This is a genomic window from Flavobacterium artemisiae, assembly GCF_042678225.1.
Taxonomy (GTDB): Bacteria; Bacteroidota; Bacteroidia; order Flavobacteriales; family Flavobacteriaceae; genus Flavobacterium; species Flavobacterium artemisiae.
Genome location: NZ_JBHUDZ010000018.1, coordinates 703963 through 761633 on the forward strand (window position 1 = coordinate 703963; position 57671 = coordinate 761633).

Annotated in this window: 45 protein-coding genes (1 of these 45 running past the window's edge); 31 read left to right on the plus strand and 14 right to left on the minus strand. The window is 34.8% G+C overall.

All coding sequences use genetic code 11. The features are described 5' to 3' along the window. Window positions 1–555: 555 nt before the first annotated feature. The 4 genes from ACFSC2_RS22910 (at window position 556) to ACFSC2_RS22925 (ending at window position 3720) form a co-directional block, all read left to right on the plus strand. Window positions 556–1110, plus strand: coding sequence for a GNAT family N-acetyltransferase (locus tag ACFSC2_RS22910; protein WP_379813425.1), 555 nt, complete (start codon window positions 556–558; stop codon window positions 1108–1110). 169 nt (window positions 1111–1279) lie between these two features. Next, complete coding sequence (locus tag ACFSC2_RS22915) at window positions 1280–2149, plus strand: helix-turn-helix domain-containing protein (RefSeq protein WP_379813426.1); 870 nt, start codon at window positions 1280–1282, stop codon at window positions 2147–2149. 75 nt (window positions 2150–2224) lie between these two features. Continuing rightward, on the plus strand, window positions 2225–2638 hold the full coding sequence (locus ACFSC2_RS22920; RefSeq protein ID WP_379813427.1) for an OsmC family protein: 414 nt from the start codon (window positions 2225–2227) through the stop codon (window positions 2636–2638). 32 nt (window positions 2639–2670) lie between these two features. After that, the gene (locus tag ACFSC2_RS22925) at window positions 2671–3720 is read left to right on the plus strand and encodes an alpha/beta hydrolase (RefSeq protein ID WP_379813428.1); all 1050 of its coding nucleotides are present in this window, start codon (window positions 2671–2673) and stop codon (window positions 3718–3720) included. A gap of 88 nt (window positions 3721–3808) precedes the next feature. Here the strand turns inward: ACFSC2_RS22925 and ACFSC2_RS22930 are convergent, their stop codons facing one another. After that, a complete protein-coding gene (locus ACFSC2_RS22930) occupies window positions 3809–4201 on the minus strand; it encodes a hypothetical protein (protein ID WP_379813429.1) in 393 nt (130 codons plus the stop codon). Between the two features lie 89 nt (window positions 4202–4290). Further along, entirely contained in the window at window positions 4291–6207 is a 1917-nt protein-coding gene (locus tag ACFSC2_RS22935; protein WP_379813430.1) for a tetratricopeptide repeat protein, read from the minus strand. 227 nt (window positions 6208–6434) lie between these two features. On the opposite strand from ACFSC2_RS22935, the gene ACFSC2_RS22940 reads away from it, so the two are divergent. Beyond that, window positions 6435–6869 (plus strand): DoxX family membrane protein, encoded by a 435-nt coding sequence (locus ACFSC2_RS22940; protein WP_379813431.1) that lies wholly within the window; start codon window positions 6435–6437, stop codon window positions 6867–6869. A gap of 72 nt (window positions 6870–6941) precedes the next feature. Here the strand turns inward: ACFSC2_RS22940 and ACFSC2_RS22945 are convergent, their stop codons facing one another. After that, the gene (locus tag ACFSC2_RS22945) at window positions 6942–8204 is read right to left on the minus strand and encodes a hypothetical protein (RefSeq protein WP_379813432.1); all 1263 of its coding nucleotides are present in this window, start codon (window positions 8202–8204) and stop codon (window positions 6942–6944) included. 25 nt (window positions 8205–8229) lie between these two features. Beyond that, window positions 8230–10584 (minus strand): TonB-dependent receptor, encoded by a 2355-nt coding sequence (locus tag ACFSC2_RS22950; protein WP_379813433.1) that lies wholly within the window; start codon window positions 10582–10584, stop codon window positions 8230–8232. Between the two features lie 142 nt (window positions 10585–10726). Between ACFSC2_RS22950 and ACFSC2_RS22955 the strand changes: the two genes are divergently transcribed. The 4 genes from ACFSC2_RS22955 to ACFSC2_RS22970 all read left to right on the plus strand — a co-directional run bounded on the left by ACFSC2_RS22955 (window position 10727) and on the right by ACFSC2_RS22970 (window position 14449). Then, on the plus strand, window positions 10727–11719 hold the full coding sequence (locus ACFSC2_RS22955) for a helix-turn-helix transcriptional regulator (protein ID WP_379813434.1): 993 nt from the start codon (window positions 10727–10729) through the stop codon (window positions 11717–11719). Window positions 11720–11974: 255 nt separating this feature from the next. After that, window positions 11975–12811, plus strand: coding sequence for a sulfite exporter TauE/SafE family protein (locus tag ACFSC2_RS22960; protein ID WP_379813435.1), 837 nt, complete (start codon window positions 11975–11977; stop codon window positions 12809–12811). Then, entirely contained in the window at window positions 12798–13205 is a 408-nt protein-coding gene (locus ACFSC2_RS22965; protein WP_379813436.1) for a DUF1634 domain-containing protein, read from the plus strand. Before ACFSC2_RS22960 ends, ACFSC2_RS22965 begins: the two co-directional genes overlap by 14 nt. Window positions 13206–13420: 215 nt before the next feature. Then, a complete protein-coding gene (locus ACFSC2_RS22970) occupies window positions 13421–14449 on the plus strand; it encodes an LLM class flavin-dependent oxidoreductase (protein WP_379813437.1) in 1029 nt (342 codons plus the stop codon). A 153-nt stretch (window positions 14450–14602) separates the two neighbouring features. On the opposite strand, the gene ACFSC2_RS22975 is transcribed toward ACFSC2_RS22970, so the two are convergent. After that, window positions 14603–17026 carry a TonB-dependent siderophore receptor gene (locus tag ACFSC2_RS22975; protein ID WP_379813438.1) on the minus strand — a complete coding sequence of 808 codons (2424 nt, stop codon included), beginning with the start codon at window positions 17024–17026 and terminating at the stop codon, window positions 14603–14605. A 243-nt stretch (window positions 17027–17269) separates the two neighbouring features. Between ACFSC2_RS22975 and ACFSC2_RS22980 the strand changes: the two genes are divergently transcribed. Then, window positions 17270–18547 carry an acetyl-CoA C-acetyltransferase gene (locus ACFSC2_RS22980; protein ID WP_379813439.1) on the plus strand — a complete coding sequence of 426 codons (1278 nt, stop codon included), beginning with the start codon at window positions 17270–17272 and terminating at the stop codon, window positions 18545–18547. A gap of 97 nt (window positions 18548–18644) precedes the next feature. Here ACFSC2_RS22980 and ACFSC2_RS22985 read toward each other — a convergent pair whose 3' ends face one another. Then, on the minus strand, window positions 18645–19256 hold the full coding sequence (locus ACFSC2_RS22985; protein WP_379813440.1) for an FMN-dependent NADH-azoreductase: 612 nt from the start codon (window positions 19254–19256) through the stop codon (window positions 18645–18647). A gap of 108 nt (window positions 19257–19364) precedes the next feature. Between ACFSC2_RS22985 and ACFSC2_RS22990 the strand changes: the two genes are divergently transcribed. Continuing rightward, window positions 19365–19745 (plus strand): winged helix-turn-helix transcriptional regulator, encoded by a 381-nt coding sequence (locus ACFSC2_RS22990; protein ID WP_379813441.1) that lies wholly within the window; start codon window positions 19365–19367, stop codon window positions 19743–19745. Between the two features lie 159 nt (window positions 19746–19904). Further along, a complete protein-coding gene (locus ACFSC2_RS22995) occupies window positions 19905–22820 on the plus strand; it encodes a PQQ-dependent sugar dehydrogenase (protein WP_379813442.1) in 2916 nt (971 codons plus the stop codon). Between the two features lie 139 nt (window positions 22821–22959). Here ACFSC2_RS22995 and ACFSC2_RS23000 read toward each other — a convergent pair whose 3' ends face one another. Further along, complete coding sequence (locus tag ACFSC2_RS23000; RefSeq protein ID WP_379813443.1) at window positions 22960–23709, minus strand: 4-hydroxy-tetrahydrodipicolinate reductase; 750 nt, start codon at window positions 23707–23709, stop codon at window positions 22960–22962. A 383-nt stretch (window positions 23710–24092) separates the two neighbouring features. On the opposite strand from ACFSC2_RS23000, the gene ACFSC2_RS23005 reads away from it, so the two are divergent. From ACFSC2_RS23005 to ACFSC2_RS23085, 17 genes are all read left to right on the plus strand, one after another. After that, window positions 24093–24527 carry a DUF1810 domain-containing protein gene (locus ACFSC2_RS23005; protein ID WP_379813444.1) on the plus strand — a complete coding sequence of 145 codons (435 nt, stop codon included), beginning with the start codon at window positions 24093–24095 and terminating at the stop codon, window positions 24525–24527. 154 nt (window positions 24528–24681) lie between these two features. After that, window positions 24682–25029, plus strand: coding sequence for a hypothetical protein (locus ACFSC2_RS23010; RefSeq protein WP_379813445.1), 348 nt, complete (start codon window positions 24682–24684; stop codon window positions 25027–25029). A gap of 229 nt (window positions 25030–25258) precedes the next feature. Continuing rightward, on the plus strand, window positions 25259–25954 hold the full coding sequence (locus ACFSC2_RS23015) for an ABC transporter ATP-binding protein (protein WP_379813446.1): 696 nt from the start codon (window positions 25259–25261) through the stop codon (window positions 25952–25954). A 30-nt stretch (window positions 25955–25984) separates the two neighbouring features. Continuing rightward, the gene (locus ACFSC2_RS23020) at window positions 25985–28276 is read left to right on the plus strand and encodes a TonB-dependent siderophore receptor (RefSeq protein ID WP_379813447.1); all 2292 of its coding nucleotides are present in this window, start codon (window positions 25985–25987) and stop codon (window positions 28274–28276) included. 5 nt (window positions 28277–28281) lie between these two features. Further along, window positions 28282–29724: an ABC transporter permease gene (locus ACFSC2_RS23025; protein WP_379813448.1), complete on the plus strand. Its 1443-nt coding sequence runs from the start codon at window positions 28282–28284 to the stop codon at window positions 29722–29724. Between the two features lies 1 nt (window position 29725). Continuing rightward, the gene (locus ACFSC2_RS23030; RefSeq protein ID WP_379813449.1) at window positions 29726–31072 is read left to right on the plus strand and encodes a DUF3526 domain-containing protein; all 1347 of its coding nucleotides are present in this window, start codon (window positions 29726–29728) and stop codon (window positions 31070–31072) included. Between the two features lie 602 nt (window positions 31073–31674). Continuing rightward, on the plus strand, window positions 31675–32283 hold the full coding sequence (locus ACFSC2_RS23035; RefSeq protein ID WP_379813450.1) for a hypothetical protein: 609 nt from the start codon (window positions 31675–31677) through the stop codon (window positions 32281–32283). Between the two features lie 553 nt (window positions 32284–32836). Further along, entirely contained in the window at window positions 32837–33436 is a 600-nt protein-coding gene (locus ACFSC2_RS23040) for an RNA polymerase sigma-70 factor (protein ID WP_379813451.1), read from the plus strand. Between the two features lie 66 nt (window positions 33437–33502). Further along, on the plus strand, window positions 33503–34609 hold the full coding sequence (locus tag ACFSC2_RS23045) for a FecR family protein (RefSeq protein ID WP_379813452.1): 1107 nt from the start codon (window positions 33503–33505) through the stop codon (window positions 34607–34609). Window positions 34610–34706: 97 nt separating this feature from the next. After that, entirely contained in the window at window positions 34707–37985 is a 3279-nt protein-coding gene (locus ACFSC2_RS23050) for a SusC/RagA family TonB-linked outer membrane protein (protein ID WP_379818719.1), read from the plus strand. Between the two features lie 4 nt (window positions 37986–37989). Beyond that, complete coding sequence (locus ACFSC2_RS23055) at window positions 37990–39447, plus strand: RagB/SusD family nutrient uptake outer membrane protein (protein WP_379813454.1); 1458 nt, start codon at window positions 37990–37992, stop codon at window positions 39445–39447. After that, complete coding sequence (locus tag ACFSC2_RS23060) at window positions 39416–40900, plus strand: hypothetical protein (protein ID WP_379813455.1); 1485 nt, start codon at window positions 39416–39418, stop codon at window positions 40898–40900. Before ACFSC2_RS23055 ends, ACFSC2_RS23060 begins: the two co-directional genes overlap by 32 nt. A 261-nt stretch (window positions 40901–41161) precedes the next feature. Next, window positions 41162–42304: a cytochrome-c peroxidase gene (locus tag ACFSC2_RS23065; RefSeq protein WP_379813456.1), complete on the plus strand. Its 1143-nt coding sequence runs from the start codon at window positions 41162–41164 to the stop codon at window positions 42302–42304. A 335-nt stretch (window positions 42305–42639) separates the two neighbouring features. Then, window positions 42640–43251, plus strand: coding sequence for a hypothetical protein (locus ACFSC2_RS23070; protein ID WP_379813457.1), 612 nt, complete (start codon window positions 42640–42642; stop codon window positions 43249–43251). Between the two features lie 218 nt (window positions 43252–43469). Continuing rightward, on the plus strand, window positions 43470–43889 hold the full coding sequence (locus ACFSC2_RS23075) for a hypothetical protein (protein ID WP_379813458.1): 420 nt from the start codon (window positions 43470–43472) through the stop codon (window positions 43887–43889). A gap of 193 nt (window positions 43890–44082) precedes the next feature. Next, complete coding sequence (locus tag ACFSC2_RS23080) at window positions 44083–44733, plus strand: VOC family protein (protein WP_379813459.1); 651 nt, start codon at window positions 44083–44085, stop codon at window positions 44731–44733. An 81-nt stretch (window positions 44734–44814) separates the two neighbouring features. Then, complete coding sequence (locus ACFSC2_RS23085; protein WP_379813460.1) at window positions 44815–46086, plus strand: DUF6624 domain-containing protein; 1272 nt, start codon at window positions 44815–44817, stop codon at window positions 46084–46086. 7 nt (window positions 46087–46093) lie between these two features. Here the strand turns inward: ACFSC2_RS23085 and ACFSC2_RS23090 are convergent, their stop codons facing one another. The 5 genes from ACFSC2_RS23090 to ACFSC2_RS23110 all read right to left on the minus strand — a co-directional run bounded on the left by ACFSC2_RS23090 (window position 46094) and on the right by ACFSC2_RS23110 (window position 54608). After that, window positions 46094–48097, minus strand: a complete 2004-nt coding sequence (locus ACFSC2_RS23090; RefSeq protein ID WP_379813461.1) for a heavy metal translocating P-type ATPase — start codon at window positions 48095–48097, stop codon at window positions 46094–46096. A 416-nt stretch (window positions 48098–48513) separates the two neighbouring features. Continuing rightward, window positions 48514–49776 carry an efflux RND transporter periplasmic adaptor subunit gene (locus tag ACFSC2_RS23095; RefSeq protein WP_379813462.1) on the minus strand — a complete coding sequence of 421 codons (1263 nt, stop codon included), beginning with the start codon at window positions 49774–49776 and terminating at the stop codon, window positions 48514–48516. Window positions 49777–49778: 2 nt separating this feature from the next. Then, complete coding sequence (locus ACFSC2_RS23100; protein WP_379813463.1) at window positions 49779–50897, minus strand: TolC family protein; 1119 nt, start codon at window positions 50895–50897, stop codon at window positions 49779–49781. Window positions 50898–51057: 160 nt separating this feature from the next. Then, the gene (locus ACFSC2_RS23105) at window positions 51058–54180 is read right to left on the minus strand and encodes an efflux RND transporter permease subunit (protein ID WP_379813464.1); all 3123 of its coding nucleotides are present in this window, start codon (window positions 54178–54180) and stop codon (window positions 51058–51060) included. A 107-nt stretch (window positions 54181–54287) separates the two neighbouring features. Further along, entirely contained in the window at window positions 54288–54608 is a 321-nt protein-coding gene (locus tag ACFSC2_RS23110; protein WP_379813465.1) for a DUF6660 family protein, read from the minus strand. A gap of 253 nt (window positions 54609–54861) precedes the next feature. Here ACFSC2_RS23110 and ACFSC2_RS23115 point away from each other — a divergent pair, with 253 nt between their 5' ends. Both ACFSC2_RS23115 and ACFSC2_RS23120 read left to right on the plus strand, forming a co-directional pair. Further along, window positions 54862–55986, plus strand: coding sequence for a hypothetical protein (locus tag ACFSC2_RS23115; protein WP_379813466.1), 1125 nt, complete (start codon window positions 54862–54864; stop codon window positions 55984–55986). Window positions 55987–55996: 10 nt separating this feature from the next. Continuing rightward, window positions 55997–56758: a porin family protein gene (locus tag ACFSC2_RS23120; RefSeq protein ID WP_379813467.1), complete on the plus strand. Its 762-nt coding sequence runs from the start codon at window positions 55997–55999 to the stop codon at window positions 56756–56758. A 93-nt stretch (window positions 56759–56851) separates the two neighbouring features. Here ACFSC2_RS23120 and ACFSC2_RS23125 read toward each other — a convergent pair whose 3' ends face one another. Continuing rightward, the gene (locus tag ACFSC2_RS23125; protein ID WP_379813468.1) at window positions 56852–57439 is read right to left on the minus strand and encodes a chemotaxis protein CheB; all 588 of its coding nucleotides are present in this window, start codon (window positions 57437–57439) and stop codon (window positions 56852–56854) included. Next, window positions 57421–57671, minus strand: the final stretch of a protein-coding gene (locus tag ACFSC2_RS23130) for a CheR family methyltransferase (RefSeq protein ID WP_379813469.1). Its footprint extends 559 nt past the window's final position; only the last 251 of its 810 coding nucleotides appear in the window; its start codon lies beyond the right edge, outside the window; it ends in the stop codon at window positions 57421–57423. The genes ACFSC2_RS23125 and ACFSC2_RS23130 overlap by 19 nt, the downstream gene beginning before the upstream one ends.

The window sequence follows — 57671 nt, forward strand, 5'->3', positions numbered from 1 at the left end:
TTGCGAAGATCCTTCCTTCTTCAGGATGACATACATTGAGAAAAAACTTTGCGACTCTGTGACTTTGCTAGAGAAGTATATTTTAAAAAAAAATCTGCCAGATCTGCTTAATCTGCGAGAGAACTATTTAAAAAAATCTGCGTTTATCTGCCTAAATCTTTTTAAATCTGCGTGAAATTTTACTCTTGCAGATTTGGCAGATTATTTTTTTTGTTTCACGCAGATTTAAACAGATTTTAGCTGATTTAAACAGATTAATTTCAATGCTTATTGACGACGTATTGTCATCCTGACGAAGGAAGGATCTTCGCAAGTAACTCTACAAAGATTGGCAACTTGCTGGGTGGAGCTTCTTGCGAAGATCCTTCCTTCGTCAGGATGACATAAAATGAGAAAAACTCTGCGACTCTGCGACTTTGCAAGAAAAATATATTTTAAAAAAAATCTGCCAGATCTGCTTAATCTGCGAGAGAACTATTTAAAAAAATCTGCGTGAAACAAAAAAACAACTTAAAAATATATTTAAAGTAAATTTGTACTACTAAAATCTCAAAAATGATTATTAGAAAAGCAAAAATATCCGACGCGCCATTCATTGCTCCTATTTTATTATTGGCAATGGAAGACATTATATACAAGTTTATAAAAAAAGAAGATTACGCTGCTGCGAAAGACTTTCTACAGTATTTTGTGGAAAGAGAAAACAATCAATACTCTTATCAAAATTGTTTTGTAGCCGAAGAAAATAACGAAATCATCGGCGCTGTAAATATTTATGAAGGTGCTGCAATAGAAGAATTACGAAATCCGATTATTAAATATGTCCGCGAAAATTATAATCCTGAGTTTGATCCCGAATTTGAAACTAAAGAAGGAGAATCTTATATTGATTCATTAGGTGTGAATCCGAATTATCAGGGAAAAGGAATTGGCTCAAAAATTTTGAAGTTTCTTATTGAAGAGTATGTCCATAAAAACAAACAGACTTTAGGATTGTTGGTTGAAGAAGATAATCCGCTGGCGAAAAACCTTTACTTGAAAATCGGATTTGAAATTGTCGGCGAAAAAACTTTGGTCGGAAAAAAACTGGAACATCTTCAAATAAAATAAACGTAAAATCTTGCTTACGTAGATTATAACGCTGATAAAACAGATTTTAAATAGTATATAAAAATCCGTCTAATCCGCGTCTTCGTGATAACGAATCCGTTTTATCCGCGTCAAATGTTTAGTTTAGATTATAAAAAACTTTAATTTTAATACCAAAAAATACGCTGTAATGAACTATAAAGTATTCGAATCAAATTATAAAAAACTGGGCTTCTTGATTTTAAATCCCGAAACGCTGGACGAAATTAACAGCGACGAATACAAAGCGTATATTAAAGTTCTTTATCTTCCGGAAGAATATTCGGTTACAATTGACTTTAAACAATATCAAACGAAAAGTCCTTCCCTCTTTTTCATTAACAGCAATCAATATCTTCAAATTAATAAAGAAGGAAAAAAGCAGGGCTATTTTATGTATTACAATCGCGATTTTTACTGCGTGCAGATTCACGATGCCGAAGTAGCCTGCGACGGATTGTTGTTCAATAATATTTTTGAAATGCCAATGACAACGCTTCCTAAAAAAGAAGTTTTATTTATTGAAGGTATTTACGAACAGATTCAAGGCGAATTTGATAATCCAGATTCTTCGCAGGAAGAAATGATTCGAACTTATTTGAAACAGCTTATTATAAAAGCAACCCGAATCTGGAAAATCCAGCAATTAGGCGTTTTAAACGAAGAACCATCAAAAGAAATGGATTTCTTCAGGGATTTCAGCCGATTGGTCGAAATTCATTTTAGAACTAAACATACTGTTGCCGATTACGCAGATATATTGGGAGTGGCTCCCAAAACACTTTCGAATAAATTCAATCGTTTAGAGCTGACACAGCCCAACGATATTATAAAAGACCGAATTATTCTAGAAGCCAAAAGGCTTTTGGGCTATTCTTCGTTGAGTGTAAAAGAAATTGCTTATCAGCTCGGGTATGAAGATCCTGCTTATTTTAACCGACTTTTTACGAATAAAGTCGGCGACACTCCATCCAATTTCAAGAAAAAATACCTTCAAGGGAAAAATATACAATTAGAATAGACTTTTGTGTATTTTTAGAGCTTTACAACCGCCATATCTTTGTCCTATCAAATTATAACTGATAAAACACAAGATATGAAACGTAAAGCACAAGCCGTTTGGAACGGTGACATTAAAACCGGAAAAGGAACTCTTACTACAGATAGTACTGTATTACAAAACACGCAATATTCTTTTAACAGCCGTTTTGCTGATGGAATCGGAACGAATCCAGAAGAATTATTGGCTGCTGCACATGCAGGCTGTTTCACCATGAAACTAAGCTTAGACCTAACAACGGCAGGTTTCACAGTAGATGAATTGACTACACAATCTACTATTACTTTAAGCGACGGAAAAATTACGCAATCGCTTTTGGTTTTAAACGCAAAAGTTCCGGGAATCTCAGAAGAAGAATTTTTAAAAATTGCTCAGGGCGCAGAAAAAACGTGTCCAGTGAGTCAAGCATTTTCTTTTGAAATCGTACTACAAGCAAACCTTATAAACTAATTATCAAAACATTATCATAAAAATATAATATCATGAAAACAATAAAATCATTACAAAGAAGTATATTTATAGTAGCACTATTAACTTTAAATACAGTAATTATGGCACAAGAAAGACCTTATAAAGGACAAAATGACCCCGAAATATTTACAGAAGTACGCGGTTTCTTAAACGCATTGAATTCTGGCGACGGAAAACCTTTGGAACAATTACCTGTTGCAGATGCTAGAAATGTTCTGGTAGGCGCTCAAAAATCTGTTGAAGTAGATTATTCTGGAATTGAAGAATCTGAAAAAGTGATTTCTCAAAACGGTTTAAAAGTAAAAATTCATATTACAAAACCTAAAGGTGCAAAAGCAAATGCTCCGGTATTTATCTTTATTCACGGCGGCGGCTGGGTTTTGGGAGATTATCCAACACACAGAAGATTGGTTAGGGATTTGGTTGTAGAAAGCGGCGCTGTTGCAGTTTTTCCAGATTACACACCTTCTCCTGAGGCTAAATATCCGGTAGCGATTAACGAAATCTACGCTGCAACGCAATGGGTTTCTGAAAACGGAAAAGAAATTGGTGTTGATGGAAAAAACCTTGCGGTTGTTGGAAACAGCGTTGGTGGTAATATGACTGCTGCAATTACTTTAATGGCCAAAGATGAAAAAGGTCCTCATATTAAATTGCAGGTTTTATTATGGCCGGTAACCGATGCTAATTTTGAAACTGAATCTTATAATTTATATGCCAACGGACGTTTCTTAACTAAAAATATGATGAAATGGTTTTGGGATAACTACTTGCCAGACACTGCAAAAAGAACAGAAAAATATGCTTCTCCGTTACAAGCTAGTTTAGCAGAATTAAAAGATTTACCTCCTGCTCTAGTGCAGACTGCTGAAAATGATGTTTTAAGAGATGAAGGTGAAGCTTACGCTAGAAAACTAAACGAAGCTGGAGTTCCTGTAACCTTAACAAGATACAATGGATTGATTCATGATTATGGTCTTTTAAATCCGATTGCAAATGTTCCTGCTATTCAAACTGCGGTTCTACAAGCAGCGGTTGTAATTAAAACTACTTTGAAATAAGTAAAGCTTTTTTAAAATCAAAAAACTGGGATAGAAACAAATCTATCCCAGTTTTTTTTCAAAATATATAAAATAGGAAATTGTAAGTTTACAAAAGCGCTTCTACATAATTAGCAAGCTGTGAATCGGTTTGAGAATTAAAAGAAGATTGTACCAATTGTACCGTAAGAAACAGCGTATCCTCTTTTAGTTCCATTTTTACATCGTCATTATTTTCAGAATTGGTTAAATGAATGGTCGCCATTTTATCTTTTAAAGCTTCTTTTCCCATATCGTCGGTGCAAATTTTCTTTACAAAAGATTCTACGTCATCAAACACAATATCAAGGCGTGATAACGGATATTCGTCATAAGCCGTAAAAGTATTCCAATCAATATCTACCTTAATATCATAACCGGCTCTTTCTTTTAATTTTGCTTCAAAAGCTGGAAGTTTTTCTGTTTTAATAGATTCTGCTAAACGTTTTTCTGCTAATCCCATAGTGATTTTTATAATTATTTATAGGAACAAAATTAGTATCAGAGATTATAGCAAACATCACTATTTATAATGATTTTGATATTGATTTACTAATGATTGATCAAATCAATTTTTCCGTTATTAGACAAAATTTCAGTCAAAATATCCGATTCGTAACCCATTCTTTTTGCTTTTTTGGCTTCTTTTAAAGCATTTGCTGGATCTTTTACTTTATAATACATTTCGCCGAGATTACAGATATAGATAGGTTCTTTTGGATTAATTTCGATTGCTTTTTCAAAATACGGAATCGATTCTTCGTAACGCAGTTCCAAATCTAAAATACAGCCGAAACTATTGTAAATATGGGCCAGCGCGGCAGGTTCGTGTGCTGTTTTGGCAAAAAAATAATCGCGTTTGCTGTAACAAGCTTCAAAACCTTTGGTATACCACAAAAGCCTCGCTTCTAGGAAATAGGCAAATCCGTATTGGGGATCTAAAGCCAATAACGCCTCACAATTTTTTTGCGCTTCTTTATAATTTTTAGCAAATACAAAATCCCAGGCTTCTTTTAAAAGCGCTCTTTTCCTAACTTCTTCCTCTTGTTCCTGTTGATCTTCATCCATTTCTTTCTTGTGGCGTTCATCAATTACAATTTCCCAAGCATCAAAATGTGTTTCATTCTCATTGGCTTTAACGATAAATTCTAAACCGTGCGCCGCTGTATTTTTAAAATGAAGTAAAAACGAAACTTCATCTGAATCTTCTTTTTTAATTTCTTCGATACATTCATTTAGTTTTAAAGTATCAATATGCAAAGTCATCCAAGGAAACAAATACGAACCTCTATAAACAAAAGTAATTTCGACAGGCAGATGTCGTAATGCACTCTGAAAGGCACCATCTTTTTCGAGTTTATGATTTTTAAAATAAGCATCGGCAATTTCGATATAATGACCTTGATGGAGTCCAGAAAATTTAAGATTCCAAACCACCAATTTGTCTTGAAGTTCCTGTCTTTTGGCAATAGTATTCGACCATTTAAGCTCTTTTATAAGCTCCAAAAAACGCTCTGTGTTATTATAATAATTATGACATTTTTGATTTGCTATCAGTTTTACTTGTTTAATACTATCTTCAATCGCAACTGTAGGATTAGTATAATAATCAAGTAAAATAATATCTTCATTGTATAATTTGAAACCTCCATTTTGATAAATATGAAGCAGTAAACGTTTTGATTTTTTTCCGCGAATGCTTTTAGATTCATTTACTGGATATTTCTCTTCTTCTAAAATTAGTTTATGAAAAGGAAAAGGAACATTCACATCATAATATTGATCTTCGATTATTGAATACCAAGACATTTCAAATTGATCGGCATTAAAAGGAATATGTATTAAACTGGAAAAAGCGGATTTTTTAAGATGATAATATTTAGAAGAAGTCTCCATCGCTGCCAATTCTTTTTCAGAATAAAAACAATTGTCGTTTTGTATTTTTATATCTGAAATAAGCTTTTTAGAAGAATTGATAAACACAATCGAATCAATATGTGTGAGCAGTTCTCTATCGTGATACACGCTTAAAGAGGTTTTAAAATAAGTATCTGCCAGACGTTTTTTTGCATAATAATGTGAGCTATATAAATGAATGTAATACACCGCTGGAAATCCTAATAGTATAGACAGCCAAACAGCAAAATACAATTGATTAAAAGCGCCCGTTTTCTGATACTCCACAAGCGCATAAACTCCATAATCGACAAAAAGTAAAAGAAGCGTAATGAGAAAAACGACCGTCAAGAATTCGAATGTGATTTTTGATTTTGATTTTCCGTAATAATACACATAAAAATAACCGCACCAAGCAATAAAAACATTAAAAAAGAGAGCTGTGAACAAACCAAAAACAAAAAGTAATCCATACGAAATAATAGCAGCAACAAGAACCAATCCGACAGGAAAAAATATTTCGCCTCCAAAATAAATAGGGTCAATTCTTTGATACGAACGATAACTTCTCATGATTTTTATTTTTAATTGTTTCCTTTATTTATCTCAAGTATTAAAGTCGACAAATGTAAAAGATCATCTTGGAGAGAAAATCATCATAAATAATGATTTTAGCGCAGGTCTTGCCAGCAATTAAAATTTCGGCAATTTTTACAAAAAAACTGCGTTCATAAAATTAGAATAACTTACAAATCAAATCAGGTTCAGTCTGAACTTCAAATAAAATTTAGTTAATTATAATGAAAAACATAACCCTATTAGAAGCAGGTTTAATTTTGAGAATAGTTTTAGGAATCACCATGCTTTCGGCAGTAGCTGATCGTTTTGGACTTTGGGGAGCACCGGGATCAAATGGCGTTGCTTGGGGAAATTGGGAAAACTTTGTTGTCTACACCCAAACGCTTAATCCGTTTGCCAATAAAGCAACAGCCGAAGTTTTAGGCGCGATTGCCACTTTCTTTGAAATCATACTTAGTCTGCTTTTATTATTCGGATTTAAAACACGTCTTGCCGCTTTAGGAACTTCGTTTTTAATGCTGCTTTTTGCTATTGCAATGGCGATTTCGGTTTCTATAAAAGCGCCTTTTGATTATTCTGTATTAACAAGTGCTGCCGCTGCTTTGCTTCTAGCCAATATCGGGAAAACATCTTTTGCTGTTGACAATAGGATATAAAAAAACAGAAGTAATTTAAAATTACTTCTGTTCAAAAAAATAGTATTTGGGGGCAGTCTATCTAAGAATTAATTAGTCTTTGATAATATTGAATCCCATAATACGACCACTTTCTTTTAGACGGAATGTTTCTTTAACAACTCCTGTAGATGGGTTGTATTGGTTTACACCTGAGAAACCGTCTGATGTGCTGTTTGATAAGAAATAGATTTCTCCATTGTGGAAAAATGGATTTTGTGTTGTATAGAAATTATCTGGCGGCATGTTTAAACGAGTTGCTTTTTTAGTAACTGCATCAATTTCATTCCAGAACCAAACATCGTCTCTGTATTTAACTCCGTGTTGTCCGCCTCCGTAGTAAGAAACTGCTCTTGATGGAATTGTAGTGTAGATTTTTCCGTTGTGAGCAAAAAGTCTGTTGAACTCAGCTGGGAATTGGTATGATTTCATGTCAATAACAAATGTTGTATCGAAATTAACTTCTCCTTTTTTAATTCTAAGAATTTTTGAAGAAAGTGCCGAAGACTGAATTTTCATATCACTTACAGATGCAAAATACAAATCGCCTGTAACTTCATCTAAGCTCCATAAAACGTGATCGATAAATACACCTAAGTTAGTTGTACCAGCCATTCTTGTTACGTTTTCGATCTTTTTTGTAGTTAAATCGTAAACTGCAATTGCTACATCATTTGTTGATGGTGTTACCTGCCAGTTTCCTGCAGCTTTACTTCCTAACAATAAATCAAGGTATAATTTGTTATCTCTTTTTGCAATAATTAATTGTCCGATAGACTCTAAAGGCTGTCCTTCTGAAAGTGACGAAAAATCAATTTCTCCAGTTCTTTCCATTGTTGTTGGGTTGAACGTCTGTAATTTTAATCCGCCTCTAACTTTATCCCAGTAATATCCTTCTGTTGCACTTGCTACTAAGAAATTAGACTCATAAGCACTTGATAAAGAAGGTAAAAATCCTTGATCTACAATTTTACCTGTAGCGTCGATTCCCATTTTGTTAATCCCTTGTTTCGTGTTCGAAACATCATTTACTTTAAAAAGGGTTTTATCTAATGTTCTTCCTCCTAAAGAAGAAGCCACTTGAAGAAACGGAATTCCAGAAAGGTTGATTTCTCTAGATTTGTTATCTTTTAGAGCATAAATACCACCGCTCCAGTTTGCTGCACCGTTATAAATAACCCAAGTTTCATTCTTTGGCAGTGTATCATCGTTATTATTATTTTCTGTTTGATTATCGTCATTGCTGCTGCAAGAAAATAAAATCATACAAGCAGCAAATCCTGCTAGTACGGAACGAAATGAATTACTTCTTTTCATAATTGATCTGATTTATGGTTTGATTTTAAAAAAAATTATATACTAATTTGAGGTGGAAAGATCTTCCGGGTCTTTGTACATTAAAGTTGTCATAAAGCATCACGTTTCCAATGTTTTTACATTCTGCAGAAACAGTAGTTTTATACGCCGCAAAACGATAAGAAACTCCGACATCATTAGAAAACTGCCCAATTCGTCCGTCTTTCGGAATAATTAATGAAGTCTGAAAATCTTTTACAGGACCAAACAAAGAAGGTTCTTGATTTTTAGGAATAGCCACTAGAAAAAATCGGTGCGTATAATTGGCATTCCAAGTAAAATTTAAATTATCGCCGTCTTTAAATATATTTTTGAAATAAGTGTTCGCCCAAAAGTTTCCGAAAAAAAATGGAATATTAGGAACTCTCGAATCGTTTAAATATCTAAAAGTGGCTTCTTTAATACCTACTCTTCTAATATCCTGATATGTTACATTAAACCCAGTATTCAGCCATTTTACAGGCGCATAATTGGTTTCGAATTCAAAACCTTTTATTTCGGTTTGTTCGTAGTTAATGTATCGACTGAACGGAATATCGTATTGCAGAAAAATCCCGTCTTTGGCATTTCTGTAAAATAATCCTCCCGAAAAAGTTAAACTGCTGTTTTCTCTAAGAATGGAATATTCTGCGTTTAAATTTAAATTTTGACTTTTTTCTGGTTTTAAGTCTAAGTTTTCTCGGATCATAACTGCATCTCCAAAAATTTCAGATTCATCTGGAAGACGCGTTGCATATTCATAAGAAAACTTGATTAAATAGTTTTTCTCAGCCCATTTTAATCCTGCTAAATAGCCAAATTGACTGTCGTCTTTTGATGATTTCCAAGCTGCACCGTAATTGTCTGTTGTATATCCGTTGGTATTATAATGGTAATATTTTCCTGCTGCAATGCTTTCCAATTTATTGTCCATCCATAAAGAACGCCACGCCAGCGCCATATTATCTTTTCTGTACGTTGCCGGAATTGTCATTACATCAGTACCATCAATTGGAGAAATTGCCCCCAAAGGATCACTTCCTTTTCTTCTTTGATATTGAAACAACTCACTAAATTCTAAAAAGTTACGATCAGACAATTGGTATTCCATGTTCAATCTTGAAGAAACAAGATCGTATTTCAATTTCTGTAAATTTCCTGCACGTATTTCTCCCGCCTGTAAATTGCTGCCGATAATCTCTCCATTCCAATTGTAACGAACTGTCGCCGTGTCTACAAATCGGGTATTAAAGTGACCGTAATTGGTCAGGAAACTTACTTTTAATTTATCATCAAAAAACTTCTTTTTGTAATTGATCATTCCAGTAACATTCTGCTCTTTAGAAAAAGCCTGCCCGTACACATTTACCATCTGCGCATCGTTCTGAATTTGTTTGTAGAAATCAGAATAAATTAAAGTCAAACGAAGATCATCTGCCCATGATTTTTCTTTAAAACCAATAAAACCTTCTGCATAATTGGATCTTGCCATATCATGAAAACGCCTTACCGTTTTAAATTCCTCATTTGTAGCATTCTGAATCGGAACATTTACTTTATAATCATTATCAGAATAATTTAAAGAACCGTTAAAACCGCCGTAAAAATTATTTTTATTTTGAAGATGAAGATTTGCTGTTGTGCGATGTGTATTGAAAGAAGCGATTTCATACGATACTTCGGCAAAGTTTTTATTCGAAGTTCTGCTCACAAAATTTACACCGCCGCCCAACGCATCCGAAGCCAGATAAACAGGCATTACCCCTTTGTAAATTTCAACACGATCGAGCATGTTTACAGGAATAGTTCCGAGACTAAAGCCATGTCCGAACAATTCGATCGGAATTCCGTCTTTAAAAAGACGAATCGCTTTTCCCTGAAGTCCGCCTAGATTGATCTGAACTTGAGAACCAACATTTCCATTTGTTCTCAATTTTACGCCCGAAGCACGATTTAAGAATTCACCCACATCGCCCGCTTTGTCATATTGTTTTTTAAGATCGATAACCTGAACCGAAAAAGGCGATTCTTCAATCTGGGTTTTGATGGTTTTATTCTGAACCAAAACTTCTTTTAAATCAGCCGATTTTTTATCCAGATTTTCAAAAGTAAATTTGAAATGATTTTCTTTGCTGCAATCAATCGAAATGGTTGCTTTTTGTTTTCTTCCGTCATTATTTATCAATTCAATATTGTAAATTCCAGATTCGAGAGAAAAATGGAGCACGCCTAGGTTATTGCTCACCCCTACTGTTTTACTATCTGCTAAAACGGTTATATTAGATAAAGGATTTCCGAGATTATCTTCAATTTGAAAACGAACCGGACAAGCATTCGAGTGAAAAATGCCCGCCAAGAACATAAAAATAAGGTTTAATTTAAGCGCCAACTTTGTTTTTATTTAAACTTATTATAAATTATATTTGCCACTGCAAAAGTATTTGATTACTAAAGGATGCATTTATGAAAGTGGAAGTTTTAATTATGAATATAGAAGTTTAAGGATGGCATTTAAAATTGACTCAGATGATTTTGCTGATTTTCTAGAACCCAATAATACTCTTGAAACTGGATTGCCGGCAATAGAATTAGAAGGCGAAAAAGACATTAAATATGTGACCCCAAGAGGTGATATTTTATTTCACGAACATTCTATTACAGACGATTTGTCTATTCTTCAGGGAAATTATCAATTGCATGATGATGTTGCTATTTCTGGAAAAGGAGAATCTTCGCTTTTAGAAATGCATTTTAATCTTTCGGATCAAAAAATCGGTTATGTTCATCCGAGTTCTATTAAAGATTTTGCGGCACCAATGGCAGGAAATATAACTTATCTTTCTGCTGAAGACAATCGAGCCAAAATAGACTTCAAAAAAGACATTACGTATAATACTTTTGACGTGCATCTTCCGCTGGAAATATTGAGTAAATATGAAGGAGAATCGAAAGTAATGGATGATTTTCTAAACAACATTCAAAAAAACACCAGCACAGCACTTTCTAAAAACGAAATTAAAATTGGCGCTAAAATATATGGCGTGATTCAAGATATTAAAAACTGTTTTTACAAAGGACTTACTCGAAAAATTTACTTAGAATCTAAAATCTACGAGTTAATTGCGTTAAGCCACCATAGCTTAGATCACGAAAAAGAAGCCGTAAATCTTGCCCGTACGGATGTCGAAAAGATCAAATTTGCGGCACAGTTAATCAGAGAAAACATTGACAATCCGCATACAATTGTAGAGCTGGCGCGAAAAGTCGGTGTCAACCAAACCAAACTTAAAGAAGGATTTAAAATTATTTTTGGAGACACGGTTTTTGGTTATCTGCAGGAAATCAGAATGAATAAAGCCAAACGTTATTTAACCGATACTTCGCTTTCTATACAAGAAATAAGTCATCTTTCTGGTTATCAAAATGTTTCGAATTTTAGTATTGCCTTTAAAAGGATTTTTGGTTATTCGCCGATTAAACTGCGGTTGAAAGTGTAGTTTTAGTATTCAGTGGTCAGTTTTTTTTAGTGTTCAGTTTTGAGTGTTAGACTATGGGTAAAACTGATCATTTAATATTTTAGCACTATATGCTAAACTGAACACTAAGAAACCTGAACACTGAATACTAAAAAAACTGACCACTAAAAACCTGACCACTGAACACTTTATTATTTTTAAGCTTTTATTAAGCCCCTAATTTTTCTCAAAACAGATATGTATTCGTAAATTAGCAATTACAAAAACATATCTTAAATGACAATACTTACATTTACCCTGATTATGATTCTTGGCGCCTTTTTAGCAGGCTTTATCGGTTCATTATCAGGATTAGGAGGCGGTATCATTATTATTCCGCTCCTAACTATTATTCTTGGCGTCGACATTCATTATGCCATCGGAGCCGCTCTGGTTTCTGTAATCGCCACTTCTTCAGGCTCAGCCGCCGCTTATGTAAAAGAAGGAATCACTAATATGAGAATGGGAATTTTTCTCGAAATTGCTACCACAATTGGAGCCGTTTGCGGTGCGTTGCTTTCTACTGTTGCTCCTACTTCATTTATAGCCGTTTTATTCGGTTTAACATTGATTTTTTCGGCTATTAATTCGCTTCGAAAAAAAGAAGAACATATTGTTTTAGAATCGAGTCCGCTGGCAAAAAAACTAAAATTAGAAGGCACTTATCCAACGCACGACGGCGAAGTTGTGCATTACGGAACTAAAAACGTAATTGGTGGTTTCAGTATGATGGGTATTGCCGGAATGATGTCTGGTCTTCTAGGAATTGGTTCTGGTGCTTTTAAAGTTATTGCAATGGACAATATTATGCGTGTTCCGTTTAAGGTTTCTACAACAACTAGTAATTTTATGATGGGCGTTACAGCAATGGCGAGTTCGGTAATTTATATTCAGAAAGGATATATCGAACCTGGAATTTGTATGCCGGTTGTTATTGGCGTTTTGTTTGGTGCTATGGTGGGAGCTAAAGTTTTGGTACGAACAAATCCGAAAAAATTGAGAATCTTTTTTGCTTGTCTAATTTTTGTTTTGGCAGTAAATATGATTTATAACGGACTAAATGGAAAAATCTAAGATGACACAAGGAGAAAAATTTGGAGAAAAAGATTTTCAAACCATAATCGGAAACTTATTGCGTTACGGTGTTTGGATTTCGCTATCAGTAGCCTTTATTGGCGGAATTGTTTATTTATTACATAACGGAAGTCAGATTGAGGATTATTCTGTTTTTAAAGAAAATGACCGAAATATATTTGAAGTAATCGCTGCAATTTACAACGGAGCGATTCAGGGAAATGGCGAATCGTTGATTTTCACGGGAATCATTTTATTGTTTCTAACGCCTGTTTTAAGGGTTTTACTTTCGCTATTTTCGTTTTCATTAGAGAAAGACTATTTGTATGTTGGAATCACATTAATCGTGATTATGATTATTATTACAAGTATTTCGTTTGGATTCTCGCATTAATTAATTTTAGATTGCAGATTTTAGATTTTAGATTTGAAAGCGAATTTTTAACACATAGAAACATAGATTTTATAGTACTCAAAAAGTAAATTAAAAAAAATCTAGATTTTCACACTAGCTATGTGAATTGAAACTAGTGAAACGCCTTTTATACATCAAGAATACTATGATTCTATGTGTTAAAAACTATACACAAAACATTAAAAATAATGACTATGGAAATAGGAATTGACAGCTTTGCATCCGCAATGTATGGCGATAACAACACTTTGAGCAGTGTTGATGCAATGGAACAGCTTCTGGAAAGAATTGAACTTGCAGATCAAGTTGGTCTTGATGTTTTCGGGATTGGCGAACATCATAAAAAAGAGTTTTTAGATTCTGCAACAGCTGTAATTTTAAGCGCAGCGGCGGCAAGAACAAAAAATATACGTTTGGCAAGCGCTGTCTCGGTTCTTAGCGCTGCAGATCCTGTTCGTGTTTATCAAAGTTTTGCCACTTTGGATTTAATATCAAAAGGAAGAGCCGAAATCGTTGCTGGTCGTGGTTCTGCTATCGAAGCTTATCCTCTTTTTGGATATGATTTACGAGATTACGATAAGCTTTTCAGCGAAAAATTGGAATTGCTTTTACAGATTCGTGACAATGAGTTTGTGACTTGGGAAGGGAAATTTCGTCCCGCTTTAGACAATCTTCCCGTTTATCCGAGAGCATTACAGGAAAAAATGCCGATTTGGCTTGGTGTCGGCGGAACTCCAGAATCTTTTATAAGAGCCGGAAAATTAGGTTTACCATTAATGGTTGCTGTAATTGGCGGACAAACACATCGCTTTCAGCCTTTAATTGATTTATACCGAGAAGCTGGAAAAGCAGCAGGTTTTTCGCCTGACGAATTAAAAGTCGGATTGCATTCTCCGGGTTACGTCGGAACTTCTACAGAAACAGCCGTAGCAGATTATTATCCAGGTTATGCCGAATTATGGACAAAATTAGGATATGAAAGAGGCTGGCCACCTGTAACCAAAGGCAAATTTGACGGCTTAATTGATGATTTAGGCGTTTTAATTGTTGGAAGTCCTGAAAGAGCTGCAGAAAAGATTCTACGTCACAGTGAAGCACTAGGAGGCGTTGACCGTTTTACTTTCCAAATGGACAATGCAGGCCTAACACACAAACAATTAATGAACGCTATAGAATTGATCGGAACAAAATTGATTCCGTTGGTAAAAAAAGATACAAAGTGACAAAGCTCCAAAGTGACAAAGTTTATATAACTGATAGTAAAAAACTTTGCAACTTTGTAACTCTGAGCCTTTGTAACTCAAAATAAAAAAGCATCTGAATTAACAGATGCTTTTTTTTTGTGATTTGTATTTTTTCAACTAAAACAAACCAGATTAGAATTTGTAAGATATACCAACTCTAAAGTTTGTACCTGCTTCTGCCTGCCAGTAGTAAGCTTGAAGCCAAGAGTAGTAAGAACCACTGTATAAGTATTTATCTAAAATATTAAATACGTTTGCCGTAACTTTTACTTTTCCGATTTCATAAGATAAACCTCCATCTAATCTGAAATAGTCAGGAAGTCTTTGAAGACCAACACTCCAAGTATCTGTCTGACGTCCTGCAAGGAAAGTTCCTCCGATAGAAGCGCCTAAACCTTTTACTTTACCAGCTTGAACTGTATAGTTTAACCATGCATTTGCAGTATGTTTAGCATATCCTGGAACAGTGCTTCCAACTGCAATACTGCCTAATCTTGATTCTGTTACAATAGATTCTGTAAAAGCATAGTTGGCAATTAAATTAAGACCGTCAAAAAGTTTTCCTCTAACATCAAATTCTACACCTTCTGCTCTTTTTTCTCCCAAGATAACTTTATAAACATCATTTGGACCATTTGTTGGATCAGAAGTAAGCTCATTTTTCTTTATAATTCTGTAAGCAGACAAAGTAGTATTCCATGAACCATCAAACCAGTCTTTTTTGATACCAAATTCGATGTTATTACCTGTAAGCGGTTTTATAGGATCTCCATTTTTTGTAATTCCAGATTGAGGAGTAAAGGCTTGATCGTACAACCCATAAACTGCAAAATCATCAGTAATAGAAAAACTTAAACCTGCACGAGGCGTAATATGGCTGTCTTCTTGAGGTACATCATAAGCACTAGTCTGGCTAATCCATGTGTATCTTGCAGCAAGAGTCAATCTTAATCTATTTTCAAAAAATCCAAGTTCATCCTGCAAATATCCAGCTGCATACTTAGTACCGTAAAGTCCCCCTGCTCTTTGGCTTAAAGGCGTTTCGTGATCAAATTGCGGGAATCCGTTTGAAGGAGTTCCATAATTTGGATTGTAAACATTAAAAGGATTATCGACAGTATCCAAATCATGAGATTGTCCCCAATCTGCCATATAATCTTTATCTCCCAAATCGATTCCACCTAAAACTTTATGGCTTATCGGTCCAGTATTAAATTTACCGTTTACGAAAATCTGTCCTAAGAACATATTACTATCTGCATCCCAAATACCTACGTTTCTAATGATTTCACCGTAAGCAAGATTTCCTTCAGGAATACCGTCAAAATCTCTGTCAGCAGGACCAGGACCAACAACACCAGGCCAAGAGCTGTAACCTTGCTGAATGTATTTAAAGTAAGAAGTTTGTGCTGTTAACTTCCAGTTGTCATCAAATTTATGTTCAAATTGTAAATAACCGCTGTGATCTTGGATATTAGTATCTGGCAATCCAGGAGCTGTCATTGTAAAGTTACGTGGGAAAGCAGCATAGCCTCCAGCTTCTGGTCCGAAAACGTAGTAAGAACCAACTTCTGTCATATTTGCATATTGAAAGTTGTATTCAAATGTCAGTTTCGTTTTATCATCAAATTGGTATGAAATTACCGGAGCAATGGCATAACGGTCATTGTGCTCGTATGGACGGAATGAACCTTTCTTTTGAGCAGATCCGTTAAAACGGTATAATAATTTTCCTTTTTTATCTAATTTTCCGTCAAGATCTAAACTCACTCTGTAGAAATCATAACTTCCTACGATAGCACTCACCTCACCTTTTGTAACTCCTGTTGGTTTTTTAGTAACCACATTATAAAGTCCGCTTGGATCACCGCTAGAAAGCATAAATCCTGCTGGTCCTTTTACAAACTCGATATGATCTACAAAACTCATATCTTCTGTTAATGGTCCCCAGAAAGAAGAAACAACATTGAAACCATTTCTAAAAGCCTGAATTTGAGAACCTCTCATAGTAATATTAGTATACAAATCTCCCCAGTGCTCTAAACGTACAGCACCACTCACGTTACGGATTACTCCGTCACTCATACTTGTAATCTGCTGATCTTTTAATGTCTGCCCGCTTACAATTTGAACGTTTTGTGGAATTTCAAGAACTGGTGTCTGTAAACGCAAAGACATAGATGGTTTGTCCTGCTTGTATTTATTTTTTGTAATAACAACTTCTTGAAGATCTTCCTGACTTTCGTTTAATGAGAAGTTTTTAGTTGTAGTTTGTTTTGCAGTTACCACAATATTCGCTTCAACTGGAGCAATACCTACCGCACGAACAACAATAGTATAATTACCAGGTTTTACTCTCGTAATCTCATATTGTCCTGAAACAGTAGTTACATCAGAATATTTTGTTCCTTTTAGAGTTACAGAAATATTTTCGGCAGCAGTATTACCGCTTAAAGAAACTTTTCCGGCTACTTTTCCAAATTCTTGTGCCATCATGTTTAAAGAACACAAAAGAAGAGCAAAAAAGTACACTCTCTTATTAAAAATTATTTTCATTTTGGTTTGATTTTAAATTGCTGCGCAAAAGTAAAGTCAAATATTCGGTTTTCCAAATTATTTTTATTGATTCTAAATAAATCTAACAATTTGTAATAATTTAAGAGAAAAATATTTTTTTAAAAGATGAAATCTTAAGTGAATTCTTTCGAATATTAATCTACATTAAGTTTTAAACCGAATTCTATTTTTATCTTTATCCTTCCATAACTCAAATAATAAATCCACTTAAAAACACTTTGTATGAAAACAAATACGATAAGAAAAGTTGCCATTGTAGGTTATAACAGAATTCCGTTTGCACGTGCAAATACCGCTTATGCTTCAGTTGGAAATCAAGAAATGATGACCGCTGCCCTTAATGGACTTATTGATAAATACAATCTGAAAGGACAATTATTAGGTGAAGTTGCCGGAGGCGCTGTTATAAAACATTCTTATGACATGAATCTTATCAGAGAATGTGTCATGAAAACTTCTCTTGATCCTGCAACGCCTGCGTGCGATTTACAGCAGGCTTGTGACACGGGAATTGAAAGTGCTATTTACATTGCCAACAAAATTGCATTAGGACAAATTGAATCTGGAATTGCCGGCGGTGTAGATTCGATCAGCGATATGCCGATTGCGGTAAGTGAAAAATTGAGAAAAATTTTATTAGAAGCAAGACAGGCAAAATCATTAGGAGCAAAAATTAAAACGTTTTTAAAGCTTCGTCCAAAAGATTTCACGCCTTTGGTTCCGAGAAACGAAGAATCTCAGACTGGACTTTCGATGGGCGGTCATACCGAAATTACGGCCAAATACTATAAAATACCACGCGAAGAACAAGATGCATTTGCTTTAAAGAGTCATTTAAATATGGCAAAAGCCTACAACGAAGGTTTCTTTGATGATATGATTACTCCTTTTAACGGACTTACAAAAGATAATAATTTAAGAGCCGATTCTACTCTCGAAAAACTGGCAAAACTTAAACCTGCTTTTGACAAAGTAAACGGAACTTTAACCGCTGGAAACTCTACTCCGCTTACAGACGGTGCTTCCTGTATACTTTTAGCTAGTGAAGAATGGGCAAAAGAACAAGGACTTCCGATTTTGGCTTATATTACTTTCGCAGAAGTTGCTGCAATCGAATACGTAAAAAATCAGCAGAATCTGTTGTTGGCGCCCTTATTTGCTGCCTCTAGAATGTTAGAAAAGGCGGAATTAACGCTTCAGGATTTTGATTTTTATGAAATACACGAAGCCTTTGCGGCACAGACTTTAGCTACTTTAAAAATTTGGGAAAGCCCTGAACTTAGTGCAGAAATTGGTTTAAAGAAAACTTTAGGAGCCATTGATCCCGAAAAACTAAACGTAAAAGGAAGCAGTCTCGCCGCTGCGCATCCGTTTGCTGCCACAGGCGGTAGAATTATTGGCGTTATGGCTAAACTTCTTAACGAAAAAGGTTCAGGAAAAGGTTTTATTTCGATTTGTGCTGCCGGCGGACAAGGCGTAACAATGATTATTGAGAAATAATATTTTGAACTACCTAATAGGATCTGCACAATCTGCTAAATCTGCGAGCAAAAGTCACTCACGCAGTATTTAACCGATTGTGCAGTTTTTTTATAATTTAAAAAGCAAATGCTGCAACAGAAGACAAAGCTTTTGGCAGTGCATTTTCGGCAAAATCAGGAATAGCTGTTCCTTCAACGCGAAATGTAGTTACATCGGTCATTCCTAAAAAACTAAATACAGCTCGCAAATACGATTCAGAAAAATCGTAACTCTTGTAGGGTCCTTCAGAAAATATGGCCCCCGAAGCAATTGACAAATATACTTTCTTGTTCGTTACCAGTCCTTTTGGCGAACCGTCGGCATAACTAAAAGTTTTTCCTGCTCTGGCAATCTGATCGATCCAGCCTTTTAAAACCGCTGGAATTCCAAAATTGTATAACGGAACTCCAATTACAATTATATCCGATTCTAATAATGCATTTATAGCTTCATCAGAATATTGCAGCGCAGCTGTCTGCTCTGGTGTGTGTGCTTCTTCGGGTGTATAAACTGCACTTATATGAGAACCCGTTAAATAAGGCAGTGGAGTTTTGGTCAAATCAAGTGTTTGTACTTGTGTGTCAGGCTGCGCGATGATTAATTTTTCAATAATTGCATTGGATAATTGGTTGCTAAATGAATTTTCTCCATTAGTACTCGTTGTTATCTGTAGAATTTTTTGGCTCATAATTTTATATTATTTGTTTTACGATACAAACTTATCTACATTTACTATCTCTTTTATAGTACTACCCTTAAGGATAGCGCTATCCTCGAAGATAGTTAAAGGAAAAATATGGAAACAACAACCGATATATTAAGCGAAATAGCAAAAAAAGACTGTCAACCACAAGAATGCATGGGAGCACTTTTGCCCGTTAGAGATGCATTAGAAATTTTGAGCGGCAGATGGAAACTTCCTATTTTAATTGCTCTTTCTAATGGTCCAAAAAGGTTCAAGGAAATTTCTAAAATCATTAATGGTATTACCGATAAAATGCTTTCTAAAGAATTAAAAGATCTGGAAATAAACAAACTTGTTACTCGAACAGTTTATGATACTTTTCCACCAACAGTAGAATATTCTAGAACAGAACACAGTAACTCACTTACCAATGTTATTATGGCTCTAAAAGATTGGGGAACCTTACACCGAAAAGAAATTATTGGAAAATAAGAACCTTTCAATAATAAAAACAAACACTACAAAAACTTAACAAAAGACATATCATCGTACAGTATCACTGACTTTATAGAATGCTTTTTTTCTTAACGGAAAAATTAGACAGAAAAAGATTAAATTTGAGTAACCAAATCAATTTAATCCTGAATAATTATGAGAAAAAATCTACTATTTCTTTTTCAAAAGCATCGAAGTATACTAATTCTGGTTTTCGTGTTATTACTTTCATCACGATCTTACAGTCAGTATATCACACAAAACCTTACCCCGACCTCTGTAATAAAAGAAGGTCTTTCCCTAGAGCAATCTTCTGACGGAAGAATTTTTATTGCTGAAAGAGGCGGAATTGTAAAAGTGTTTCAAAACAACGCGGTTTCAACCGTTTTCACAGTAACGACCGTAACAGATAACGAACAAGGACTTCTTGGACTGACACTTCACCCTGATTTTGCAGCAAACGGCTATATTTATGTGTTTTACTCTATTACCAATGCTGGTGTAATCCGACACAGAATTGAAAGAGTAAAAATCGACAATAATAATCAAGTAGTAAACAGACAGGAAATCCTACTTTTAGAGCCAATTGGAGGCGGTTTTCATAACGGAGGCGATCTAAAATTCTTTAACGGTTTTTTATACATAACCGTTGGAGACAGCCAGTTAAACACCAATGCACAAGATTTAGATACTTATAAAGGAAAAATCTTAAGAGTTACAGAAGACGGACAGCCTGCACCTGGAAATCCATTCTACGGAAGCGGTTCAGTACAAAGACAAAGTATTTGGGTTTATGGTTTTAGAAATCCGTGGCGATTAGTTCCAAACGTGGCAGCCAACAAATTATTTGTTTTGGATGTAGGAACTTCTTGGGAAGAAATAAACGAAATCAGTAACCCAACAATTCGCAATTATGCATGGGGACATCCACAGGGAGGTGACGGAAAACAAACTGAAACCAATCTTTTTACCAATCCGATATTTACTTATGGAACAGGAACTATTGGAAATGCGTTAACAAATGGAGTTTTATACAATCCTACAATTTCAAGATATCCTAATCTGCAAGGGAAATTTATCATTAAAGATTATGTTCGAACTGAAATAAGATCGTTTGATCCCAACGTTGCAGATCCCGTTTCAACCGTATTTTTTGATGCACCGCAACAATATGCTTTAGGAATGATGTTAGGAAATGATGGCTATATCTATTATTGCTCTTATGGAAATAATGGTGCTTTAATTAAATTAGATTACATCGAAACCGCAGCTCCAACGATTGTAAATCATCCTGTTTCTCAAAGTATAATGGAAACAAATCCGGTAACATTTACTGTTTCTGCCAGCGGAACGGGATTAACATATCAATGGCAGTTTAACAATGTAAATATCAACGGCGCTACTGCTGCAAGTTATACGATTCCAAACGTAACCAATGCAAATGCAGGCGCTTACAGAGTTATTGTTACCAATACAGCAGGAAATGTAACCAGTAATCCGGCGACTTTAACAGTGACACCATTTAGCAATGCGCCGACAGTTTCTATAATTTCACCGCTTCCTTCTTTAAAATGGAATGCCGATGATTTGGTGCATTTTGAAGCTTCTGCAACAGATGTAGAAGATGGAACATTGCCTGCAAGTGCTTTTTCATGGAGTATTGATCTTTTTCATGAAGATATTCCAGGAGCTGGACATTCGCATCCTGGCGGGAGTCCGCAAGGCGTGAAATCGGGTGATTTTACCGCATCCAATCAAGGTGAAAAAACACCAAACGTGTGGTACAGATTTACGGTAAAAGTAACCGACAGCAACGGACTCACAGCAACCGCTTTTGTGGATATTAAACCCAATTTAGTCGATGTTACTGCCGCAAGTTCGCCAGTTCCTTTAAACTTAGAATTCAATCAAAAACCAGTTACAGCGCCTTCAACCAAACAAGTTGTAGCGAATGCCGCTTTGCAGACTTTAAATGCCCCAACACCGCAATATATTGGCAACATTCGCTACGATTTTGATCACTGGGGACAGGGCGGCGCTGCGAACCAAACGTTTAAAGCACCAGCCAGCGGGACTGTTACATACACTGCATTTTATAATGCTGTTACACTTCAAAACGCACCTTATCAAGGAATTATAGCCCAAATTCCTGGAATTATAGAAGCTGAAAATTACGACATTGGCCCTGGTGCATTTTTAGATAAAAATGGCGGAGGTGACACTGCTTATAGACCTGGCGACGGCGTAGGAACCGAAGCTTGTAATGAAGGTGGTTTTAATCTCGCTTATGTAGCAAAAGACGAATGGCTTAAATATACAGCCAAGGTAAATACGACCGGAAATTATACCATCAATTTAAGAGCGGCGACGCCTTACAACACTAGAAAACTGCATCTTGAAGTTGACGGTGTAAATGTTACTGGAGTTGTCAATATTCCAAATACGGGCGGATTTCAGGCTTGGCAGACAGTTGCTATTCCTAATATTCCTTTAACGCAAGGTACACACGTTATTACTTTGTATTTTGATGAAAATGATACGAATATCAATAAAATGGAATTTGTATTATCAGGAAGTACCACTGCTCCTATTGCTGATTTTGAATTTAGTCCGCAAATGGGATGCATTAATAATCCAGTCAATTTCACATCAGTTTCAGTAGGAACCGTTGATACTTATGCGTGGAGTTTTGGCACCAATGCACAACCAGCAACAGCAACAGGAATTGGACCACATTCGGTTATTTTTTCGACTGAAGGAGAAAGAGAAGTTTCACTAACGGTCACTAACTCTAACGGAAGTAATACAAAAAAGGTTACTTACGACGTACATAACTGTAATCTTGGAGTTGAAAATCCGAATGGAGAATCTGATAAAATTATCGTTTATCCAAATCCATCAACAGGATTATTTCATCTTTCGAAAGAACTAGAATGGACTATTTATTCTGTTTTAGGAAGCAAAATCAAAGAAGGTTCTGGAAATGTAATTTCAATTTCTGAGCAGGCTTCGGGAATTTATTTTCTAAAGACAAATTTGAGTAGTAAAGCTATACGAATTAGTAAACAGTAGTTTTTTAGCTGCTGATAATTATTTCACGCAGATTTGGAGATTTAAGCTGATTTGACAGATTATAAAAAATCTTAATTTATCTGCTTAAATCTCCAAATCTGCGTGAACTAATAAAAACTAGTGTCTCTGTGAAAAAAAATTATACTATAAAATAAGGCGACAAAATATCTTCAAAATTATAAAGACCTTTTTCTTTATCTTTTAAATTTTCGGCAACAAAAATAACACCATTTCCAAAGGCTTCTCTTGAAATGGATTCGTGTATTAAACGCACAGTTTGAAATGGAAAACCAAAGATTACCTCGTGTTTACCAACAATTCCTCCAGCTCTAACCGAATTGATATTTTCTTTGTCAACATCAAGAGCTTCAGCGATTTTTACTGCAGTTCCAGAAGTACCTTGTTTGGTTTTAAAATGTTCTTCGTTAACTTCAATGTCAACCCAAGGGGCAATTTTCTTTAAAAATTTAGCGGCAAACAACAAATAGTTGACACCTAGAGTAATATTTGGCGACCAAAATACAGTTGTCTTCTTTGACAGTTTTTTCAAAAAATCTAATTCTTTCTGCTTATAATGTGAAATGGCCGAAATGATCTTGATATTTTTCTTTGAGGCAACTTCGCCATAAGCATAAATTCCGTTGTCTGAAGAAAAGTCAATGATAGCATCAACCGGATGTTTTTCTAACAATTCTTCGATGGAAGTTTTTGAACTTGAATAGATTAAACCCGGTTCGTCTGACTGTACTCCAAAAAATTCGGGAACCGATCTATGTTCTAAAACCGTACTTTGTCTTAAAACCCATTCTAAGCAGAATTTTTTGTTATCTAATAATATTGATGCTACTGATTTTCCAGTTTTTCCGAATCCGATTAATCCTATTTTCATACGCATTTGTTTTTTAAAGAGCGAAAAAGCTCGTTTGAAGATGATGACATTAAAGTGGTAAATGCCAATTGAAATTTTAATAAATAAAGCTGTTAGTAAACTGCCTTATCAGTAAAAATAGGAAAATCATAACAAAATATCGAACGAAAACTGCAAAACATAACAAAATCCAGAGTTGTTAATAGGAATAATGCTGCTAAAGTCATTTTCTTACAATACATTTTAGTTTTCCTCAAAAATTAAAAATTCGGATAAATACTACACCTGTTTTGTGCTTAATATATTAAAAAAAATATACTGAAAAAATGCTTTAGAAAAGCGCAACTTTATATATTTTCAGTAGATTTACGACCTGATTCCCCCAAAAATAAAATCAGTACAAAATGGCCTACAACAACAAAGAATTGGTTCGTTTTTTAGACGCCCAAAATAAACTATATCTATCTGCCCTTTCAGAAATAAAAAAAGGAAAAAAAGAATCACCTTGGATGTGGTTTATTTTTCCACAGATCAAAGGTCTCGGTTCCTGTGACACTTCAAAATTCTACGAAATCAAAAATGTTGACGAAGCAATCGCTTTTCTAGAGCATCCGATTTTAGGAAAACATCTTTTAGAAATTACTTCTGAATTAATCAATACTGACGAAAAAACTGCTGAAGAGATTTTTGGAAATCCTGATAATGAAAAGTTACAATCTTGTATGACACTTTTTGCCACTATTCAAAACTCTGAACCAATCTTTGAACAGGTTTTGGATAAGTATTTTGAAGGTTCAACCGATTTTCATACACTGCAGTTATTGTACAGTAATTTTTAATCCTGAAATTAAGTTGCATTAACTTACAAAGTCAAGCAAATAGTTGTTATTTTATTAAAATAATGTCCCTTTAAACGGGTTTTTAAATAAGATTTCTATATTTGCAAGGCTGTTGCGTTTTTTTACCACTAGAAAAACCGCAGTCTATTTTGGAATGAAAAAGAAAATTATTTTTATCAATTTCCTGATGTCTATTATGGTATTGTTCGCAATGCTGTTTCAGACTATTCACTCCTACGAGCATGTTTTCAAGCAGTTAACAGAAAAACCTTGCGAACACCACACGAGCGCCAATCAAAAAGAAATAACACACAGCCATTCGGTCGACACTAAATGCCATATTTGTCATTTTGCTTTCAGTACTTATATTCCAAATGCTTTTCAAACTGTTGTTTTTCAAAAAATTAATATCGAAGCAAAACCGGTATTCGTTTATACGAAATCTGTTTCTACTTTCTTCAAAGGCAGTTTATTTGCCTTAAGAGCTCCGCCTGCTCTTTAATTACACGATTTATTTATCATTTTTGATTTTCTTTCAAAAGAGAAAAAACAAATACTGCATTTTATAATGCCGTAATTTCTATTTTGATAGGTCTAAAATTACGCTTTCGCGAATAAATCACTGTACACCAGCATTTCAATCTTAATTAAACAAATTCCAACGTACTTAAAGTTACGCTGAGAAAGCTGTTTTATCATTCAACAAAAACTTAATTCAATTCCATACAATTATGCTTACAGCTGAAAATCTCACCAAAAAATATGGTGATTACACTGCTTTGAACGCTTTAAACTTAACTATTAAAGAAGGCGAAATCTTTGCTCTTTTAGGACAGAATGGCGCCGGAAAAACGACAACAATCAACTTATTCTTAGGCTTTATCGAGCCTACAGCAGGAAGTTTAACTATAAATAATATTCCCGTTTCTTTAAATGCCTCAACAACAAAAGAGTTTGTGGCTTACATCCCGGAAACAGTAATGCTTTATCCGAATTTAACAGGTTTAGAAAATCTTAAATTTTTCTCTTCGCTGGCTGGTTTTAAATATTCTAAAGGAGAATTGACATACTTCTTAAACAAAGCGGGATTGCAGGCCAGTGCGCACGATAACAATCTGGGCGGTTACTCTAAAGGAATGCGACAAAAAGTAGGAATTGCGATTGCGATCGCAAAAAAAGCAAAAGTGCTGTTGCTGGACGAACCTACAAGTGGTTTGGATCCAAAAGCTTCAAACGAATTTTCTCAGATTTTAAAAGAACTTTCGGAAGACGGAACTGCAATTCTGATGGCAACGCACGATATTTTTAGAGCAAGAGAAGTGGCATCGCATATCGGAATTATGAAGCAGGGAAATTTGGTAACGGTTATTGAAGCTTCTAAAATTTCGGCAAACGAGCTTGAAGATCTTTATTTACAAACGGTTTAAAAGGAAACAGAGCTTTCCATTCACATAAAAATGAAACATCTATTTGCCTTACTTTTTCTAGTAAGCAGTTTTTCTATTTTAAATGCTCAAAACAGCCAAAAAGTACAAGATAGTATTGCTAAAGATTCTCTAGCGTCTAAGCGTAACGAACTCCAGACTGTCGAAATTATTGGGCGTTCGACGAAAAAATACAATAGTGATTATTCGTTTTCGGCAACCAAAATTGCAGCTTTAAATAAAGATATTCCGCAGTCTATTTCTTCCATTACAAAAGAGTTAATTGCTGACAAAGGCGCTATTTACCTTGCCGATGCTGTAAAAATGGCAAGCGGTGTAATACCGGCAAGTTATTACAATCAATATACCATTCGCGGCATCTCTCAAAATGAAGAAGGTCAGATTATTAACGGAATGCGAACCAGACAATATTATTTTTTACAGCCGTTAACGAGCAATATTGAGCGTGTAGAAGTAATCAAAGGGCCGTCGAGTGCTACATTTTCATCTGTAGATCCGGGCGGAAGCATCAATATGGTGACTAAAAAACCTTTGGCAGTCGATCGAAAAGAAGTGAGTTTAACGGTTGGAAGTTTCAGTACTCTTCGCGGAACGCTTGATTTTACAGGTCCTTTAAACGATTCAAAAACGCTATTGTACCGCGTAAACGGTGCTTATCAGGAAGCCAAATCATTTCGTGATTTAGTCAATAACAAATCATTTTTGTTCTCGCCTTCGTTCAGTTATATTCCGAATGAGAAAACGGCTTTTAATACCGAATTGATTTTGAGCAACATGACAGGCGTTCTAGATCGCGGGCAGCCTATTTTTGGCGCAACTGCAGGTGTTACCAATTTAAACAAAACGCCGATAAGCTTAAATCTGGGCGCTTCTGGAGATTATTTTAAATCGAAAGAAATGATCTTGACTACCAATTTTGCGCATAAATTTAATTCGAATATCGGATTTAATGCTTCGTATATGAAACAAACCTGGACAGAAGATCTTCAGGAACACCGTACGACAAATGCTTTTGCGGTTGACATGAACAATCAGCCCGTTACAAGTCTGGCGATGATGCAATACGTGCAGCGTGAGCAATATTGGGATATTGATAATCTGACAGCTTATTTTAATTTTGATTTTAAAACCGGGCCTTTAAAACATAAACTCTTAACGGGCTACGATTTAAGCAGCTGGAATAAAAACAAAGGCGGCGGACAAAACGCAGCAAGAGGATTTCTATTGAATGACGGAACGGTTGCCAGTACTTTTGTTCCTGCAAATGCTTCTAATTATCAGACTGTAACGGTAAACGGCGTTGTGATGCCGAAACCGAATGTCAATTTCTTTGATTTGAATAATCCTTCTTATGCTTTAAGAAACACAGAAGATTATGTTTTGAATGTTCGTACGGCACTTCCTTCTGCCCTAACAACAACAAATGCCATTTATATTCAGGATCAGATTCAAATTCAAAAATTTACCTTTTTATTGGGGTTAAGAAATGAATGGTTTGAAGACGTTACAAATTACAAAACCAATAACGAACTGACGGTTAAGAAATCAGCGCTTCTGCCTCGAGTTGGAATTACATATGCGGTAAATGCTGCAATAAATGTTTATACAACTTATCTCGAAGGTTATCAGCCGCAGTCGAACACGGTTACACTTATGCCTCAAACAGGAAGTCTGCCTGCGGGAAGTTTGTTTAAACCATTAGAAAGTGATTTGAAAGAAGTTGGTTTTAAAGCCACATTTTTAAATAATTCGATGAGTTTTAACGCTGCGATTTACGAAATCAATCAGCGTAATATTTTGATGAATGCTAATGATCCTGTAAACCCTGATTTATTGGTGACTAGAGGTTCCGAAAGAAGCCGTGGTTTCGAATGTGATTTGGCTGGTTATATTACACCAGATTGGCAGATTAACGCTTCTTACAGTTATATCGATGCCGAAATTACCAACGATGCAAATACCGCTTTAATCGGTCAGAGAAAACAAAATACCCCAAAAAACAGCGCCAATCTTTGGACACGTTACAATTTTGCATCAGATTCTGAACTAAAAGGTTTCGGAATTGGTTTGGGAATGCAGTATCAAAGCAGCAAAGTGCCTTGGTTTACAAGAGATTTTACACTTCCTGACTTTACGATTTTTGATGCCGCGTTGTATTATAAACCAACAAACAGCAATATGCAGATTGCTGTAAACGCAGGCAATTTATTGAATAAAACCTATTGGTTAGGCGCTCAAAACTATTTGAGATTGTTTCCGGGAAGTCCTAGAAACGCCAGTCTGACCGTAACTTATAAATTTTAATTGGTATGAAATTATTACACGCAGAAATTTTAATCGCAAAACAACTGCGAGATTCTGTTTTTAAAAATAAAGCCGTTTTTGTCATTACGATTTTCATCGGCATTTTGCTTTTGTACGCTGCTTTTTCGGGTTGGGAAAATTATAAAAGCCAAAATGAAACCAGCGAAAAATACCAGCACGAATCGCGTGAAGACTGGTTGAAAAATCCAGATAAGAATCCGCATAGAATGGCGCATTACGGGAATTTTGCTTTTAGAAAAAGTACTTCTCTAAGCGTTTTCGAATTCGGAATGGAACCTTTCTTTGGAAATGCTATTTTCCTTGAAGCGCACAAACAAAACACCGCCAACTTTTCTGAAGCCGGTTTTTCAAACAGTATGCTTCGTTTCGGCGAAATTAGTATTGCGATGATTTTGCAGGTTTTACTTCCTTTGCTGATCTTCTTTTTGGGTTTTAATGCCATTGCGTACGAACGTGAAAACGGTACTTTAAAAATTCTTTTAACGCAGGGAATCAACTGGAAACAATTGTTGTTCGGAAAAATTCTTGGAGTTGCCAGCGTTATTATGCTTTTGTTTATTCCAACAATAGTAATCTTAGTGTTGCTTTGGCTTTTCCTTCAGGATTTTTCGATTTCAGCAGACGAAACCGTAAAAATGCTGTTATTTATTCTTTTCCATTTCGTTTATCTGATTTTCTTCTGCACGATTGCGGTTTTAATTTCAGCGATAAGCAAAACTTCCAAAAACGCTTTGATTTCGCTGATCGGAATCTGGCTTTTGTTTACCATTATTTTGCCTAGAACTACTCAGGCTTTGGGGGCTTATATTTACGAAGCGCCTTCTAAAATTCAGTTTAACAGCGATATCGAAAAAGACATTCTCAAACAAGGCGACAGTCATAACCCGAATGATCCGCATTATAAAGCCATAAAAGATTCGCTTTTAAGAGTTTATAAAGTCGATTCGGTACAAAAACTGCCTTTCAATTATTCGGGCTTTATTATGACTGAAGGTGAGAAAATCAGCTCTCGAATTTACAATGAACATTTGGAAGAACTTTTAAAGGTTTATAAAAAGCAAAACAGCTTTTCTAAAACCGTTTCTTTTCTTAATCCTTACATCGCGATGAAAAACCTTTCGATGGGATTGTCTAATACGGATTATGATTCTTATGTCGATTTTCAAAAACAAGCCGAAAACTATCGTTATGCAATGGCGCAGAAAATGAATGGTTTGCAGATAAAATACATTAGTAATACCAAATCTGATAAACCAAAAATTATTGGAAAAGAACATTGGGCGGAGGTTGAAGAATTTCATTATGAACCAAAAGGAATTGCAACGGTTCTTACAAACGAAATTATCTCGATTATCTCTATCATTCTCTGGATTACGCTTCTTTTTATTCTTATAAAAATTGCGTCCAAAAAACTTAAAGCCATTTAATATGTTAGCATTATTATTTAAAAATTTCATACGATCGAAAGGAACCAAAATCGGATTGCTTTTCCTGCTTTGCATTGGTTTTATAAGTCTTTTGATCGGAAAACAGTTTCAGGAAAAACAACAAAATAACATTCAGGAAGCGGCCATATATCAAAAAGAACATATTGCGAGAAATGCTGCTTTTCATAAAGACGAAATTGGACTGCTGCTCTATTACATTAAGTTTTCTTTAGTCAATAAAACTTTGCCTATAAACAGTTTAGCGATCGGACAGCGCGATGTAAATCCGTCTATACAAAGTGTTACGATTCGTGGTTTGGAAGCTCAGAAATACGACGCCGAACTCAATAATCCGAATAATCTTTTGTCGGGAAATATCGATTTTAGTTTTGTGCTGATTTATCTTTTTCCGCTTTTGATTATCGCTTTTTCATATAATATTATTTCTGAAGAAAAAGAAAGCGGCACTTGGAAAATCGTGGCTACACAAAGTCAGAACACGTTTATTTATATTTTAAAACTGTTTTATATCCGAATTTTGAGTTTGATAGCGTTGCTTTCGATTTTACTTTTTGCGAGTGTTTTATGGCTGCATATTCCGTTGAATCAATCGTTTTTTGTTTTTTACGGATTGGGTATTTTATATATTTTATTCTGGTTTGCGGTTTGCTTTTTTATTGTTTCGCTGCAAAAACATTCGAATTTTAATGCCGTTATTTTATTGACCATCTGGCTTTTCCTGATTATTATTCTTCCTGCGGGAATTAATACGTATATCGTTAATAAATACAAAGTTCCAGAAGCGTTAGAAGTTACCTTAAAACAAAGAAATGCGTACCACGAAAAATGGGATACATCTAAAAGCGAAACGATGGAGAAATTCTACCAACATTATCCGCAGTTTAGAAAATACAAATTGGATGAAAATAAAGAATTTGAATGGCTTTGGTACTATGCAATGCAGCAAATGGGCGACGACGAATCGGCTGTGCAGTCACGCGAATTAGAATCAAAACTAGAACAGCGAAATCTAGCCAGCCAAACGATTGCGATGTTTATTCCGACGCTTCATACACAGATTCAGCTGAATGAAACCGCAAAATCTGATCTTGGAAATCAGCTTTTATTTTTGAAAGAAACAAAGCTTTTCCATGAAAAAATACGATTGTATTTTTATCCGAAAATATTTGAAGAAATGCCTGTAAACAAAGAAAACTGGGAGAAATTTAAAGTTGAAACTTTTACAGATCCTACAGAGGCCGGTTTCTTAAAAGCCTTTTTGCCTTTATTACTTTTCAATTTATTGTTGATTGGTTTTGGATGGAGAAATTTTAGAACTCTAATTTAATTTTTACCGCAAAGAGCGCAAAGGTTTTTCGCAAAGAACGCTAAGTTTTTTTGAGTTAGATTTTTCAAATCAAAGTTCGCAAAGTTTTTCGCAAAGAACGCTAAGTTTTTGAGTTAGATTTTTTCGAATCAAAGTTCGCAAAGTTTTATTTTTAAAGCTTTGCGAACTTTGCGTTTAAATAAATCCATACAATTTAAATATAGCCCAAGGTTTTAACCTTGGGAAACGTATTTTAGAAATACATTATTGAAATACATTATGTCTCAACGGTTGAAACCGTTGGCTATGTTTTAAAATTTGATAATCAAAAAATATCAATTGCCTCCAGCTTTAGCTGGAGGTTTTAATAAAATATAATTAAAGGCTTTAGCCAAATGATAAAGTTCGGCTAAAGCCTTTCTAATTCAATAATTTTTGACCTCCAGCTAAAGCGGGAAGCAATTCAAACAAGTTATTCTTTCAGCACAAAGCTTTGCGAACTTTGATTTAAAAAATCCAACTTAAAAAAAACTTCGCGGTCTTTGCGTTTATAAAAAGCAGTATCTCAAAAAACCTTGCGTACCTTGCGGTTAAATCAGTATTTTTATTGAAATTTCCATTTAATGAAAAAAGTACTTTTAATAAGCCTTCTTGTAATTATCATCTTCTACGCCCTTAAACAATTCGTCTATAATCCATACAAATGGAAAAAAGACATGAACAATCCTGAACATAAATTACAAATGGGTAGTTTTATTTTCAGTAAAAAAAGAGGTTCAAACGGAAGCCAAAGCATGCAGACAAATTATTTCATTTTTAAGGTAATTGAAATAAACGGCGATTATGTCAGGCTTTCGGTAATTCGTCAGTTATCCGAAAAAGGTAAATTAAAACAATCCGATTTTTCCACAACGAAGGAATCTTATAATACTCTTAAAAACAGCATTCGCGAAATAACGGTCACTCCTATTCTTTCAGAAGATTTATACAAAGAAGGCGCATCTTTTACTTTAAACGATTATTTGACAGCTAAATATCCTTCTCTAAAAGAATCGCGATATTATTACGAGGATGTTAAAGTAAAAATAGATTCACAACAATATTTTAGTCTTGTCTATTCGAAAGAAGAAATTATGACGAATGGAAAACTCGTACCGTGGATTTTAAATAACAGTACTACACCCGAATTAGCTTTTAGATTATCTGAAAATATTGAATTGATTTTGAATTGAGGTCTTAACTTTAATCTTTCAGGAGATACATTATGTCCCAACAGTTGAAACCATTGGCAGTATTCTAAAAATCTGATGTTCAAAAAACATCAATTGCCTCCAGCTTTAGCTGGAGGTTATGAGAAAATAGTTTTCAGGCTTTAGCCAAATGATAAAGTTCGGCTAAAGCCTTGGCTAATTCATATTTTCAACCTCCAGCTAAAGCTGGAGGCAATTCAAATAAGTTATTCTATCAGCACAAAGCTTTGCGAACTTTGATTTAAAAAATCTAACTAAAAAACTTCGCGTTCTTTGCGAAAACCTTTGCGGTCTTTGCGTTTAAAAAAACCTAACTAAAAAACTTAGCGTTCTTTGCCAAAAACCTTTGTGAACTTTGCGGTTAAAAAAAGCCTAATCCAAACCTTTTCTGAATAATTTTTCTCAAATCATTCGATAATTTTATTTTATTTAGAATTAATATAAATAAACTTTTATATTTGCCGCTTTCTGAGCATACACGCTAAGTAATCCTTAAAATAAATTACTTATATTGCTCCCAAAGTAATTTCGTTAAATGAATAATACAACTAATTTAGAAAACCAGAATTTCGAATCTTTCAAGGAAGGAAACGAAACGGCTTTCGGTTATTTTTACGAAAAATACTTTAGAAGAATCCAATCTTTCTGCGTTCAGTTTATTTATGATGCTGAAGAAGCAGAAAACCTGGCGCAAGAAGCTTTTGTGCATTTATGGCAAAACCGTGATACTGTAGATTCTACCAACGGAATCCAGTCTTTTCTCTACACCTACTCCAAATCAAAATGTTTGAATTTGATTCGCCATAATAAGGTAAAGGATAAATTCAAAAATGATTTATTAAACCAAAAAGAACGCGAATTGGATATTGAAGTCCTAAATTCAATTTCATTCGACACTTTAGAATTAACCGAATTGGAGCGCATTATTCAGGAATCTATTAGTGATCTTCCGCCAAAAACACGCGAAGTTTTCATTAAAAAGCGTTTCGAGAATAAAAAAAATTCAGAAATCGCAGAAGAAATGCAGGTGACTCTAAAAGCCGTTGAAGCCCACATGACCAAGGCTTTAAAGATTTTAAAAACAAAATTATCAGATTATTTATTCTTGATTTTTATCTTTATTTGTAATAATTAAAAATAAAAGGTAGGGTATTTTAATTCTGAAGTGTACTAACTACAGCGAGAGTTTAAAAACGCATTTATGACATCGGAACTAATTTATAAATACTTATCTAATGAAGCCTCTGAACAAGAAGTTGCGCAGCTTTTTGAATGGATTGAAGCTTCTGAAGAAAACAAAAAGCAATTTATAACTTCAAAAAAGACCTGGACCTTAACAGCACTTTCTGGAACTATTTCACGTGAGGTTCCTGTTGTTGCTTTACAACCAAAAAATAGAACGAGACAGTATTTTAAATACGTGGCCATTCTTGTTGTTTTGTTTGGTTTAGGAAAACTGGCTTTTTATTTTAATGAAAGAACAACCGATTCTAAAGAAATTGTTCTGGAATTCGGCGATGGAAGTTTAGAATATATTACCGAAAAAAATCAGACTGCTTTGGTAAATGATAAGGGCGAATTGGTTGCCCGAAAATTACCAAATCAGATTATGTATTTCGGAAAAGTTCTTGATAAAGACGTTTTATATCATACCCTTAAAGTTCCGTACGGAAAAACATTCAAATTGCAACTTTCAGACGGTACGCTTGTAAGTTTAAATTCTGGAACTACTTTGCGTTATCCGGAGCAATTTGGAATAAACGGTAAAAGAAATGTTTACTTGACTGGTGAAGCTTTTTTTGAAGTTGCCAAAGACAAAAAGCATCCGTTTATTGTGCATTCTGACAAAACTGAAATTGAAGTTCTCGGAACTCATTTTAATGTAAATGCTTATCCTGAAGACAAAACCGTGAGCAGTGTTTTGGTTGAAGGAAGTATCAAAATGTCTGAAAAAGACAATCCTCTAAATACAGTTCTCCTCCAGCCTGGTCAAATGGCTGTTTGGCAGAGTCAATCTAAAAAAATTACAACAAAAAATGTTGATACTTCTTTTTACGAAGCTTGGACTCAAGGCGAACTTGCATTTAACAACACCCCATTTTCTACAATAACCAAAATTATTGAGCGTTCCTACGACGTTGAAATCATCAACGAAAATGCTGTTTTGGCCAAACAGAATTTTACCGGCTCAATAAAAATCAGTGAGTCTAGTGTCGAAAACATTTTAGAACTTCTAAAACGTGACACGCCTTTTAATTATTCGGTTGAACAAAAAACCATCACCATTACACCTATTTTCCATAACTAAATAAAACATGACATTAATGATACCCAATAACTTAAGAAAAACTTTGTTTTTCTTAGCCCTCCTTATATCTGGTTTTAAAGGTTTTTCGCAAAATAAATTGATAACAATACATGTTAAAAACAAACCTATCAGCTCAATTATTAAATTAATTGAAGAACAAAGTGATTTTAGAATCATTTATAACGCTAGAAAAATTGACGCCGAACAATTGGCTGATTTAGATATTAATAATGCGACTTTAGAAACTGTTTTAAAGCAATTATTAAAAGATAAAAACATTTCTTATTACATTCAGAAAAAACAGGTTTTACTGACTAGTTCTGTTCCTGATAATTCTGAGGCAGATCCGCAGGAAAAAGAACGCTTTATCAGTGGAATTGTTTATGATGCTAAAAGTAAACTGCCGCTTCCAGGCGCTTCGGTTCGCATAAAAGGAATGGGAAATGGCGGTATGGGCGCTATCACCGACTTTAACGGAAAATTTGTTTATCAATTAACTGGAAATGATATTCCGAATCTGGTACTTGAAGTGGGCTTTTTAGGAATGCAGACGCAATCGCAAAAAGCGGGTACTAAAAAACTATTTTCTTTTTTCCTTGAAGAAGCTGCAGACGAATTAAATCCCGTAATTATTACTTCTTCTTATGGAACTACAAAGCTGAAAGAGGAAATTGTGGGGAGTATTTCTACTTTACAAGCGAAAGATATTCCTGTAGAACAAGCTTCTGAAAGTGTAGACAAAATGATTACGGGACAAGTTGCCGGAGTTTTGGTAGAAAATACTTCTGGAGTTGGTGGTCCTGTAAAAATTAATATCCGTGGTCAGGGAACGCTGCCTTCTTTATCAGGTGCGCGTACAGGAACTTCTACGCAGCCCCTTTTTATTGTTGATGGTATTATAATGAGTGAAGAATTTGGTATCGATAGTTCTTATTTTAATGGTAATGGGGATGCTTCTGAAAGTTTTGGAAATCCGTTAATGAAAATTGCTCCAGAAAATATTGAGTCTATGTCATTTCTTAAAGACGCAGCAGCGGTTGGGATTTATGGGGCTGACGGGGCAAATGGCGTAGTTTTGATTACAACAAAAAAAGGAAAAAAAGGAAAAACTCAATTTGGTTTCTCTAATCAGCTTGGGGTTTCTTCTGCTATTAATCAAATTCAATACCTTAACGGAGAACAATATACAGAACTGCGAAACGAATTTGTAAAAAACACTTCGCCAGGATCTGCTCTAACTACATATAACGGAGTAAATACAGATTGGTTTGGTCTTTTGAATAGATCTGGAATCTTCAATAAATATAATTTTAACGTTTCTGGTTCTACTACCAAAATTTCATACCGCACCAATATTAGTTATACTAAAATTGATGAGCCACAAATGGGTAACACAACCAAACAATTAAATGCGGGAATTAATTTAGCCTACAGCTCTGATAAATTAGACATTTCATTAATGTTGAATCCAAGTTTTGTTCAAAAAGATGCACCAAATATCTTTTATTCTTTTGCTTATCTTCCTACTCTTTCTCCTTACAACGCAGACGGATCGTATTCTGACTTAGGTGTCAGCGGTATGATGAGGGGAAATCCTTTAGCTGCAATTGAGCAAAATAAAAATGAAGCACAGACTTATGGTCTTTTAGGAAGTCTAAGTCTTTCGTATAAATTAAGTAAAGCGATCAAGTTTTCTACTCTCTTCGGTATGGATTATACTGATAAAGAACAGGATCGTTATTTTTCTGCTGCAAATGAAAGCGGTCAGTTTGCCGGAACTTTTGTTTTAGATAACATTACTTATCCAAGATGGGGGCGCCGACTTTTGAATCAAAGAAATTCAACGAAATGGAACTGGCAGGGACAAGCTTTATTCGACAAACAACTTTCAGAAAATCACGCTATTGATGGTGTTGTTGGTTTTGAACTTTCTCAAGATAAAACAGATTTTGAATATCAATCTGCAGTTGGTTTTGTGAATCCATTTGTCATTAATCCGATTTCTAATGCAATTCGAGACGACAATCCGGCAACTCCAAATGTCGATGAAAGTAAGGATAATCAATCTGTTGGAACTGAAATCAGCTACAATTCTAGAGTTTCTTTATTTACTCAGGTAAACTATAATTACAAAAAACGTTATTATCTGCTGGCAAACTTCCGTCGCGATCAAAGTTCTGTTTTTGGAGATGACACTGATGTCGCAAATAACGGCGGTGCTGGTGCAAGCTGGATTATTAGTAACGAAAAAATTTTTAACAACAATTCTTGGATTGATCTATTAAAACTTAAAACAAGTTACGGTACAACAGGAAATTCGCGAATTGGCTCTTACCGTTCAAAAGGTTTGTACAATTACAGTCAGAACAACTATAATGGCGGAACAGGTGCAGTCGTTGGTGCTGCTCCAAACGGGCGATTAAGCTGGGAAAAGAATACAAAATTTAATGCCGGAATCGATTTTAATATTTTTAACCGTATAGAATTTTCTCTTGAATATTACCGTGATGATAAAAGTGATCTGATTACTACAAGAGATATTCCAACTGAAACAGGTTACAATTCTATGCAGTTGAATGCGGCAAGTATGTATAATCAAGGATTGGAATTTCAGACGAGAATTAAATGGTTTAAAGGCGATAATTTTAAATGGACTACAGCATTTAACATTTCTACTGTAGATAGTAAAGTAACCGATTTAAAAGGTTTAGGAAGTGATTTTTCTGTTGGTGAATTGGCTTTGGCTCAAAAAATTGGCTACAGTGTTACTACAGTATGGGGTATCAAATGGGTTGGTGTTGATCCAGCTACAGGAAGAGATTTGGTTACCAAAAATGGCCAGATTTACGATCTTGCTACTTACAAAACGTTGTTTACACAAGCTGATTGGGAACCAATTGGAGACACTCAAGCAAAAGCATATGGAGGTTTCTACAACAGCTTTACTTTTTACAAAAATATAAATTTAACTTTTAGAGGAGATTTTCAATTGGGTGGTGATTTCTTTGCTTCCGATGCTATTATCGACAAATATTCAAACACTTCAAATCGAAATCTTTCTGTAAATGCCAATAATCACTGGAGAAATCCAGGAGATGTTGTGCCTTACGCTGCCGTGACAATTGTACCTGTTACAGCAAATTTAAGTAAATATGTTTATGACGCCACTTATGTACGATTAAGCAATGTTAACCTTAGTTATAATGTTCCGATTAAAAATATTTTCTTAGATGCACTTTCTGTTTTTGCAGATGCAACCAATGTATTGTATTGGTATAAAGATAAAAGTCCGAAGGGAATGAACGGAATTAGAGAATTTAGATATACTTATCCGCAGGCAAGAACTATTTCGCTTGGTGTAAATGCAAAATTTTAAGACAATGAAATATTTAAAATATATCACAATAGCATTCCTGATTTTTTCATTGCAAAGCTGCAGTGACTTTTTGGAGCAAGAACCAGGAACCCAAACCTCCATAGATGAGTTATTGCAAAACAAAGCAGGGGTCTTAACCGCTATGAAAGGACTTTATGGTCTAGTTGAAGAAAACGTAAGAGGTGAACGCTTTGCCGTTTACTCTGATTTACAAGGCGGCAATATCAAATTTACGCCAACTTCATCTGGAAGCAGTATTGGACAAATAACACCCGCTCTTAATGTTAGAGAAGTCTATTCTTTTGAAGATACCGAAGAGAGCAGTAATTTTGAGTCCTTTTATTCTGGTCATTACAGTATTATCAATCAAGCAAACTTAATTTTAGAATATACTCCAAAATTAACCGATGCAACTGATACCGAAAAAAATCAGATAAAGGCTGAAGCTTTAGCGATCAGAGCCTATTCACATTTTCTTTTGGCTCAGGTTTATTGTCAAGATTACGGTTACACACCAGATGCTTCTCATTTAGGAATTGTATACAGCACAGAATCTATAAAAGCGGGGTTAAAATACCCTAAAAGAGAAACTTTAGCTACTACTTATTCTCTAATTATTAATGACTTAAAAGTAGCAATTGATAATTTTTCGGATTCGTCTGCAATGGCCGGACCTGTTTATTCTTATTTCAATAAAAATAGTACAAAAGCTTTATTGGCTAGAGTTTATTTGTATAAAAAAGACTGGACAAACGCTTATGATACTGCTAATGATGTGATTACAAATTCAGGAATACAGTTAGTAAATTCTTCCAATTTAGTAGCACAATGGGAACAACCTGATCTTCCAGTTTCTGAAGTATTATTAGAATTTACAATTCCAAGAGATGCTGAAAGTGCAGCAAAAACTACTATGGCTAATTATTTTGGTTTCAATGCAAATACTTATGCCAGATATGTAGCCTCAGATGATCTGGTAAATCTTTATGAAACTAATGATTTAAGAAAACAACTATTCCTTAACGTTAATATTTCAACTCTTGTAAATGGTTTATTAACTCCAGTTTCATATAATTTTACACGAAAATTTCAGGATAATGCAGGATATGTAGCTTTTAGATTAAGTGAAATGTATTTAATTCGTGCCGAAGCGGCACTAGAAAACAATCAGCCCGATCTTGCGATGGCAGATATTAATGTCATTCGTGCTCGAGCTAACGCTTCTTTATTAACGAGTACTCTAAATTTAAAGGAAAACATACTTTTAGAAAGAAGGAAAGAGCTTTGTTTTGAAGGACATTTATTCTTTGACCTAAGACGTAACCACTTAGGAATTACAAGAAATGACGGCTGTATCTCTACCAATTGCAGTATGGCATATCCTTCTACTAAATTCGTATTACCAATACCATTATTCAATATTAATCTTAATGAAAACTTACAGCAAAATGAATCCTATTAAGATACTCAGCATATTTACAATAGCATTGCTATTGACGTCTTGTTCAAAAGACGATTATAAACTAGGTTCTGAGATTGAACCGCATTTAAGATTTAACTTTTTGGTAACCAGTGCTAATGTTCCATTAGAGTATCCTACTGTAAACTCTATGCTGATTCCTAAGGATACGTATGTAAACAGCTCGGTAAAAACATTGAAAGTTCCTGTTGCATTATCAACTCGTTCTTTAAAAAATGCTGTAACAGCAAACTTCAGTGCCGTTTCTTCAACTGGCGATAATGAAAGTTTTACAGTTAATCCAGTAAATCAATTGGTTTTTGAAGGAAGTAAACTAACAGATACTATTGCTGTTTCTTTTGACAAGAGATGGGCAGCGAATCAAAGTATTACTTTAAAATTGGAAACTGTTTCTGATCCTGAAATTCACATCGGAAATTTAAATACAACATATCCTAATGATACTTTCAAAATAGATTTGGCTACCATTACAACCAATTATACTTTTCCAGTAAATCAAATTGTGATTAAAGGAGAAGTTGGTGAAACAGTTGATTTTAAAGTAAATTTTCCAAACGGGTTTTTCCCTTCCGAAATAGAAAATGCTACGATTTTTAAATTTCAAAATGGTTTTGAATATTCTCTGACTCATGATGATTATAGAGATAACAGAAGTTCAATTACGTATCATTTGACGCTTCTAGAAGATATACAAAATGATGATGCTCGTTATGAATCAAAGATTACTTTGGTAAATATTCCAAACTATAATGCAACAGGAAGTATTAATCTAACTATTGTGAAACCAATTAAATCACCTCGTGATCTTCAGGCATGGCCAGCATCGAAATTTACAGATCCAACTAATGCATTTTACTTGACGTACGGTGAACATTGGTTTAACAATAATGGAAATTGTACATGGCAGACATTCAATGCCTTGACTTTCCCTATAATAGTAACGAAAGACAATGAAAATGCCATTCTTTACAGCGATAAAGGAACTGCAAATCCAAATGATGATGTGTATCACGATGCTTTCAAAATTGGTTTCAATGTTGCCAGCGGAACGAATACTGTAAACTCTTTTGGTTTAAAAAGATGGTTTTCTAACGAAAGTAACTCGGCTGCAATATCACCAGGATTTAATATTACGTCAGCTTTAGAGTTTTTCCCTGCCAACGGAAACAGCAAAACAGAAGGAACTGTCTTAGTAATTCCGCAGGATATTACAATCGGATCGAGCGCAACAAACACACACGTAATCGCTATTTCTGGCGATGGAACTTATAAAGAAATCAGTAATGGTTTATTTGAAATTTCATTTGAATTAAAACTAACAAACGAGAAACTTTTTGGAGGAACTGTTTCTACACAATATAGAATGTACAACAACAGAGTGTACACAAAGCCAAGCCCTTTAAGCATTCCATGTCCTAAAGAAGTTACGCTTTAACTTTATTTTGTTTCAGGTTTCTTGAAGTTTCAGGTTATACAGTAACTTGAAACATTGAACCTGAAACAAAAAAATCCCTATTGAGCTTTGTCAAAGTTTTAAACTTTGACAAAGCTTTTGGAGTATAAAACAAAAAAAGGTTTCAAGTTTGAAGTTTCAGGTTTCAAGTTCCAACAAACGTTAAACTTGAAACCTGAAACTTTAAACCTGAAACTTTAAACCTGAAACAAATCAAAAAAACAAAAACAAAAAAAAGCAAAATTGAAAAAACTAATCTTCCCACTCCTATTTCTGCTGGGCTTAACGGCTTATAAAACGGCAGAAGGACCTGATTATATCGATATTCAGGAACTTCGAAAACTGTATTCCAGCGGTGATTCTTCTAAATGGCCTGCTGCCGAATTACATGAAAATGTCGATAAATCTAAATTTCAGGATATCGGTGTGCTTCCTGCAGTTCCTTATCCTGCTTATAATCCGTATTCTAAGGAAAAAGAAAGTTTAGGAAAGATCTTGTTTTTTGATCCGAGATTATCTCGAAGCGGCCAAATTGCCTGTGCTTCCTGTCATAATCCAGAATTGGGCTGGACAGATAATTTAACACGTTCGTTTGGACATGACCGTCAAACGGGGAAACGAAACTCGATGACGATTCTAAACTCAGCCTACGCCACTTCCCTATTTTGGGATGGAAGGGCTTCTAGTTTAGAAGATCAAGCGCAGTTTCCAGTTGCCGATCCGTTAGAAATGAATGAAAAACTGACGATTGCCGTTGATAAAATTGCTAAAATTAAAGGTTATAATTCTTTATTTACGAAAGCTTTTGGAGATAAAAAAGTGACGCTGGAGCGAATTCAATACGCGATTGCGACTTTCGAGAGATCAATCAATAGTCCGAAAAGTAAATTTGATCAGTTTGTAAGCGGAAAATCAGAAATTTATACCGATCAGCAGGTTAAAGGAATGCATTTGTTTAGAACCAAAGCGCAATGCATCAATTGCCATAATACACCGTATTTCAGCGATAATCAGTTTCATAATGATGGACAAACTTTATTCGGAACTAAAAATGAGGATTTTGGACGTTATAACGTAACTAAAGATGTAAAAGATATTGGCAAATTTAGAACACCGACTTTACGCGAAGTTGTAAATACAAAACCGTGGATGCATCACGGACATTTTCCTAGTTTGCTAGATGTTGTAGAACTGTACAATTTAGGAAATCCGTCACCCGTTCAAAAAAAATATCTGGGAACTGCAAGAGATTCACTGATTTCGAAATCTGATCCAATGCTTCGAAAATTAGCTTTAAACAAAGAAGAAATTAGTGATTTATTAGCATTCATCGAAACTTTGAGTACGCCGACAAGAAGAATAATGACACCAGAAATGCCGAAGTAATCATTTAAAATGATTTAGAAACCAAATCAATCTAAATAATTATCTATGAACAAATTAATAAATCAATTCGAATTAGGTTTATTCCTGTATCAAATAGCTCTTTTATTGCATCTTATCTTGTTTTTCATTTCTATTTATTATGTTTTAAAGAATAAAAGCAAGTTTAAAAAACCTTATTTACTAATCATTTTTTCGTTTTTATTTCCTTTTATCGTTTCAGTTCCGCTTTTATTCTTTTTAGCGAAAAGCGAGAAATCTTTAAAGGCAAAAACAATTTAAAAACAATATAATTTGCTGTATTGAAATTTTGAATTATTAATTCTAAAACAAGCTTTATGAAGTCGTTAAACATTTTAATTATTCTATTTTTAGTTTCTTCTCCTATATTTTCTCAAGATAATATTGAGGAGATTACACACAAAAAAGATATTAAAATTGATTCGATCGTGAAGATTGATTTTATAAGTTATAAGTATAAATATTTAGATGAAAATTTAAAAATTAAAATACCAAAAGAGCTTTACGAAAAAATGCTCATTGATTCTAAATTAAATCCGGAGAGAATTAAAAAATACTCAGATTCTTTAGAAGTGATTTTAAAAGCAGAATTTAATGATGACGATGCTGCCAGAATAGCTCAATTACGAATTACCTATTCTTGGGAAAGAGTTGGTCTTCATATTTGGAAAAATAAAGACGAAGTAATCGAGATTGCCAAAAAATTAAATATCAAACATCCGTACAGACTTCAGGAATTATTCTTAAACAATGATTCTAAAGTATCCATGGAAATCCAAAATCTCAGAATTACTTTATATCAAAATTTCGGAAAAGTAGAATTGATGATGATGCCGACAAAACAATTAATGCCGTTTGCTTTTAGCAATAATCCTGAAATTATTGAGCGTAGAAACAATCACCATAAAAATCTTCGTCAACGAAAATAAATTGATTTGCAAATTGCCCCAAAAATCTGCAAATCTTCAAAGCTCGCTTCTTAATTGAAGTGAGCTTTTTCATTTCAAATAAGAGTCAATACTGTTTTATTAAGTAGAAAAATATTTACAATATAATTGCAACGCAATGTATATCAATAGAAAATTATTTTACTTTTATACAGATAAAAAAAAAGCGAATCCCCAATATAAACTACAAACTAAATTTTATGACAACCTTTAAAACTTGGAAAGAAAAACCAACCGAACTTGAAGCTCAAAAAGCAGTTGAAGATTTTTTTGCTTATCTAAAAAAAGGAGAATTAGACAACGCCAGAAAAAGTGTAGATCATTTATACGATGACTGGGAAGAATCTATCCACGTAATTTGGCGCGATCACTACTTGATTCATGAAATTGCCGAAGACGAATCTTTTGAAGGTAAAGAATGGCTAAACAACCTAGAATGGACACAGCATTTAGGCATTCTCGATGATTTTATGTGGGCGGAAGAAAACAATAGTAACACCCGATATTTTGACGTCAGTGTTACGTATATGGACGAACCTTCTGGATTTGCTGCTCAATTTTATCTGGTAAAAAATGACGACCACTACGTTGTAAAAAGAGGTTTGATCGATATGGCATAAACCACTTATTTAACTATATAAAATCCGTTTCATTTGCTTGAAACGGATTTTTTTATTGCCAGTCTCATTTTAAAATAGTAATTTACTATACTTTCATCGAAGCATAAAATGACTCTATTATCATTGTCATGTTTCGATTTTCTAAATTTGATTCTAACAAAAAGAAGATTTTTCTTTTATAAAAAATACCATTATGAGAATAGATCAGATAGAAATCAAAACAAACGATATTCAAAAAACAAAAGCATTTTATCAGAACCTTTTTGGACTTTTTATCCTAGAAAATGACCCAAAATCGATCACATTTCAGGCTGGGACTTCCATCTTAAAATTTGTTGAAGATCAAGACTTTAATTCCATATATCATTTTGCTTTTAATATTCCAGCAAATCAGCTTGAAGAAGCTATTGAGTGGTGCAAAAACAAGGTTTATTTAATTGTTTTGGAAGATAAAAGTGTCGTTACTCATTTTGAAAACTGGAATGCACATTCAATCTATTTTTATGATCATAATGGAAATTTACTAGAATTCATTGCGCGACATGATCTTAATAACGAACAAGTTGGCGAATTCAATTGTGCTTCTATCTTAAATATAAGCGAAATCGGAATCGTTACTGAAAGTCCATTAGAATTAGGAAATCAATTAATTAAGGAACATGGACTCCATTTTTTTTCTCAAAATACAAATACAGATAAATTCGCTGCCATTGGCGATCATAACGGTTTATTAATTCTGGTACAACCGAATCGAAATTGGTATCCTACTCAGATTCCTTCGGAAAGTAATCCGGTAAAAATATCTTTAGAAAATGATGAAAACCTAATCGAATTACACTTTTAAATCATTTTATATCAAATAGATAACAATATAATTTGTATTTTCATCACAGCAAAAAATATCTATAATATAGTTTTAATCTGTATGAAAAAATACTTCTTTCACCTATTATTCATTTTCAGTTTTGCTATTTCAAATGCGCAGCCCAATCTTGCATACGAAGCTTTAATTGCAGAAGCGTCTTTACTTCATCTTCAAAAAGATTATAAAAATGCTATTCCAAAACTGGAAAAAGCATTTTCAATCCAACAACCTGATGCATTAAATGCGTACAAGGCTGCCGGAATTTATTCGCTTGACGAAAATAAAACTAAAGCCTTTCAGTATTTAAACTTGTCGCTCGATAAAGGATGGACTGAAGCCGACCAATTATTGATAGATCCGTATTTTGATTTCATTCGAAATAATTACTCCGAAGAATGGAAAGTCGCAGCGCAAAAAGCACGTTTAAAAGAACAAGAATACGAAAAGACATTGCAACTTCCAGAATTGCGAAAACAAATCAATGCAATGGGAATTGCAGATCAGAAAATTAGATATTCGAAAATACAAACTTCAGATCCTGCTCACTTAAAAGAATTACAACAGAAAATTAACGACTTAGATTTTAAAAATCTTTCGACAGCAAAAGAAATTCTTAAAAACTACGGTTGGCCGAAAATATCAGAAATTGGAAAAGATGGTGCTCATAATTTCTGGCTAATTGTACAGCACGCCGATCAAGATATTTTATTTCAGAAAGCAGCTTTGCATGAAATGGATAAATTAAAAGGAACAAAAGAATTGGACATGGAAAATTATGCTTTTTTGTATGACAGAGTGCAATGTAATTTAAATTACAAACAACTTTACGGAACACAAGTAAATTGGACTCAAAATGGAAAAGCTTCAAGTTTTAGAGGAATAATTAAAGAAAATGAAACCGATAAAAGAAGAAATAAATTTGGACTTCTTCCTTTAAAAATTTATGCTTTGAATTATGGATTTAAATACACAATTCCAACAGCTCTAGAAGCGTCAAAAAAGGATAAAGAAGATACTGAAAGTACATTAAATCTAATAAATGAGGCTAAAAAGAATTACGAAACAAAAGAGTTTCAGAAAGTATATGACAATTACAATAATGCCTCAATGATTTTAGGAGGAATGACAAGCACTCAAAACTTTGAAGCCGCAGAACTTTTTGCCAAAATTTACAATAAAACAAATGAAGTGCAATATCGAAGCATTGCTTTAGATTTTTTAAGTTTAAACCATCTGAGAGGTGATTTAAACTTAAAAAAACTTTTATCAAATACTGCATTTCAAAAGTTCTATTCTGAAAATAGATGGAAAGATCTGTTTGCTAATTTGTAGCAACAAGTTAAAACTTCATTCTCTGAATCCTAACCGCATTCAAAATCGCCAACAGCGCCACACCAACATCGGCAAAAACTGCTTCCCACATTGTTGCCAAACCTCCAGCACCTAAAATTAAAACAACTGCTTTGACTACAAAAGCCAAAGTGATATTCTGCCAGACAATTTTTTTGGTTTGCTTTCCAATGTTAATTGCCATTGGTATTTTACTCGGTTTATCATCCTGAATTACAACATCGGCGGTTTCGATTGCTGCATCGCTTCCTAAACCTCCCATTGCAATTCCGACTGTACTTAAAGCAATTACAGGCGCATCATTTACGCCGTCGCCAACAAAGGCAACTGTTTCATTTTTGGCTTTAATTTCGTTAAGTTTTGCTACTTTATCTTCAGGAAGTAAATCTCCGTATGCATTTGTAATTTTGAGTTTTTGCGCCACAAATTGCACAACATTGTTTTTATCACCGCTTAACATTGTAGTTTTAACGCCTAATGATTTTAATTTACTAACCGTTTCTTGGGCGTCCGGCTTAATTTCGTCAGCAATGGTTAAATATCCCGCAAACTTATTTTCGTACGCAATGGCGATTGTAGTATGCACAACCGAATTCGGATCTAAATCGTATGAAATATTGAATTTATCCAGCAATTTAAAGTTACCAACCAAAAGCGTTGATCCGTTTACAACAGCTTTAAGTCCGTGACCGGCAATTTCTTCTACATTTTCTAGTTTTATTTCAGAATCTATTGCTCCAGCATAATTGTGAATTGCCGTTGCAACAGGATGTGTGCTATGACTTTCGAGGAGATTAACTAATTTTAATAGTGTAGCTTTATCAAATTCTTCTTTTATAAAAACTTCCTGAACTTTAAAAACACCTTCGGTCATTGTTCCCGTTTTGTCCATAACTACATTCTGAATAGTCGAAATGCTGTCTAAAAAATTACTGCCTTTAAATAAGATTCCGTTTTTACTTGCAGCGCCGATTCCGCCAAAAAAGCCAAGCGGAATACTGATAACTAATGCACAAGGACAAGAAATTACCAAAAAGACCAAAGCGCGGTACAACCATTGGCTAAAAACATAATTCTCAACAAAAAGCATCGGAACCAAGCAAATTGCAATAGCCAGATATACCACAATTGGTGTATAAATTTCAGCAAATTTTCGGATAAAAAGTTCCGCAGGTGCCTTTTTAGTGGTCGCATTCTGAACCAATTCTAGAATTTTAGACAACTTACTATCATTGTAAGCCGTTGTAACTTTTACTAAAGCAACCGTGCTTCCGTTAATCATTCCTGCCAAAACCGTTTCGCCTTTGGTTTTGGTATCAGGTTTACTTTCGCCTGTTAAAGCTGCAGTATTAAACGAAGCAGTATCTGATAATAATTCGCCGTCTAAACCTAGTTTTTCGCCGGGTTTTAATTGAATTACAGCACCAATATTTACTTCCGAAGCTTTGATTTTTGTAACCACATTATTTTCTAAAATATTCGCTTCATCGGGACGTTGGTCTAACAAACTTTTGATATTCGATTTTGCTCTGCTTACCGCTAAAGATTGAAAAACTTCCCCAACAGAATAAAACAACATTACCGCAACACCTTCGGGATATTCGCCAATCGCAAAAGCACCAACCGTTGCAATTGACATTAAGAAAAATTCTGAAAATACGTCACCTTTAACGATGCTTTCGTAAGCTTCTCTTAAAACAGGAATACCAACAGGAAGATAAGCAATTACATACCAAGCAATTCTAACATAACCCGTAAACCAAGTTTGTGGAAAATAGTTATCAAAACCTATCGCAATCAGCAATAAAACAAAAGAAATAATCGCTGGCATAAACATTTGAAACGGACTTCCATTCACATCATGTTCATGATCGTGGCCTTCGTGATCATGTCCGTCAATATCTGAATGTTTTGGCTCATCGTCATGTGAACAACAACAGGATGGTCTGGCTTTATTTTTAGTACTTTTTACTTCTTTATCTTGATGTATCATTTGAGTTGTTTCAGGTTTAAAGTTTCAAGTTTTAGTTTCTACGAAACTTTATTAAAATAATGTTCTAAATTTAATCAAATTGTGTCAAAGTTTATTGTCCCGCAGACACTAAGGTTTTAAGTTTTTTAGACTAGATCAAACATGCTCGCAAAGACGCAGAGTCGCAAAGTTCTTTTGAATTGTCTCCAGCTTCAGCTGGAGGTTTTATAGATTTTAATTTGATGGCTTTAGCCAATCTAATGTTGCGTTTTCGGCTAAAGCCTTTCTTAAATTAAAGCTTGATTATCCGCCAGCTAAAGCTGGAGGCAATTCATATCTCATTAAACTTTGCGACTCTGCCTCTTTGCGAGCAAATTTAACCCGATACAAAAAACTCAGAACCTTAGTAACTCAGAATCTTAGCACCTTAAAAAAAATCAATGCTCATGCTCTCCTCCGCCCTTCATTGCAGAAAGAAGATAAAAAGCACCTTTCGTCACAATTTTTGCATTGGCAGGAACATCATTTACAAATTTAACTTCCGTAAAACCTAAATCTGTGGTTCCTGGAACTACTTCAATGGCTTTAAAATGAATCTCTTTTCCGTGAGATTCTTCTTTTTCACCTGCTGCATGTTCCTGTTTTTCTTCTTCATGTGCTTCTTCTTCCATAAAAACAAAATATTTATCGGCATTGCGTACCACTGCATCTTTTGGAAGCGCTGGAACCGTAGCATTTGTGATATTGATATTTGCAGAAACATACATTCCTGAAATTAACCCTTTGGCATCTTGCGGGTCGATTTTCGCATGAACAGCAACCGTTTTACTTTCGTTAGAAAAAGATTTATTGATTCCGAAAATCTTCCCTTTAATCGATTTATTGGATTGATTCGTTAATACAAAATCAATTACCTGCCCGACAGAAATAGAACCCAAATCTTTTTCATACACATTCAAATCCAAATGCATCTGGCTGTTGTCAACGACTTCAAACAACGAAACTCCTGTATTTGCAAAAGCACCTTTAGCAATACTTATTTTCCCTACATAACCACTAATTGGCGCAACAATTGGCACGACAGAAGTACTTCCTTTTGTGCTGATATGCAACGCATCCAATTTGTTCTTCGCTGCTTGCGCACGCGCTCTTTCGGCAGCTAGTTTGGCTTTTACTTCCTGAAAAGTCTTTCTCGGATTCACATTTTCATCACTCAGCGTTTTCTGGCGATTGTATTCTAATTGCAGATATTCGATATTGGCTGCAGCTGAATGATAATCTTCCTGTATTTCAATCACTTCCAGATTCTGAATCGTTGCTAACACTTTTCCTTTATTGACGAAAGTGCCTTCTAAAACAAAAATATCTTTTACCGTTCCGCCAATTAAAGTCGAAACTTCTGCTGAGTTTTGAGGCGGAACTGTCGTATAACCATTCGCTTTAATAATTTTATTGAGATTTCGATCTTCCACAAAACCGGTTTCAATCCCGATGGTTTTATATTGAGAGGCTGTTAGAGCTACTTCGGTAGTTGATTTTTCTTCTTCTTGCGGTTCTTCGGTTTTCTTTTCATTACAGCTTTGAAAGGTAACCGCTAAGAGCGCTAAGGATACGCAAAGCACGCCAAGTTTTATTTCTTTGCGAACTCCGCGTTTTTCTATTGCGATCTTTACGGTTAAATAACTAAATATATTTTTCATGATTAATTGTTTTTGATGGTTGGAAATTGAACTTCAACAGCGCTTTGATTATAGTTATGCGTCGCTTCTACAGCTTGTTTTTTAATATCAATTGCTTGATTTAAAAAACTGATGTACGACCAATAACTCATATCGCCGTTAGCATAACTTTTCTGCGCCGTATTGATAATCTGATCTGCATATTGCAAACCTTCTTTCTGGAAATATTCTAATGCTTTCTGCTGCTTTAAAAAGTTGTTTTGAAGTTCTTCCTGCTGCAATTGCAGTGTAATTTTACTTTTATCCAAAGCCAATTGTGACTGCGAAATACTCATTTCTGCCGCTTTTGCCTTCGCAGTATTAACACCGCCAAATAACGGAATCTGCAATCCCGCGGTAAAACCCTGAAAAAGTGATTCTGTATTAATAGTTTGTGCAAAATAACCTAAACCTAATTTTGGTGTTCGTTGTGCTTTAAAAGCGCTGTTTTCTTTCTGATAAACCGAAATCTGCTGCTGGTAGAAATCGGTTAACAAAGTCGTTACGTTTGAATCTCCTGCACTTTGTAATGGATATTGTAAAGGTGTTTTTTCGTCAGGAATAATGTTTTCATTGGTTTGAATGAAAAACTGCAATTGTCTTTGATAAATCGCCAAATCGTATTCTAATTGGGCTTTCTGGGTTTCAATTTCTTTGACTTTTGCTTTGGCGCTGATTACTTCGATATTGCCACTTTCTCCTGTTTGAAAACGCAGTTCGGCATTTTTTAGGAACTTTGTATAAATCTCATTCAATTCAGTATTTAACCTCTGAACCGAGACGCCATACAAATATTGATAATACGCCAAAGTAACCGCCTTTTCTATTTCGTAAGCAGATAAAGCTTTTCGCTTTTCCGCCAGTTTCGCTAATTCTTCCTGCAATTGCCTATTGACTTTGGTTACATTTCCAAGTGGAAAAAACTGCTGTACCGAAACATTGTGATCAAAATCGACGCTGTTAAATTGTCCGCCTTGATACTGTATTTGCAAAGCATCGGGCTGAAAAGCAGTCTTTTTGAGAATCGTTTGTTTTTCGATTTCTTTATCGGCAATTTTTAGGTCGATGTTGTTTGACTTGGTGAGTTCAATTGCTTTTTCCAAAGAAATTTTAGTTTGTGAATGCGATAAGATTGTGAACAATAGAAACGCACTTAACCGCAAAGTTCGCAAAGGAATTTTCGCAAAGTTCGCGGAGATTTTTTTATAAGTAAAATGGATATTTTTCATTTTTTTAATTTTCTTTGTGTGCTTTGCGTAAATCTTAGCGCTCTTTGCGGTTAAACCCACGCTCCAATAGTAAATACAAAATCGGTAAAACGATTAACGTCAATAATGTTGCAGAGAATAAACCGCCGATTACTACCGTTGCTAAAGGTTTCTGCACTTCTGCCCCGCCACTTGTGGACAATGCCATTGGCATAAATCCTAATGAAGCTACGGCAGCTGTCATTAAAACCGGACGTAAACGTGTTTTGGTTCCTATAATAACACGTTGAAACGCATCTGTAATTCCCTCTGATTTTAATTGGTTGAAATAGGAAATCAACACGATTCCGTTTAGAACTGCGATTCCAAATAAAGCAATAAAACCAATTCCAGCTGATATGCTGAACGGCATGCCGCGAAGTAATAAGGCAAAAACGCCTCCCATTGCCGAAAGCGGAATTGCAGTAAAAATTAAAACCGCTTGTTTTATACTATTGAAAGTGAAATACAAAAGCACTAATATCAATCCTAAAGCAACTGGAAGCGCTACTAAAAGTCGTTCTGAAGCTTCAATTAAATTCTCAAATTGTCCTCCGTATGTAATAAAATACCCCGCAGGAAGTTTGTAGCTTTTGTCCAATTGCTGCTGAATTTCCTCAACAACACTTTGTATATCACGACCACGTACATTTAAACCCACTGTGATTCTTCTTTTTCCGTCTTCGCGGATGACTTGTACCGGACCTTGCTCGTATTCTACAGAAGCGACTTGAGAAAGCGGTACTTGCTGCCCGTTCGGAAGCGGAATAAACAAATTACTCACATCGGTAATATCGGCGCGATTGTCTTCATTCATTCGAACTACAACATCAAATCTTTTACTCTCTTCGTAGATTTTGCCGGCAATTTCGCCCGCAAATGAAGAACGGATAATTTGATTGATATCCGAAATATTCAATCCATACAAGGCGATTTTGTTGTAATCGTATTTAATGGTAATCTGCGGAAGCCCTGTTACTTTATCGGCTTTAAGATCGCCTACGCCTTCAATGTTTTTTATTTTCGAAATTAATTCGGTGGCTTTGGCGTCTAGAATTTCTAGATCATCGCCAAAAATCTTAATCGCAATATCAGAACGACTTCCCGTCATTAATTCGTTAAAACGCATTTGAATGGGCTGTGAAATCTCGATATTGGAACCTGGAATTACTTCCATTTCTTCTTTCATTGCATTCGCCAGTTCTTCCCAATTGTGGTATTTACCTTTCCATTCCTTTTTGTCTTTTAAAACAATAATCAAATCGCCGCTTTCTATCGGCATCGGATCGGTTGGAATTTCCCCGCTTCCTATTTTAGAAACAATAGTTTTAATTTCAGGGAATTTATCTTTTAAAATCTTCTCTAATTTGGTTGTCGTTTCTACCATTTGCGTAAGCGAACTTCCCGTCATAATCGAAACATTGATTGCCAAATCTCCTTCTTCGATTGTCGGGATAAATTCGCCGCCCATATTTTGAAAAATAATTACGCTCAAGGCGAATAATCCGATAGAAGCCGCAAGCACGATTCGCTTAAATTCTAAAGCTTTTTTTAACAAAGGCGTATAGAAATTTTCCAGCCAAAGAATCATTCTATCACTAAAGTTTTCTTTGTGTTCCGTTTTCTTCGAAAGAAATAAAGCGCTCATCATCGGAACATACGTCAATGAAAGGATAAAAGCGCCGATAATTGCAAAACCAACTGTCATTGCCATTGGTTTAAACATTTTCCCTTCAGTTCCGATTAAGGCAAGAATGGGTAAATAAACGATGAGAATAATGATTTCGCCGAAAGCAGCGCTATTCCTGATTTTTGAAGCCGAATTATAAACTTCGACATCCATTTCTTCCTGAGATAATTCTCTTTTGAGTTTTAATTTTTGCAGATGATGCATCGTTGCTTCAACAATAATAACGGCGCCATCTACAATGATTCCGAAATCTATCGCGCCAAGACTCATTAGATTGCCACTTACGCCAAATGCATTCATTAAAATAACAGCAAAAAGCATTGCCAGCGGAATCACAGACGCAACGATTAGTCCTGCGCGGAGATTTCCTAGAAACAAAATCAGAACAAAAATCACGATTAAGGCACCTTCTAAAAGGTTTTTTGTAACCGTTCCGATTGCATTGTCTACCAATTTTCCTCTATCAATAAAAGCTTCGGCAACAACACCTTCTGGAAGACTTTTATTAATCTGAATCATTTTTTCGTGAATTCGGTTTACAACTGCGCTGGAGTTTTCACCCTTTAACATCAAAACCAAACCCGAAACAATTTCGCCTTTCCCGTCTTTTGTAGAAGCTCCGTAGCGCAATGCCACGCCTTCTCTAACCTGCGCTACATCACGCACCAAAACAGGTGAACCATTTCGGTTTTTCACAACCACATTTCCCAGATCTTTAACGCCTTTTGCCATTCCGACACCGCGGATAAAATAGGCATATTGATCTTTTTCGATATATGCACCTCCCGTGTTTTGGTTGTTTTTGGCTAAAGCATCAAAGATTTCGGTAATCGTAACGCCGAGACTGTTTAAAGTGTTTGGATTAACAGCGATTTCATATTGCTTAAGTTTTCCACCCCAAGAACTCACGTCGGCAACACCTTTTATTCCCTGTAATTGCGGAATGATAATCCAATCTTGGATCGTTCGTAATTCTACTGCGCTGTATTTATTTTCATAGCCTTTTTTGGCATATACATCATATTGATAAATTTCTCCCAAACCCGTTGTAATCGGTGCTAATTCTGGCGAACCAACATAATCTGGAATATTTTCTTCGGCTTGTTTTAAACGTTGAAAGATTTGTTCCCTAGCCCAGTAAATATCCACATCGTCTTCAAAGACAACGGTAACAACCGATAGTCCGAAGCGGGAAATACTGCGAAGTTCTATAATATCTGGAACCGTTTTTACCGCTTGTTCCAACGGATAGGTAATTAACTGCTCCACTTCCTGACTTGCCAAAGTTGGAGCGGTTGTAATAATCTGCACCTGATTATTGGTAATATCTGGAAGTGCATCTAATGGTAATTTCTTTATTGAATAACTCCCAAAAGCTATTAATACCAAAGTAAATAAGAGTATAACGAATTTGTTTCGTATACTAAATTGTATGATTTTGTCTAACATTTGAATTATAATGAAATGAGAAATGAGACAATTTCTTGTCTATTTTTGATTTTGTGGAAAATCCACACTTCTCTAACCCAAATCCTGTTTTACCAGTTTGGGCATCATTATGCTATTTGAGGGGGCTGCCAAATACTTCCGTAGAAATTGGAAATAAATACAGATTTGTAACTTGGAAGTGAAATCGAAATTACGGCTGAAGGAACTTTAAATTCAAAAATATTAGCCGATTGATAACTTAAAACGTGTGCACCGCAGCAATTGCAGATACAAAAAGGAGAACATAAATCGCTTTGTTTTTCGTGCGAATGATTGTCTGATGCAAATTCTGTTCTTTGATGAATAGGGCTCGTTTCTTCTATGTCTGAACATGGCAGACTAGAAAGAAAAACTAAATAGAGCGATAATATTGCTGTTATCCATTTCATCAATAACAAAAATAATATTTATTCTTTTATAAAATCAAAATACTTCTTCCCTTCTATTATTTTTCATATATCACTCATAAATAAGCAGTTAATATAAATTCTAAAAGAAAATTTAATTATCTTTAACACTAATTAACATACTAATTTAAGATTTACACGAAAATCTTCCTTAGACTACGCGCCGTTCTTTTAATATAAATGCACATATTTTTTTAAACATTAGATTCATTTACTAACTATTAGAACTCAATCTATGAAATGTACTAAACTAATATCAGCCATTTTATTATTATGCAGTCTGCAAAATTTTGCACAAGTTTATACCGATAAGGTTGTTGGAAAGAGAAATGAAGATCTCAAAGACAGTCTTAAAATCTCTAATTATCCGTATGCACTTCCTATCTGGGGCGAAAAAGTGGCTCAAAAAGGATACAAACTTCCCTATTCTGCTGGTTTATCAGTAAATTATTTTTGGCAGGATTCTGAAATTGTGATCAATGATCTTCAAGTTGGCTTCAATAACGGACCAATGTACAATCTCGATGAAATTGTACGATTTGACAAATCTCATGTAGAAGCGGGCGCTATCACGATTAGACCCGATATCTGGCTCCTTCCTTTTTTAAATATTTATGGCATTTTTGGGAAAGCCAATACGGCAACAAAAATTAATGCTGGAATTTGGATTCCTGATGCTGATAATAATTGGTCGCAGGTTGCTTCTTTTAGCACAAAAGCCTCTTTTAATGCCACAACTTTTGGTCTTGGTATGACACCGACAATCGGTATTGGCGGCGGCTGGTTTGCCCTTGATATGAATATGTCATGGACCGATATTAGTTCTCTGGACAAACCTGCGTTTTCTTATATATTTGGACCACGATTAGGGAAAACTTTTAAACCATTTCGAGATAAAAATCAAAATATTGCCGTTTGGGTTGGTGGATTTAGAGTGCATATCAGCGGTGATACAAACGGAAATTTACCGCTTTCTGACTTTATAGATTTGGCTAATGCTCAGCAAAAAGTGGATGACGGTTTGACAAAAGTAGATGAAAATCAGACAAAAGTCGACGATTGGTGGGCGGGATTAACTCCTGCAGAACAAAGAAATCCTTCGAATGTGGTTAAACATAATACCGCAAATCGCGCTTTAGAAAGTGCGGGGAATATTCTAGCTACTCTTGACGGAGCTTTAAGTACTGCATCCTCTTCGTCTGTACAATACGCTCTGCAAAAAAGACCTAAAGATATGTGGAATTTTATAATTGGTTCGCAATATCAATTAAACCCGCATTTAATGTTTAGAGTTGAAGGTGGATTTCTTGGAAGCCGCACACAGATTCTAGGCGGTCTTCAATATCGTTTTGGACTTTAATTCAAACTACATGAAAAAAGGTTTGTTATTATTTAGTATGCTTTTTTGCATACAGCAGCTGCAATCTCAGGTTTTGATTTCCTTGATTTTTGGAGACAAACTTAATTCTCCCTTTTTAGAATTTGGATTAGAAGGTGGCGCCAATTTTTCATCGATTTCAAATCAAGAATCTTCGGGAACCAATGTTGGTTTTAATCTCGGATTCTATTTTGATATTCGCTCCAAAAAAAATCCGGCTTGGATGATTAATACTGGAGTAATTGTAAAATCGCCAATGGGAGCTAACAATATTCCCGTATATTCTTTGAATGATGAAGGTTTGGACGAAACTTTTGCGGGTGGAAAAGTTGATCGTGAGATTCGTTATTTTAATGTTCCGATTCTAATTAAATACCAATTTAAAAATAGAATTTATGTGAAAGCCGGACCACAACTTGGACTTTTGGCAACGGCTTTTGATAAATTTACTAAAGAAATTGACAAAGACGATGTGACTTATAAAAAAACCATTCGCGACCAAATTCATGTTATCGATGCAGGTTTAGCGGCTGGAGTCGGCTATCATCTGAATGTAGGCAACGGATTAAATATTACACTGCAATATTACTATGGACTTGTGCCGCTTTTAAAAGGCGATACGACTCCGATTCAATACAATAGATCTTTGTATTTAACAGCAGGAATTCCGATTGGACGTGGAAAAGCGGCGCAAAAAAAGGCCGAAAAAGAAGCCGAAATCAACAAAGTAATTCTTCCTGAAGATAAGAATTAACTTTAATCTTTAATCTTTAATCTTTAATCTTTATTCTTTAATCTTTAATCTTTAATCTTTATTCTTTATTCTTTATTCTTTATTCTTTATTCTCTATTCTTTATTAATATTTTTTAACAACTCCAGAATCTCTTCTGTATTCAAAATTAAATCTGGATGGGTATGTAAAATTGCATTATTGGGCATAAAAGGCATATCTGCAGAAAGCGGATTCTGCACTACGATAACACCTCCAGCTTTCTTAATTGCTTTTAAACCTGCCGTACCATCTGAGTTTGAACCTGAAAGCAATATCCCCATTAAAAAACTACCGTAAATTTCTGCAGCCGATTCAAAAGAAACATCAATGCTGGGTCTGCTGTAATTTATTTTTTCGGAAGTGTCCAGCGATAAAGTTTCGTTTTTCTCAAACAATAAATGATAATTCGACGGCGCGATATAAATATATCCCGCTTCGAGCGCTACTTTATCTTCTACTTCTCGTACTTTGATTTTTGCTTTTAAGGCGATAAGGTCTTCTAAAGTCTGTTCATCTGAATTTTTTCTATGAACGACAATGACCATCGCAAAGGTGGTTGGCGGTTCTATAAAAGGCAAAATTTGCAGTAATGCCTGCAAACTTCCCGCGGAACCTCCTATTATGACAACTTTACAATCTTTTATTATTTTATTTTTCTCCATATTTTCTCCCTGTCAAACTGTTTGTATTTGCTTTGAGATATAGAATATTTTATAGTTTCTTTGGTTCCGAGTGCTAAAAAACCCAAAACAGCCAAACTGTCATCAAACAGGTTTACGACTCTTTTCTGCAGGTTATTATCAAAATAGATTAAAACATTGCGGCACAAAATGAGATCAAATTCATTAAATGAAGTATCTGAAACTAAGTTGTGCTGCGAGAAAACCATTTTTT

What these genes read in the sequence shown, in the direction of transcription:
- ACFSC2_RS23085 (WP_379813460.1), top strand. Translation starts at nt 44,815, where the DNA reads ATGAAAAAATACTTCTTTCACCTATTATTCATTTTCAGTTTTGCTATT.
- ACFSC2_RS23095 (WP_379813462.1), bottom strand. Translation starts at nt 49,776, where the DNA reads ATGAAAAATATATTTAGTTATTTAACCGTAAAGATCGCAATAGAAAAA.
- ACFSC2_RS23125 (WP_379813468.1), bottom strand. Translation starts at nt 57,439, where the DNA reads ATGGAGAAAAATAAAATAATAAAAGATTGTAAAGTTGTCATAATAGGA.
- ACFSC2_RS22965 (WP_379813436.1), top strand. Translation starts at nt 12,798, where the DNA reads ATGGAAAAATCTAAGATGACACAAGGAGAAAAATTTGGAGAAAAAGAT.
- ACFSC2_RS22995 (WP_379813442.1), top strand. Translation starts at nt 19,905, where the DNA reads ATGAGAAAAAATCTACTATTTCTTTTTCAAAAGCATCGAAGTATACTA.
- ACFSC2_RS22970 (WP_379813437.1), top strand. Translation starts at nt 13,421, where the DNA reads ATGGAAATAGGAATTGACAGCTTTGCATCCGCAATGTATGGCGATAAC.
- ACFSC2_RS23005 (WP_379813444.1), top strand. Translation starts at nt 24,093, where the DNA reads ATGGCCTACAACAACAAAGAATTGGTTCGTTTTTTAGACGCCCAAAAT.
- ACFSC2_RS22930 (WP_379813429.1), bottom strand. Translation starts at nt 4,201, where the DNA reads ATGGGATTAGCAGAAAAACGTTTAGCAGAATCTATTAAAACAGAAAAA.
- ACFSC2_RS23030 (WP_379813449.1), top strand. Translation starts at nt 29,726, where the DNA reads ATGTTAGCATTATTATTTAAAAATTTCATACGATCGAAAGGAACCAAA.
- ACFSC2_RS22980 (WP_379813439.1), top strand. Translation starts at nt 17,270, where the DNA reads ATGAAAACAAATACGATAAGAAAAGTTGCCATTGTAGGTTATAACAGA.
- ACFSC2_RS22985 (WP_379813440.1), bottom strand. Translation starts at nt 19,256, where the DNA reads ATGAGCCAAAAAATTCTACAGATAACAACGAGTACTAATGGAGAAAAT.
- ACFSC2_RS23040 (WP_379813451.1), top strand. Translation starts at nt 32,837, where the DNA reads ATGAATAATACAACTAATTTAGAAAACCAGAATTTCGAATCTTTCAAG.
- ACFSC2_RS22990 (WP_379813441.1), top strand. Translation starts at nt 19,365, where the DNA reads ATGGAAACAACAACCGATATATTAAGCGAAATAGCAAAAAAAGACTGT.
- ACFSC2_RS22960 (WP_379813435.1), top strand. Translation starts at nt 11,975, where the DNA reads ATGACAATACTTACATTTACCCTGATTATGATTCTTGGCGCCTTTTTA.
- ACFSC2_RS23020 (WP_379813447.1), top strand. Translation starts at nt 25,985, where the DNA reads ATGAAACATCTATTTGCCTTACTTTTTCTAGTAAGCAGTTTTTCTATT.
- ACFSC2_RS23010 (WP_379813445.1), top strand. Translation starts at nt 24,682, where the DNA reads ATGAAAAAGAAAATTATTTTTATCAATTTCCTGATGTCTATTATGGTA.
- ACFSC2_RS23105 (WP_379813464.1), bottom strand. Translation starts at nt 54,180, where the DNA reads ATGTTAGACAAAATCATACAATTTAGTATACGAAACAAATTCGTTATA.
- ACFSC2_RS23060 (WP_379813455.1), top strand. Translation starts at nt 39,416, where the DNA reads ATGAAAACTTACAGCAAAATGAATCCTATTAAGATACTCAGCATATTT.
- ACFSC2_RS22910 (WP_379813425.1), top strand. Translation starts at nt 556, where the DNA reads ATGATTATTAGAAAAGCAAAAATATCCGACGCGCCATTCATTGCTCCT.
- ACFSC2_RS22925 (WP_379813428.1), top strand. Translation starts at nt 2,671, where the DNA reads ATGAAAACAATAAAATCATTACAAAGAAGTATATTTATAGTAGCACTA.
- ACFSC2_RS23015 (WP_379813446.1), top strand. Translation starts at nt 25,259, where the DNA reads ATGCTTACAGCTGAAAATCTCACCAAAAAATATGGTGATTACACTGCT.
- ACFSC2_RS22975 (WP_379813438.1), bottom strand. Translation starts at nt 17,026, where the DNA reads ATGAAAATAATTTTTAATAAGAGAGTGTACTTTTTTGCTCTTCTTTTG.
- ACFSC2_RS23120 (WP_379813467.1), top strand. Translation starts at nt 55,997, where the DNA reads ATGAAAAAAGGTTTGTTATTATTTAGTATGCTTTTTTGCATACAGCAG.
- ACFSC2_RS22950 (WP_379813433.1), bottom strand. Translation starts at nt 10,584, where the DNA reads ATGTTCTTGGCGGGCATTTTTCACTCGAATGCTTGTCCGGTTCGTTTT.
- ACFSC2_RS23035 (WP_379813450.1), top strand. Translation starts at nt 31,675, where the DNA reads ATGAAAAAAGTACTTTTAATAAGCCTTCTTGTAATTATCATCTTCTAC.
- ACFSC2_RS22955 (WP_379813434.1), top strand. Translation starts at nt 10,727, where the DNA reads ATGGCATTTAAAATTGACTCAGATGATTTTGCTGATTTTCTAGAACCC.
- ACFSC2_RS23075 (WP_379813458.1), top strand. Translation starts at nt 43,470, where the DNA reads ATGACAACCTTTAAAACTTGGAAAGAAAAACCAACCGAACTTGAAGCT.
- ACFSC2_RS23110 (WP_379813465.1), bottom strand. Translation starts at nt 54,608, where the DNA reads ATGAAATGGATAACAGCAATATTATCGCTCTATTTAGTTTTTCTTTCT.
- ACFSC2_RS23090 (WP_379813461.1), bottom strand. Translation starts at nt 48,097, where the DNA reads ATGATACATCAAGATAAAGAAGTAAAAAGTACTAAAAATAAAGCCAGA.
- ACFSC2_RS23115 (WP_379813466.1), top strand. Translation starts at nt 54,862, where the DNA reads ATGAAATGTACTAAACTAATATCAGCCATTTTATTATTATGCAGTCTG.
- ACFSC2_RS23080 (WP_379813459.1), top strand. Translation starts at nt 44,083, where the DNA reads ATGAGAATAGATCAGATAGAAATCAAAACAAACGATATTCAAAAAACA.
- ACFSC2_RS22920 (WP_379813427.1), top strand. Translation starts at nt 2,225, where the DNA reads ATGAAACGTAAAGCACAAGCCGTTTGGAACGGTGACATTAAAACCGGA.
- ACFSC2_RS23025 (WP_379813448.1), top strand. Translation starts at nt 28,282, where the DNA reads ATGAAATTATTACACGCAGAAATTTTAATCGCAAAACAACTGCGAGAT.
- ACFSC2_RS22935 (WP_379813430.1), bottom strand. Translation starts at nt 6,207, where the DNA reads ATGAGAAGTTATCGTTCGTATCAAAGAATTGACCCTATTTATTTTGGA.
- ACFSC2_RS22915 (WP_379813426.1), top strand. Translation starts at nt 1,280, where the DNA reads ATGAACTATAAAGTATTCGAATCAAATTATAAAAAACTGGGCTTCTTG.
- ACFSC2_RS23045 (WP_379813452.1), top strand. Translation starts at nt 33,503, where the DNA reads ATGACATCGGAACTAATTTATAAATACTTATCTAATGAAGCCTCTGAA.
- ACFSC2_RS23055 (WP_379813454.1), top strand. Translation starts at nt 37,990, where the DNA reads ATGAAATATTTAAAATATATCACAATAGCATTCCTGATTTTTTCATTG.
- ACFSC2_RS23070 (WP_379813457.1), top strand. Translation starts at nt 42,640, where the DNA reads ATGAAGTCGTTAAACATTTTAATTATTCTATTTTTAGTTTCTTCTCCT.
- ACFSC2_RS23000 (WP_379813443.1), bottom strand. Translation starts at nt 23,709, where the DNA reads ATGAAAATAGGATTAATCGGATTCGGAAAAACTGGAAAATCAGTAGCA.
- ACFSC2_RS22940 (WP_379813431.1), top strand. Translation starts at nt 6,435, where the DNA reads ATGAAAAACATAACCCTATTAGAAGCAGGTTTAATTTTGAGAATAGTT.
- ACFSC2_RS22945 (WP_379813432.1), bottom strand. Translation starts at nt 8,204, where the DNA reads ATGAAAAGAAGTAATTCATTTCGTTCCGTACTAGCAGGATTTGCTGCT.